47 protein-coding genes (2 of these 47 running past the window's edge) are annotated in these 57,671 nt (G+C 63.8%); 24 read left to right on the forward strand and 23 right to left on the reverse strand.

Annotation, left to right across the window (positions count from 1 at the left end; all coding sequences use genetic code 11):
* Together F4X08_00910 and F4X08_00915 are read left to right on the forward strand one after the other, a co-directional pair.
* Window positions 1–216: the end of a phytanoyl-CoA dioxygenase family protein gene (locus F4X08_00910; GenBank protein ID MYD24361.1), read on the forward strand. 588 nt of this gene lie to the left of the window's left edge; only the last 216 of its 804 coding nucleotides appear in the window; the start codon falls outside the window, past its left edge; it ends in the stop codon at window positions 214–216.
* Window positions 217–245: 29 nt separating this feature from the next.
* Window positions 246–1,007, forward strand: a complete 762-nt coding sequence (locus F4X08_00915; protein ID MYD24362.1) for a TIM barrel protein — start codon at window positions 246–248, stop codon at window positions 1,005–1,007.
* A gap of 320 nt (window positions 1,008–1,327) precedes the next feature.
* Here F4X08_00915 and F4X08_00920 read toward each other — a convergent pair whose 3' ends face one another.
* Window positions 1,328–1,786 carry a DUF4065 domain-containing protein gene (locus F4X08_00920; GenBank protein ID MYD24363.1) on the reverse strand — a complete coding sequence of 153 codons (459 nt, stop codon included), beginning with the start codon at window positions 1,784–1,786 and terminating at the stop codon, window positions 1,328–1,330.
* 166 nt (window positions 1,787–1,952) lie between these two features.
* Between F4X08_00920 and F4X08_00925 the strand changes: the two genes are divergently transcribed.
* From F4X08_00925 to F4X08_00975, 11 genes are all read left to right on the forward strand, one after another.
* Window positions 1,953–2,801, forward strand: coding sequence for an amidohydrolase (locus F4X08_00925; GenBank protein MYD24364.1), 849 nt, complete (start codon window positions 1,953–1,955; stop codon window positions 2,799–2,801).
* Window positions 2,802–2,874: 73 nt separating this feature from the next.
* Entirely contained in the window at window positions 2,875–3,246 is a 372-nt protein-coding gene (locus F4X08_00930; protein MYD24365.1) for a clan AA aspartic protease, read from the forward strand.
* Window positions 3,201–4,157, forward strand: coding sequence for an amidohydrolase family protein (locus F4X08_00935; GenBank protein ID MYD24366.1), 957 nt, complete (start codon window positions 3,201–3,203; stop codon window positions 4,155–4,157). Before F4X08_00930 ends, F4X08_00935 begins: the two co-directional genes overlap by 46 nt.
* Before the next feature lie 127 nt (window positions 4,158–4,284).
* On the forward strand, window positions 4,285–5,718 hold the full coding sequence (locus F4X08_00940) for an amino acid permease (GenBank protein MYD24367.1): 1,434 nt from the start codon (window positions 4,285–4,287) through the stop codon (window positions 5,716–5,718).
* A gap of 497 nt (window positions 5,719–6,215) precedes the next feature.
* Entirely contained in the window at window positions 6,216–7,871 is a 1,656-nt protein-coding gene (locus F4X08_00945; GenBank protein MYD24368.1) for a nitrite/sulfite reductase, read from the forward strand.
* Between the two features lie 5 nt (window positions 7,872–7,876).
* The gene (locus tag F4X08_00950; GenBank protein MYD24369.1) at window positions 7,877–8,704 is read left to right on the forward strand and encodes a phosphoadenylyl-sulfate reductase; all 828 of its coding nucleotides are present in this window, start codon (window positions 7,877–7,879) and stop codon (window positions 8,702–8,704) included.
* The gene (locus F4X08_00955; protein MYD24370.1) at window positions 8,701–8,946 is read left to right on the forward strand and encodes a hypothetical protein; all 246 of its coding nucleotides are present in this window, start codon (window positions 8,701–8,703) and stop codon (window positions 8,944–8,946) included. Before F4X08_00950 ends, F4X08_00955 begins: the two co-directional genes overlap by 4 nt.
* Entirely contained in the window at window positions 8,933–9,409 is a 477-nt protein-coding gene (locus F4X08_00960) for a hypothetical protein (protein ID MYD24371.1), read from the forward strand. The genes F4X08_00955 and F4X08_00960 overlap by 14 nt, the downstream gene beginning before the upstream one ends.
* Before the next feature lie 94 nt (window positions 9,410–9,503).
* Window positions 9,504–10,613, forward strand: coding sequence for a hypothetical protein (locus tag F4X08_00965; GenBank protein MYD24372.1), 1,110 nt, complete (start codon window positions 9,504–9,506; stop codon window positions 10,611–10,613).
* A gap of 12 nt (window positions 10,614–10,625) precedes the next feature.
* On the forward strand, window positions 10,626–11,978 hold the full coding sequence (locus F4X08_00970; protein MYD24373.1) for a hypothetical protein: 1,353 nt from the start codon (window positions 10,626–10,628) through the stop codon (window positions 11,976–11,978).
* Between the two features lie 111 nt (window positions 11,979–12,089).
* Complete coding sequence (locus tag F4X08_00975; protein MYD24374.1) at window positions 12,090–12,782, forward strand: class I SAM-dependent methyltransferase; 693 nt, start codon at window positions 12,090–12,092, stop codon at window positions 12,780–12,782.
* 2 nt (window positions 12,783–12,784) lie between these two features.
* Here the strand turns inward: F4X08_00975 and F4X08_00980 are convergent, their stop codons facing one another.
* From F4X08_00980 to F4X08_01020, 9 genes are all read right to left on the reverse strand, one after another.
* Entirely contained in the window at window positions 12,785–13,537 is a 753-nt protein-coding gene (locus tag F4X08_00980; GenBank protein MYD24375.1) for an NAD(P)-dependent oxidoreductase, read from the reverse strand.
* A gap of 14 nt (window positions 13,538–13,551) precedes the next feature.
* The gene (locus F4X08_00985) at window positions 13,552–14,952 is read right to left on the reverse strand and encodes a cysteine--tRNA ligase (protein ID MYD24376.1); all 1,401 of its coding nucleotides are present in this window, start codon (window positions 14,950–14,952) and stop codon (window positions 13,552–13,554) included.
* Between the two features lie 87 nt (window positions 14,953–15,039).
* Window positions 15,040–15,828 (reverse strand): transporter substrate-binding domain-containing protein, encoded by a 789-nt coding sequence (locus F4X08_00990; protein MYD24377.1) that lies wholly within the window; start codon window positions 15,826–15,828, stop codon window positions 15,040–15,042.
* Window positions 15,829–15,962: 134 nt separating this feature from the next.
* Window positions 15,963–16,814: a phytanoyl-CoA dioxygenase family protein gene (locus tag F4X08_00995; GenBank protein MYD24378.1), complete on the reverse strand. Its 852-nt coding sequence runs from the start codon at window positions 16,812–16,814 to the stop codon at window positions 15,963–15,965.
* A gap of 17 nt (window positions 16,815–16,831) precedes the next feature.
* Entirely contained in the window at window positions 16,832–17,968 is a 1,137-nt protein-coding gene (solA, locus tag F4X08_01000; GenBank protein MYD24379.1) for an N-methyl-L-tryptophan oxidase, read from the reverse strand.
* The gene (locus F4X08_01005) at window positions 17,965–18,681 is read right to left on the reverse strand and encodes a DUF479 domain-containing protein (GenBank protein MYD24380.1); all 717 of its coding nucleotides are present in this window, start codon (window positions 18,679–18,681) and stop codon (window positions 17,965–17,967) included. The genes solA and F4X08_01005 overlap by 4 nt, the downstream gene beginning before the upstream one ends.
* 65 nt (window positions 18,682–18,746) lie before the next feature.
* Window positions 18,747–19,970 carry an alpha/beta fold hydrolase gene (locus F4X08_01010; GenBank protein MYD24381.1) on the reverse strand — a complete coding sequence of 408 codons (1,224 nt, stop codon included), beginning with the start codon at window positions 19,968–19,970 and terminating at the stop codon, window positions 18,747–18,749.
* A 30-nt stretch (window positions 19,971–20,000) separates the two neighbouring features.
* Entirely contained in the window at window positions 20,001–22,856 is a 2,856-nt protein-coding gene (locus tag F4X08_01015; protein ID MYD24382.1) for a UPF0182 family protein, read from the reverse strand.
* Between the two features lie 50 nt (window positions 22,857–22,906).
* Window positions 22,907–24,106 (reverse strand): phosphotransferase, encoded by a 1,200-nt coding sequence (locus F4X08_01020; GenBank protein MYD24383.1) that lies wholly within the window; start codon window positions 24,104–24,106, stop codon window positions 22,907–22,909.
* Here F4X08_01020 and F4X08_01025 point away from each other — a divergent pair.
* The 4 genes from F4X08_01025 to F4X08_01040 all read left to right on the forward strand — a co-directional run bounded on the left by F4X08_01025 (window position 23,837) and on the right by F4X08_01040 (window position 28,511).
* Window positions 23,837–24,694, forward strand: a complete 858-nt coding sequence (locus F4X08_01025; protein ID MYD24384.1) for a glycosyltransferase — start codon at window positions 23,837–23,839, stop codon at window positions 24,692–24,694. The two genes, F4X08_01020 and F4X08_01025, sit on opposite strands and share 270 nt — an antisense overlap.
* 42 nt (window positions 24,695–24,736) lie before the next feature.
* On the forward strand, window positions 24,737–26,323 hold the full coding sequence (gene murD / locus F4X08_01030; GenBank protein ID MYD24385.1) for a UDP-N-acetylmuramoyl-L-alanine--D-glutamate ligase: 1,587 nt from the start codon (window positions 24,737–24,739) through the stop codon (window positions 26,321–26,323).
* A gap of 29 nt (window positions 26,324–26,352) precedes the next feature.
* A complete protein-coding gene (locus F4X08_01035) occupies window positions 26,353–27,204 on the forward strand; it encodes a 3-hydroxybutyryl-CoA dehydrogenase (GenBank protein MYD24386.1) in 852 nt (283 codons plus the stop codon).
* A 167-nt stretch (window positions 27,205–27,371) separates the two neighbouring features.
* Complete coding sequence (locus F4X08_01040; protein MYD24387.1) at window positions 27,372–28,511, forward strand: aminopeptidase P family protein; 1,140 nt, start codon at window positions 27,372–27,374, stop codon at window positions 28,509–28,511.
* Window positions 28,512–28,518: 7 nt separating this feature from the next.
* On the opposite strand, the gene F4X08_01045 is transcribed toward F4X08_01040, so the two are convergent.
* Window positions 28,519–29,817: a beta-lactamase family protein gene (locus tag F4X08_01045; GenBank protein ID MYD24388.1), complete on the reverse strand. Its 1,299-nt coding sequence runs from the start codon at window positions 29,815–29,817 to the stop codon at window positions 28,519–28,521.
* A gap of 265 nt (window positions 29,818–30,082) precedes the next feature.
* Here F4X08_01045 and F4X08_01050 point away from each other — a divergent pair, with 265 nt between their 5' ends.
* A complete protein-coding gene (locus F4X08_01050; GenBank protein MYD24389.1) occupies window positions 30,083–31,087 on the forward strand; it encodes a hypothetical protein in 1,005 nt (334 codons plus the stop codon).
* A 15-nt stretch (window positions 31,088–31,102) separates the two neighbouring features.
* Here F4X08_01050 and tkt read toward each other — a convergent pair whose 3' ends face one another.
* Together tkt and F4X08_01060 are read right to left on the reverse strand one after the other, a co-directional pair.
* The gene (tkt, locus tag F4X08_01055; GenBank protein MYD24390.1) at window positions 31,103–33,142 is read right to left on the reverse strand and encodes a transketolase; all 2,040 of its coding nucleotides are present in this window, start codon (window positions 33,140–33,142) and stop codon (window positions 31,103–31,105) included.
* A 150-nt stretch (window positions 33,143–33,292) separates the two neighbouring features.
* On the reverse strand, window positions 33,293–34,924 hold the full coding sequence (locus tag F4X08_01060; protein ID MYD24391.1) for a gluconokinase: 1,632 nt from the start codon (window positions 34,922–34,924) through the stop codon (window positions 33,293–33,295).
* Between the two features lie 192 nt (window positions 34,925–35,116).
* Here F4X08_01060 and F4X08_01065 point away from each other — a divergent pair, with 192 nt between their 5' ends.
* The 3 genes from F4X08_01065 to F4X08_01075 all read left to right on the forward strand — a co-directional run bounded on the left by F4X08_01065 (window position 35,117) and on the right by F4X08_01075 (window position 38,143).
* The gene (locus F4X08_01065; GenBank protein MYD24392.1) at window positions 35,117–36,142 is read left to right on the forward strand and encodes a fructose-bisphosphate aldolase class I; all 1,026 of its coding nucleotides are present in this window, start codon (window positions 35,117–35,119) and stop codon (window positions 36,140–36,142) included.
* Window positions 36,143–36,197: 55 nt separating this feature from the next.
* A complete protein-coding gene (locus F4X08_01070; GenBank protein MYD24393.1) occupies window positions 36,198–37,295 on the forward strand; it encodes an aminotransferase class I/II-fold pyridoxal phosphate-dependent enzyme in 1,098 nt (365 codons plus the stop codon).
* A gap of 110 nt (window positions 37,296–37,405) precedes the next feature.
* On the forward strand, window positions 37,406–38,143 hold the full coding sequence (locus F4X08_01075; GenBank protein ID MYD24394.1) for a phytanoyl-CoA dioxygenase family protein: 738 nt from the start codon (window positions 37,406–37,408) through the stop codon (window positions 38,141–38,143).
* A 20-nt stretch (window positions 38,144–38,163) separates the two neighbouring features.
* Here F4X08_01075 and F4X08_01080 read toward each other — a convergent pair whose 3' ends face one another.
* The 5 genes from F4X08_01080 to F4X08_01100 all read right to left on the reverse strand — a co-directional run bounded on the left by F4X08_01080 (window position 38,164) and on the right by F4X08_01100 (window position 46,006).
* Complete coding sequence (locus tag F4X08_01080) at window positions 38,164–39,207, reverse strand: D-cysteine desulfhydrase family protein (GenBank protein MYD24395.1); 1,044 nt, start codon at window positions 39,205–39,207, stop codon at window positions 38,164–38,166.
* A gap of 30 nt (window positions 39,208–39,237) precedes the next feature.
* Window positions 39,238–40,743 carry a glycoside hydrolase family 32 protein gene (locus F4X08_01085; GenBank protein MYD24396.1) on the reverse strand — a complete coding sequence of 502 codons (1,506 nt, stop codon included), beginning with the start codon at window positions 40,741–40,743 and terminating at the stop codon, window positions 39,238–39,240.
* Between the two features lie 126 nt (window positions 40,744–40,869).
* Window positions 40,870–41,418, reverse strand: a complete 549-nt coding sequence (locus F4X08_01090) for a DUF1854 domain-containing protein (protein ID MYD24397.1) — start codon at window positions 41,416–41,418, stop codon at window positions 40,870–40,872.
* 14 nt (window positions 41,419–41,432) lie between these two features.
* On the reverse strand, window positions 41,433–43,745 hold the full coding sequence (locus F4X08_01095) for an ABC transporter ATP-binding protein (protein MYD24398.1): 2,313 nt from the start codon (window positions 43,743–43,745) through the stop codon (window positions 41,433–41,435).
* Window positions 43,742–46,006 (reverse strand): ATP-binding cassette domain-containing protein, encoded by a 2,265-nt coding sequence (locus F4X08_01100; protein MYD24399.1) that lies wholly within the window; start codon window positions 46,004–46,006, stop codon window positions 43,742–43,744. The genes F4X08_01095 and F4X08_01100 overlap by 4 nt, the downstream gene beginning before the upstream one ends.
* Window positions 46,007–46,211: 205 nt before the next feature.
* Between F4X08_01100 and F4X08_01105 the strand changes: the two genes are divergently transcribed.
* Window positions 46,212–47,177, forward strand: a complete 966-nt coding sequence (locus tag F4X08_01105) for a carbohydrate kinase (protein MYD24400.1) — start codon at window positions 46,212–46,214, stop codon at window positions 47,175–47,177.
* A gap of 9 nt (window positions 47,178–47,186) precedes the next feature.
* Here the strand turns inward: F4X08_01105 and F4X08_01110 are convergent, their stop codons facing one another.
* From F4X08_01110 to F4X08_01130, 5 genes are all read right to left on the reverse strand, one after another.
* Window positions 47,187–47,897, reverse strand: coding sequence for a hypothetical protein (locus F4X08_01110; GenBank protein MYD24401.1), 711 nt, complete (start codon window positions 47,895–47,897; stop codon window positions 47,187–47,189).
* Window positions 47,898–47,902: 5 nt separating this feature from the next.
* Complete coding sequence (locus tag F4X08_01115; protein ID MYD24402.1) at window positions 47,903–52,498, reverse strand: DEAD/DEAH box helicase; 4,596 nt, start codon at window positions 52,496–52,498, stop codon at window positions 47,903–47,905.
* 566 nt (window positions 52,499–53,064) lie between these two features.
* Entirely contained in the window at window positions 53,065–53,259 is a 195-nt protein-coding gene (locus F4X08_01120) for a hypothetical protein (protein MYD24403.1), read from the reverse strand.
* A 21-nt stretch (window positions 53,260–53,280) separates the two neighbouring features.
* Window positions 53,281–54,150 carry a phytanoyl-CoA dioxygenase family protein gene (locus F4X08_01125; protein ID MYD24404.1) on the reverse strand — a complete coding sequence of 290 codons (870 nt, stop codon included), beginning with the start codon at window positions 54,148–54,150 and terminating at the stop codon, window positions 53,281–53,283.
* Window positions 54,150–55,556, reverse strand: a complete 1,407-nt coding sequence (locus F4X08_01130) for an amidohydrolase (GenBank protein ID MYD24405.1) — start codon at window positions 55,554–55,556, stop codon at window positions 54,150–54,152. The genes F4X08_01125 and F4X08_01130 overlap by 1 nt, the downstream gene beginning before the upstream one ends.
* 148 nt (window positions 55,557–55,704) lie before the next feature.
* On the opposite strand from F4X08_01130, the gene F4X08_01135 reads away from it, so the two are divergent.
* Both F4X08_01135 and F4X08_01140 read left to right on the forward strand, forming a co-directional pair.
* Entirely contained in the window at window positions 55,705–56,562 is an 858-nt protein-coding gene (locus F4X08_01135; GenBank protein ID MYD24406.1) for a nucleotide excision repair endonuclease, read from the forward strand.
* 370 nt (window positions 56,563–56,932) lie between these two features.
* On the forward strand, window positions 56,933–57,671 hold the 5' portion of the coding sequence (locus F4X08_01140) for a hypothetical protein (protein ID MYD24407.1). 119 nt of this gene lie beyond the right edge of the window; only the first 739 of its 858 coding nucleotides appear in the window; it begins with the start codon at window positions 56,933–56,935; its stop codon lies off the right edge, out of view.

Below are 57,671 nucleotides of genomic sequence, written 5' to 3' on the forward strand. Positions count from 1 at the left end.
AGCGTGGCCATGTTCAACAACCAGGTCTGGCACCGGGGCGGGCCGAACCGGAGCGACCGCACGCGGTACATCACCCAGATCACCTACGCGCGGCGCGTCATTGGTCACAAGTACTTCCCCTTCATCGACTACACCATGCCCGAGCACGTGTACCGGGACGCCGATCCCCGCCAGAAACGCCTGTTCGGGTTCCTGGAGCACGGCGCGTACGGATGACGGCACGCCACATCTGACAGGAGACTTAAATGAACACCATCAGGCAGTCCATCTGTTTCGGCTGTTTCAACCGGGGCGACCTGACCCCGGAATCGCTTATCCGGGAAGCGGCGCGTATGGGCTACGCATCCGTCGAGATGCTGCCGGAAGAGCACTGGAACCTGGTGCGCGACGCGGGCATGGACATCGCCATCGTCGTGGGCCATGCTTCCCTGCCCGACGGGTTGAACAAGCGGGAGAACCACGACCGTATCGAGGACGAACTGCTGGCCAACATGGACCAGGCCGTCGCGTACGGCATACCCGGCCTGATCTGCTTCTCGGGCAACCGGGAGGGAAAGTCCGACGACGAAGGCCGAGACAACTGCATCGAGGGCCTGCTGCGCGCCGCGAAGGCCGCCGAAGAGAAGGGCGTCACCCTGTGCATGGAACTGCTCAACAGCAAGGTGAACCACCCGGACTACCAGTGCGATTACACGGACTGGGGCGTGTCCGTCTGCGAGGGGGTCGGCTCGCCGCGGGTCAAGCTGCTCTACGACATCTACCACATGCAGATCATGGAAGGCGACCTGATCCGGACCATCCGGGACAACATCGCGCACATCGGGCACTTCCACACGGCGGGCAACCCCGGCCGGAACGACCTCGACGAGACCCAGGAGATCTACTACCCGCCCGTCATGCGCGCCATCGCCGAGACCGGCTACGCGGGGTTCGTGGGCCACGAGTTCGTGCCCCTGGGCGACCCGCTGGCCGCGATGCAGGCGGCCTATGACACGTGCAATGTCTGAACGGATCCCGCGTCATGGGCCCGGCTCGCACGCTTGCTGACTGGACGGCGTTCTGGTAAACTCGGGACTGAATCACCTGGTTGGAATGAAGTGCAAAACCAAACTGATGATGGCCGTTATTATCGCGACAGTTGGTCCGAGTAATTTGAAAAAGAAATCCGAATAACCCGATAACCTGCTTATCCGACTTTCAAAATCTCTATTGATAGTTTCCTGTTTCTCTCGATAGGAAAGCATCTCCGCGTCATCGAATAAGGTTTTCGATTCCTGATTCTGGTTGGCGGGTGCCGGATCTGCCGTCTCTTTTCTTGGCTTAACGTTCACTGTTGATTTCCGATCAGGGCTTTGTAGTAGTTCTTTATAAGGTCATTGGGTATAATCGAACCGGTTCCGTATTTATGGAATGTGATATCCCAGGGACTACCCTTTTTATGTGTGATAGCCGACAAGGTCGCACCCGGAGTATCTTTGTATAGATCCAGTACCGCTCGTATGATATACAGTTGCTCATCCGTAAAACCGAAACTCACATCCTGCGTGTCGTCTGTTATGGGGTTTCTGCCGAAGCGCTTATACGTGAAATACACACTCGGCACAACCGGCCCGTAAGTCCATGCTTCCACCGGTTCACCGATCAACGGCTCGCTGTGTATCCCTAACACCCAACCATGAGACAGGTATACCAGTTTGAGTACCTGCATAGGATCGGTTGGTATGTTAAGCGCAGACCTTTCGAAAAGAATCTGCTCTGATACGAGCATAGCAGGCATGGCAGTCATATTGATTACCTCGTTTCAAATGTATGGTTCATTCACGTGAGTTCGCTTTGTCTTCGCTATAATTGCATTAGTCGTGAGTTTTCAAGAAAAACTCGCACTTTGCCGGATATAAATCCTAATCAACTATCATATTCGTTAGTCAATGACATAGAAAAGGAAGCGCTCCATGATCGTCGATACCCACGTACACGTCTGGGAGATCGACCCGCCCCGGTACCCGGTGGGGCCCACCGCGCCGACGTGGACGGCGGAACCGGACGAGCCCGGCACGGCCGACGAGTTGATCGAGGACATGGACGCCAACGGGGTGGATGCAAGCGTGCTGGTGCAGACGTCGTGGTCGACCTGGGACAACGGGTACATGTCCGATTCCGTGGACCGGTTTCCGGACCGGTTCGTGGGGCACGGCCTGATCGACCCACAGGATACCGAAGGGAACGCGGAGCAGGTCCGGTACTGGATGGAGGACCGGGGGCTGGTCGGTTTCCGTTTCCACCCCTTCTACTATCCGGACGAGCAGATTCTCGTGGCTGAGGGCAACCGGGCCATGTGGGAGGAACTCGCCGCACGGGACGCGGTGGTCCAGTTCCACATGAAGCCCGGGGACACCCCACAGGTTGACGAGATTGCCCGGCGCCATCCGGACATGACGCTGATCATCGACCACATGGGATATCCCGACCCGGAAACCGGGATGGAGGTTTTTCAGCCCATACTCGACCTCGCCCGGCACGACCGGATGTTCGTGAAGATATCGGACGTGAAGGGACGGTCTCGGGAGCCTTTCCCCTTCCGCGACATGCACCCATTTGTCCGCGCGCTCCTGGACGCCTTTGGAGTGGAACGGGCTATGTGGGGCACCGGGTACCCGGGCAATCACAGGGTGAAGCACAACTGGCTTTCGCTGGCCGACGAGCTTCGACTGGTCCGGGAGGGGTACGACTTCCTTACGAGTGCGGAGAAAGACCGGTTGCTGGGGGGTACGGCGGAGGAGGTGTGGGGACTGGGGGACTGAGCGCGCACATGCCAGCCGTCCCCGGAAACCGGTTGTACGAACACGACGGGCTTTGCCGGAAGGAGTCACGAAAATGGGTACGATCCATGCCCGGGTCAGGATCACCAACCCCGCGGATGCACGGAAGTACTGGGAGGGACTGTTCCAGGTGGGCACAGGCGTCACCGACACTCTCGTCCCTCGGCCGTATCTTGAAAGTATCGGTCTGAAGCCAAGGTCGACACGCGTTTATACGCTGGCAGACGGCAGCGAGATTTCGGTGGATATCACCGTGGCTACGCTCGAAGTGATGGGCGAAAAAGTCGGTGGAACGGTGATCTTTGGCGAACCAGGTGCCGAACCACAACTCGGTACTACCGCGCTGTTATCTGCGGGCGTTGAAGTGGATCCGGTCAATCAATGTTTGAAGAAACTCCCATCCGTCCGACTGAAGACCGTAGCGTAATAAAAAGGACCACCATGGTCATCGACATACACGCCCACGTCTACCGCTGGCCGGTGCTGAAGAAACGCAATAACGGCCGGACCATGATGTCGGCCGAAGAGCAGGTCCGGCGCATGGACGAGAAGGGGATCGACAAGGCGGTGATCCTGCCGCTCACGTCCGCCGAGGTGATCGGGGAACCGCAGAGCATGGGCGAGGTCTTCGACATCTGCCGGCTCTATCCCGGGCGGTTCATCCCCTTCTGCGATTTCGACGTGCGCAGGTGCGACCTGGACAGCGTGGACGCGTTCCGCGATGTGCTGGATCAGTACGTGGCCCGCGGTGCCAGGGGCGTGGGGGAACTGACCAGCCGGGTGTACTGGGACGATCCCCGGCTATGGAATCTCTTCGCCGCGTGCGAGGACGTGGGCCTGCCGGTGACCTTCCATACCTCGCCGCCGGAAGCGGTCACGTACGGACTGATCGACGAACTGGGATTTCCGCGGTTCGAAAAGGCCCTGCAGCGGTTTCCGAACCTGCGCTTCTTCGGACACAGCGCCTCCTTCTGGAGCGAGATCAGCGGCGACCTGACGGCCGACGGGAAGGAAGGCTATTCCAGGACGCCGGTCGCGCCCGGCGGTACTTTGCTCCGGCTGTTCAGGACCTATCCCAACCTGTGCGGCGACCTGTCGGCGGGCTCCGGTTTCAATGCCCTGACCCGCGACCCGGCCTTCACCTTCGAGTTCCTGGACGAATTCCAGGACCGCCTGTTGCTCGGACTCGATCACACGGACGCCGAGCTCGATTTCCAGCATATCGAGTGGATCCGTGCCCGGCGGGACGAGGGGCACATCGCCCCCGATGTGTGTGAGAAGATCCTCTGGCGCAACGCCGACCGGATCCTCGGACTGGGCATCGCGGAAGGGCGCTGATCACCGGCGCGCCGTAGTGGTCTGACACCGGTTCGCGTGATTAATCATTTACACGCACCGAAATAAAAACAACATTAGGGACAACACCCCTTAACACTCTATCCGTAAAATCTCGTTCGAGGCAGCCATGAGCGATGCTCAGAGGGACGCCCGATCCGATTCCTTCGGGGAAGAGACCGAACTCAAGCGGGACCTGGGACCGGTCACGGCGACGACTGTCATTATTGGTGGGATCGTCGGTTCCGGCATCTTCGCGGGTCCCGCCATCGTGGCCGGATACGTGGGTACTTCCGGCTGGAACCTCCTGGTCTGGGTCATTTGCGCCTTCATGGCCTTCTGCGGTGCGTTGACTTTCGCCGAACTGGGCGGCATGATGCCCCGTTCAGGCGGCCTGTACGTATTTCTGAAGGAAGCCTACGGGCGACTGTGGAGTTTTCTCTTCGGGTGGACCTCGCTCCTGGTCATACGTCCCTGCGACCTGGCGGCCATCTCCATCGTATTCTCCACCTACCTGGGTTATTTCGTCAGCCAGTTCAGTCCATACCCGGACTGGGCCATGCGGGTCGTGGCGATTATTGCCCTGATCATCCTGGCCTTCATCAACTACCTGGGCGTGCGGTTCGGCGGTCTCGTCCAGAACCTGTCTTCCTTCCTCAAGGTGGGCGGTTTGCTCCTCATGGTCGCCCTGGCCTTCGGGATCACGCCCGACACGAGCAATTTCCAACCGGCCTGGCCTTCCGATTCCACGCTCACCATCGGGTTCCTCAGCATGGTCAGCCTCGGCATGATGGCATCCTTCGGCGCCTACGACGGGTGGGACGGGTCGACCTACGTGGCGGAGGAGATCAAGAATCCGAGACGCTGGGTGCCCCTGTCCATCATACTGGGTCTCGCCATCACCACCGTCGTCTACCTGCTCGTGAACAGCGCGTACCTGCTGGTGCTCTCCAACGAGGGCGTCGCAGAAAGCGAACGCGTCGCATCCGAGACCATGCAATCACTCGTCGGACCGATCGGAGCGGCTTTCATCGCCGCGACCGCCATGATCTCAACCTTCGGCACTGTGAACGCCGGCATGCTCACCGGACCGCGCGTCTTCTTCGCCATGGCCCGCGAGAAGATGTTCTTCTCATGGGTAGCGCGCGTGCACCCGCGCTACCGCACGCCGGCCAACGCCGTCGTCTTCCTGGCTGTAGTGGGCATCCTCAATATCATCTTCCTGGGCGACTGGGGCGCCATCATCGCGGCGCGGACCGGCTCCCTGTGGCTATTCTACATCACGACCACCTTCAGCGTGTTCATCTTCCGGCGCACCCGTCCCGACGTGCCCCGGCCCTACCGCACCCTCGGGTATCCCGTCACACCCGCGATCTTCGTGCTCATCGGCGTGATCTTCTTCGTGTCCATCGTCATCAGCGACCCCGGAAATACCCTGATCGGGCTGACCATCACCTCGTTGGGCATCCCGGCGTACTGGCTGTGGATGCGGAACAGGCGGAACGAAGAATCCGGCGAAGATTCCGGTGAAGGATCGGCTGAAGGATCCGGCAAAGACCGTTGATTCCGGTCCCGTCGACCTTTCGGTTAGCCACTCAAAGTGACCACAGTTTAACCAGAATCGATGCAACGCCGGCCAACAGGCCCGCGAGTAGCGTAAAGCCCACCTTTTCTATAGTTCCCTACCTCTTGTCGATCTGCTCGATTATCCCCTCGAGCCGGCTTATCCTTCGTTCGTGATTCAGATAGTCGGTCATCGATAGTCCCTCCTTTCACCTGAAGTGCCCCTGTTTGAGATTCTTCAGCTTTGGACGGTTCTCGCCCCGCTACAGCGCAGTTTTGGCCCTCTAATCGTATCAGTGTGATTTGGCAGCCTGGATCTCGTATACCAAATACTTCCGCCATGCCAGAACGTTAATATTTACTATTTTGATCAAGTTTGTAATTTTTTATGTTGACACCCCATTTCGAGCCCGGTATACTGGGAGTTCGTTTTCAACAAATCGTGGCCAGACGTACCCGGCAGACTTACCTGGCAGACGCACCTCGAACGGGAACAAAATGGCAAAAGCGGTCCGTAGACCCCGGCGCGAACAACCGGAACCCACCTGGGACCTGGTCCGGAAGCGCAACTACGTGGAACGGCTCAAGCACGAGAAGGCGCCCATGGAGGTCATCAACGACCTGCCGGAGCTGATCGACCGGGGCTACGAGGAGATATCGGAGGAGGACGTGGTACGCCTGCAGTGGTACGGGCTGTATCATGACAAGCCCAAGGTGGGCCACTTCATGATGCGGGTCAAGCTGCCGGGCGGACGGCTCACGCCGCACAAGCTGCGCACCATCGGCCGGGTCTCCCAGGACTTCGGCGGCGACTACGGCGAGCTGACCACGCGCCAGAACATCCAGCTCCACGGCATGAAACTGAACGACCTGCCCCGGATCTTCGAAACGCTGAACGGCGCGGGGCTGTCCACGAGCGGGGGATGTGGCGACACGGTGCGCAACATCACGGGCTGCCCGGTGGCGGGTCTGGCCGCCGACGAACTCTTCAACGCCCGTCCGGTCATCGAGGCAGTCGCCGATTTCTTCTACGGGAACTCCGATTACTGCGACCTCCCTCGCAAGCACAAGATCACCATCTCCTGCTGCCCCCACCAGTGCAACGCGCCCGAGATCAACTGCATCAGCCTGATAGGGATCAAGCAAGCAGACAACCCCGGATTCGCCGTACGCATCGGCGGCGGACTGTCCACCTGGCCGCGGCTTTCGAGCGACCTGGGCGTCTTCGTGCCCGTGGACGACGTGATCCCCGTACTGCGCGCCATCATCGACGTGTGGAAGGAAGACCTCAAGTACCGCATGTCCCGCGTGAAGGCCCGGATGAAGTTCATGGTCGACGACCTGGGCGTCGAAACCTACCGCGAGCGCGTGGAAGCCCGCCTGGGATACCGGCTGGACGATGGCGAGGCACCCGCGCCGCCCGAGGTGGAGCACGACCACACGGGCATACACGAACAGGTGCAGGAAGGACTGTACTACGCCGGTTTTCCCGTGTTCCTGGGACTTTGCACCGGCACGCAGATGATCCAGCTGGCCGACCTGGCCGACGAATACGGGGGCGAATTCCGGCTGACCCGCCGCCAGAACGTCATCCTCACGGACATTCCCGGAGGCAAGCTCGAATCGGTCACCACTGCGGTGGCCAAAATCGGCTTTCCCATGGAGGTCAACGACCTGCGCGGTACCAGCATCGCGTGCACGGGCGAGCCCTTCTGCAACTATTCGGTCGGGGAGACCAAGACCAAGATGGCGGAGATCGTGGAACACATGGAGCGGGTCTTCGGCGACCGGGCGAGGGGCCTGCGGCTGAACCTCGACGGCTGTCCCCACGCCTGCGCCCACCACTGGATCGGCGATATCGGGTTCCAGGCCACGACGCTCCGCGAGCGGGGCGAGGGCGGCGAGCGGCTGCGGGGATACGACCTGTTCCTCCGCGGCGGACTGAGCGGACAGGCCGCCATCGGCCAGCCCGTGCTCCGACGCGTGCCCGCGGAGTCCGTCCATCTCTATACCGAACGGCTGTTCGGCGCTTATCTGGACCAAAAATCGGACGACGAGACCATACAGAAGTTCTTTCACCGCCACAGCGACGACGAGTTGACCGCGATAGCCACCGGAAACGAAGTCGCCGCGATTGCCACTGGAGAGGAATGAGCACCATGGACCGCCCGGAACACCTGAACCACTCGGAACATATCGACCACCCCGGCCGCGACTTCCTGGATGAGTTCGAAGCCGGACAACTGGCCATCGAGTTCGACGGGGAATCCCCCGAGACCGTGATCGAATGGGCCCTGGATCGCTGGGGCCGGCGCGCCGGTCTGTGTACGAGTTTCCAGGCGGAGGGGATGGTCCTGCTGGACATGGCCTGGCAGATCGATCCGAATATCCACGTGTTCACGGTGGACACGGGCCGGCTGCACCAGGAGACCTACGACTTAATAGACCGGGTCCGGGACCACTACGACATCGACATCCAGGTGTATTTCCCCGACCTGCTCCAGGTGGAGAACATGGTGGGCGCCCACGGCGTGAACCTGTTCTACAAGTCCGTGGAATCGCGTTTCAAGTGCTGCAACGTACGCAAGGTGGAACCGATCCGGCGCGCCCTGGAGGGCCTGGACGGCTGGTTCACCGGGCTGCGGCGCGACCAGTGGGCGAGCCGGGCGAACATCCGCAAGATCGAGATCGATCACGACCACGGCGGACTGGCGAAGATCAGCCCCCTAGCGGACTGGACCCAGGAAGAGGTCTGGGACTATATCGAGCTCTATGACGTCCCGAAGCATCCCCTCTACGAACAGGGCTATACCAGCATCGGCTGCATGCCGTGCACGCGGGTCACGAAGCCCGGCGAAGACTCCCGCGCGGGACGCTGGTGGTGGGAGAAGAACGCACCCAAGGAATGCGGCATGCACTGCCCGGTGGAGACCGGCGGTTTCGAGCACGAAATGGAAGCGCTGGTAGCGGAGGAGGTGGAAAAATGAGCAACGCGGCCATCCTCTACCTGCGCCTGTTGCGCAGGATCGTCCGTGAATCCGCCTGGCGGCTCGGCGGGGCCGACGAGATCTTTCTGGCATCCGGTCTCTCCGGAAGCGATACATCGGCGTCACCGCGGCCCGTGGAACGGGATGGACGGTGCACGCGACCCGTGGGACACGACAAACAGCGCACGCCGCCCGTGGTGTGCGGCGGAGCGGTCGAAAGGGACAACCGTGCCGGGTCGTGACGGCGGCGTCCCGCGGTTCGACGAACAGGACCGGGAACTGCTGCTGGAAGAGCTAGACGGATTTACCGCGTCCCTGCCGGACGAGGATGCCAGGATCCCCTATCTCGCCCTGCGGCGGGACATCGAAACAGGGCAGGTTTCCCCGGAAAACGTCCCCAGCCTCGAGAACATCCTCGAACTCACCCTGCAGTCCGGCCGCGTGCGACGACGCCAGAGCGCCGTAGCCGAGAAGCGGCTCCTCCGGCTGTTCAACGGCACGCCCCGGGGCGCTGCCGTCAAGCAGGCCGTCGCGGAGACCAACGAGGCCCTGGCCGCCCTCAAGGGCCAGGTCATCGACACCGTTTCCTTCACCCCGGGTACGCCGGGCGCCTACCGGCTCCTCATCGACACGGAAGCTTTCCGGGTCGATCTCGAAATCACCCGCCGGGGCGTGTCGGTCAAGAACGTCGAGATCGGTATCTGAAAAACGTTGGCGCGACCCGCCCCGGCCGTATATTAGCCTTCAGGCAGGCGATCGATCCTCTCCTCCATGCATCATTTCTCCGGAACGGACGCCCATGGGCTACCCGCGCATCGATGGCCGTAGGGTGCAGGTTGAATCGCTGGCGGACCGGGAAAGCAAGTATCATATCGACGACATTCGCGTCGATCCCGATGGTCAGCTGCCCCCGGCTACATCCCGCCAGACCAGCCAGATCGGGACGATAGCGGACCGCATGCGCGATGCCCGTTCCAGGGGCGCTTCTGTCATGCTGGCCTACGGTGCGCACCTCGTGAAGAACGGGCTCGCCCCCGTGGTCACGCGCATGATGGAAGACGGCTGGGTCACCCACCTGGCCACCAACGGCGCGGGCGTTATCCACGACTGGGAATACGCCTTCCACGGAAGGTCCGAGGAGGACGTACGCGACCATGTCGCCCGGGGGCGTTTCGGCACGTGGGACGAGACCGGCCGGCATACGGCGCTGGCCGTACTGGCCGGCACGGCGGACGGCCTGGGTTACGGGGAGTCGGTGGGCCGGATGATCGTCGAGGACGGGTACCACATTCCCGACCCGGCCGCACTTCAGCAGGCGCTCGTGGACTGGTCCGCCGATCCCGCGGACGACGAGGCAATGCCCGCCCGCGCCGACCTCCTGCAGACGATCGTGCGCCACGGAATCGCACCGGGCCGCCACGCCGTCGAACATCCCCACAAGCAACATTCACTGACCGGGAATGCCTGTCGTCTGGGCGTGCCGCTCACCGTGCATCCCGGTATCGGGTACGACATCGTCTATACCCATCCCCTGGCCGGCGGCGCCGCCTACGGTCGGGGCGGGATGATCGATTTCCAGATCTTCGCCGAAGGCGTCTCGCGCATCGACGGCGGTGTGTTCCTGTCCGTCGGCTCCTCGATCATGGCGCCCCAGGTCTTTGAGAAATCCGTCTCGATCGCCAACAACCTGCGGCGGCAGGACGGGCTCGGACCCGTGCGGCCCTTCATCGCGGTGAACGACCTCACGGAGGAGGACTGGGACTGGAACGCCGGGGAACCGCCCATGGACGACCCGGCCTACTACAACCGCATGGGCAAGAGTTTCAGCCGCATGGGAGGCGAGTTAATCTATGTCGCGGCCGACAACCGGCTGTTCATCCCCCATCTGTGCCGGCTTTTGACCTCGTAAAAGGAGAACGAAATGGAAGCCTGGATCTTCGTCCATAACCCCCTCGATCGGTACATTTCAGATTACAGGCGGATCTTCGACGCGTGGCAGGACGGGGGCGTCACCGGCATCGTGGTAGGCTATCTCCACTTCGAACGGGACGACGGCACGAGGATGCCTGTTTTAGAGAGCGATCCCGCCGTGTACCGGTCCTTCGGCGTCGATCCGCCCGCGGAGGGACCGCGCGATCCCGAAAAGGAACGCCTCTTCGCCGCCATGCTCGACGACGCCAGGGAAAGGGGCTGGCACATCATCACCTTCGGCGCGGGTCTCGGCGGGGGACAGCGTCCCGTGGAGGAAGACCCATACGGCGTGATCGGCCACGCCGCGACGGTCCAGGACGCCATGAACGCCCTGCCCCAGGCCCACGGGTTCCTCATCGACGGACCGGGGGAGCAACACTACGAGCTCGCCTTCCACCACGGCGGTGAACTATTCGAGATACGCCCCGGGGAGGACACGCGCTTCGCCGCCCTGGGGTATGACATGGACCGCCTGCAACGGGGGATCGAGCACCTGTGGGACCGGTTCCACCAACTCACCCCGGCCGAGGTGCGGTACCGCGCGCCGGGCGGCATGCTCGCCGGCATGCAACTCTTCGATATCAACGAGGACGCCCTCTACTGGCTCCGCGCCCGCCGGGAAACGGCCCTGGGACACATGGCCGCCATAGCCGAACAGGTCGGCAAGCTCAACCGCAGGGTGGAACTCGGCGGCATTCCCCGCACGGCGGCCTTCTCCTCCCTGACCTGCCAGGATTACCACGCCATGGCGTCCTGGTTCGATTTCATCTTCCCCAAGCACTACTACTGGCACCGTGGCTTCGACGGCATGTACGGGACGGTCTCCCGCTGGGTGCAGCGGCTGCGGAAGTGGAACCCGTCGCTTACCGAGGAAGACGCCTTCGACGTGGTCAAGCTGCTCTTCGGCATCGACCTGCCGGGTGTGCGCACCCTGATGGACATGGAAATGGGGTTTCCCGAGGAGTTCTTTTCGACCATCGTGTACGGGGAGACCCGCCGCGCCCTGGAGGCCATCGGCGATACGGACAAGTGCATCTGCTGGGTCTCCACGGGGCGCGCGCCCCACGCGGGCGACGCCATGCCGGCGCGGGACCTGCACGGAATCCTGAACGCATCCAGGGAAGCAGGGCTCAAGCGCTTCCTCTTCCATCCCGATCCGGATATCGGCGCGGCTGAGTGGCACATCCTCACCAACATGTGCGGCAACCCCTGGCAGGAGTCCAACGAAGCGGTGTACTGGCCGCCCGATACGCCCCGGCTCGATTCCTTCAGTCACACACGCAAGCCGACGCGGACGGACTAACCGAAAAGTGTGGCGCGGCGGAAGCAGTCGCGGATCGATCACTAAGCGGGCCTCGCGCGCAATCCGTCGCGGACCCACCTGGCCGCACGAAACGTTTAAGGAAGCAACTGCATGGCGCTATCGGATTTCACGGGGCCGGACTTCATCGACGCGTGGACGAAGGACCTGGACCGGAGATGGCCCGAGCGGGCGGCGATGGCGGATTGCGTCGTGCGGACACTTGTCGGATGGCGGGGCGAGTGGCGCGAACAGGAACATCACCAGGCGAAATCGCCCAGGAGTGATCATCACGCAACCATCCGCTTGCTGGAACTTGGTGTCGGCGCAGGTGGACTAGCATGTACCGTGCTTGACACTTTAACCGATCAAACCGGAGCGAGGCCGTCCTGGACCATCGAGTACACCGGGATAGACATTGAGCAAGTGCTCTTTCAGCACGTCGATGAAATGCTCGTGTCGGCCGGCCACCAGAATGTCCAACTGGTCTGTACCAACCTGAAGGAAGACACGTGGCCCCGCGGGCTCGGTCCCTTCGACGCGGTCTTCACCCTTCAGACCCTACACGATCTCGGCGGTATCGGCGCCCTCGAAGCCATCTACCGCCAAGCCCATGGGCTCCTCGCAACCGGTGGCCTCCTGGTCAACGCGGATTTCGTGGTTCCCTTCGAGAAAGACGACCCCGAGCGACCCCGGAGATTGCCCGTGGAAACGCACGAAAACCTGCTTTCCAGTCTGGGATTTGTCGATTTCAGGTGTGAACTGCAACGGGGGAAGATGGCGTGCATGTCGGTCCAACGGCCGTAGCCTCAGATCCCCAACCTCTTCCGCGCGGACGGCGCCCAGCCCAGAAGCTCACGGGCCTTGGCCATATTCATCTCCTCGCAGTCTTCATCTCCGGAAATGAAGAACACCTCGCAGCGGCCATTGCCGGCCTGGTCGAGGAACCTCAAGCCAGCCAGGTAGGCCTCGGCCATGTCCTCCTCGTCGGTGTAGTAAAGTTTAGGGTCGCCGGGCGGGTTTTTGATCCGGTCGATGAACATGGCCCGGTTGCAGGGTCCGGTGATACGGTAGACGAGCAGGCTCATATCGTACTCGCGGGTGAAGTACCGGCAGATCTCCTCGGTCAATCCCTTGGTCAGGCCGTATACGTTGGGGCCGTCCAGGGGCACCTCTTCCTCGGAAGGATACCAGGTCCGGTGCCGGTTGTGCACGCTCATGGTGCCGGTGTAGATCCCCCGCGAAACACCCATCTCGAAGGCGGTCAACAGCAGCACGTGATGACCCAGGCAATTGACGGTGTAGTTGTCGATCGCCTGCTCCAGGGTGTGGTGCCGGTCGTGGCCGCCCTGCCCGCCCTTCATCGCCATGGTGATGAATCCGTCCATGCCGTCCAGGGCGCGGCGCACCGCTTCGGGATCGGCGATGGATCCTTCCACGTACTCGACGTCATCGTGTTGGGGAGCGTTGAGGTCCAGCACCCGCAGGTTGTGGTGTGGCTGGAGGTAGGGCGTGATGGCCGTCCCGACGAGACCGGAACCGCCGACCAGCAGCAGGTTCATGGCAGAAGGTCTTGTCAGTTCGCCGCCTCGGTCGCGACGGCCCTGGGGGTGATTTCCGGTCCCTTCGGCGTGTCCTTGATATCGAAACCGGCGGCGATGATCTGGTCGCGAAGGGAGTCGGCGTCGGCGTACCTTTTTTCCGCGCGGGCCTGGCGCCGCTGTTCGGCCAGGTCCGTGATGTGATCCGGCACGGCCGTCTCTTCCGGTTCCCACTCGACCAGGCTCAGCCCCAGTATTTCGTCGAACCGCATGATCGTGGCCTTCTTCAGGCCGTCCGGCAGATCGCTGCGGACCAGGTCCCAGGTGACGGACATGGCGCGGGGCATGTTCAGGTCGTTGTTCACGACTTCGGTAAAGCGCTGCATGTAGGCCTCGTCCGCTTCAGTGGCGGGCTCACCCCAGGCGTGCACGGCCAGCCGAAGCCGGTTCAGCTGCCGCGCGGCGCCTTCTATGCTCTCCCACTTGAAGTTGAGCTTGGAGCGGTAACTCGCGCTGAGGCAGAACAACCGGTAGACGAGGGGATCGTATCCCCGGTCGATCAGCGTCTGTACCCGCAGGAACCCGCCTGCGGATTTCGCCATCTTGGCGTCTCCCAGTTGCAGGAAGTAGCCGTGCATCCAGAAGTTGGCCAGGCGCGTGCCGTGACAGGCCTCGGTCTGGGCGATCTCGTTGGCGTGGTGCACCGAGATGTGGTCTTCGCCGCCCAGGTGGATATCGAAATAGGGGCCGAGGAACTTGGCGGACATGGCCGAGCACTCGATGTGCCATCCCGGGAACCCGACGCCCCAGGGGCTGTCCCATTCCATCTGCCGTTGCTCATCCGGCGGGCTGAACTTCCACAACGCGAAGTCGGTGATGCTGCGCTTCTCCGCCATGTCGACCCGGGCGCCCGCCTCCAGACCTTCCACGTCCAGACGGGCGAGATAACCGTAATCCGGCTGTTTCGACGTGTCGAAATAGATACCGTCGCTCGTCCTGTACGTGAATCCCTTGGCTTCGATGCACTGGATTTCCTTGATCTGCTCCTCGATATGGTCGGTCGCCCGGCACCAGGTGTCCGGTTCGAGGATGTTGAGCCGCCGCATGTCCTCCTTGAAGACCCCGGTGTAGAACTCGGCGATCTCCCAGGCCGTCTTCCCGGCGCGGCGCGCACCTTCTTCCATCTTGTCCTCGCCGGTGTCCGCGTCGGACGTCAGGTGCCCCACGTCCGTGATGTTCATCACGTGGCGGACCTTGTACCCGTTGAAAACCAGCGCGCGGCGCAGCAGGTCGCCGAACACGTAGGTGCGCATGTTGCCGATGTGGGGGAAATCGTAGACCGTGGGGCCGCACGCGTAGAGTCCCACCTCGTCCGGGGACAGCGGTTCGAATTCACGCAGACTGCGGGTGTAGGTGTCGTACAGGACGAGGGGCATGAAACAGGGCTCCGGTGGAACGCGCTACACGGTCGATTCGAGTTTGTACCAGATACGCAGGAGGGCGGTCGATGTCAAGCGGTAAACCTACTGGTCCGGCGCCACATTCTCCTCCCAGTCCAGCGTCTTGAACCAGTAATCCCGCCGTCCCTTCAGCCATCCGTCCTCGGTCCGCAGCAGGATCCAGTTGTCGAAGAAATTCAGGGCGTCCGTTTCTCCCTGGCGGATCGCGATGGCCTCGGCGCCGCGGTCCAGGGGATCGTCGAAGGGGATGAACAGCCGGTCGCTGTTGCGCAGCACCTCGTGTTCCGGTTTGGGCGAGGAAGCGATGACGGCTTCGGCGTTGCCGTTCAGCACTTCCTGGAAGGCGAGGATGTCGTCGTCGAACTGCTGTATGGTTGCGCTGGGGAAGTTCTTCCGCGCCGCCTGGACCGAGGTCGAGCCGCGGCGCACCGCGATGGTCACGTCGGCGCTGTCGTAGTCCTCCCTGTCGACAAGATGGCCCGCCTCATCCCTGCTGGCGGCCAACAGGAGCTCCGAATGGGAATAGGGACGGGTGAAGTTCACGCTCAGGTTGCGTGCCGGGGTGATGGACATGCCGGCGATGATCACGTCGAACTTGCCGGCCAGGAGACCGGGGATGATCCCGTCCCAGGCCGTGGGGATGAACTCGATCTCCAGGCCGGCGTCGGCCGCCAGGCGACTGGCCACGTCGACCTCGAATCCCACCAGTTCCCCCTGCTTGTTGCGCATGGCCCAGGGGACGAAGGTCGATACGCCGACGCGTATGGTGCCCCGCTGCTTGATCTGGTCGAGCAGGCTTGGGCGGGACGTCTCCGATGTGGACCCGCAGCCTGAAACGAAATACGCGGCCATGAACACCGAGCAGACGGCGGTCAGGACTCGCTTGCTTTTGAATGTCATGTGGAGGGATCCCCTGGTATGTTCAGGTTAATAGCCGGTGTTCCTCTGTGGCGGACGCCACCGGCGGTCTGGTCGTTGTCGACAGATCATAGCGCGGGACTCAGCGCCCCCTCGCCGAAAATGACGGGGAAAGTGTGCCCTGCCCGTGACCGCGTCGCCGCATCCATGAAGCATATGCTGAAGGCGCGCCGCGCCGTGTCGGTGCGGTTGGTCCCGGAACTGTGCAGCATCCAGTTGTGCATGAGCACGGTTTCGCCGCAGGCCACTTCCATGTTGATGGGCTCGTTCTCGGCCACGGCGGCCTCCGCCTGCTCCTCCGTCAGGAAACCCGACCCGTGGCTCGGATTGATGAGCCGGCGGTGCGAGCCGGGTATGATCTTCACGCAGCCGTTCGCTTCCACGGCAGGATCCAGCGCCGTCCAGAGCGTGACGAGCGGGTCGCGGTCCAGGTCGGTCCACCGGTCCTGGTGCCAGACCAGGGGCGTCCCTTCGCCGCTGGGCTTGTTCATGAACATCGCGCGAAAGCAGGCTACCGGCGTATTGGGACCGTATATCCGATCGCAGATCGCCTCGAAGATCGGCTTTCGCATGAAGGACAGGTATGCCGGATCCAGTTCCAGGTCCTGGATCTTCCGGTAGCAGAGCGTGGCCCCCTTGTGCCCCCTGCTCTGCGGTCCGGGCCTATCGCCCCCGCGCTCCGGGTCGCGGTCGAGCTGCATCATGACCCGGCCGTAGTCGATGTCGGCCCGGCCCAGCATGATGTCGTCGATGCGCTCCTGGAGCCGCTCGAGCTCGCCCGGTTCCATCACGCTGCCGAGACGAAGGTAGCCCTGTCGTTCGAATACCGCCCACTGGTCTTCGGTGATCCGGGTATTCATGGTGGTCGCTCCTGTTAGTCGGGATATGGGTCCTGGATTTAAATCAGGTCGCATGGCCATTCAAGGCGCGTTCCGGGTCAGGTTGGCTTCGCAGCCCCGAGCAACCGTTCAAACCGGAAAGTGTCATTGGCGATCGTGTTGGGCTGCCCCAGCGCCGTTTCGGCCAGCCATTCTCCGAAGGTGCATGAGAACTTGAACCCGGTCCCACTGAAACCGCAGCCCACGGTCACCCGGTCATGGGCCGGATGCCGGTCGAGCACGGGAAGTTCGTCCGCCGTGCGTGTGTACATGCAGATCCGCATGGCCGTGAGCGGTCCGTCGGCGTCGGGAATGAACCGTCGCAGGCACTTCCGAACCTCCTCCTCGTCTTCCGGACGGGCTTCGCGGTCCAGATGCTCGGGATCGGACGTCTCCCCGAAAGTATGCAGCGCCAGCTTGAACCCCGGATGGTCCGGCATCATGGGGAAACCATAGTACTCACCGTCGTATTCGGGCGCGGGGATCTGCCAGATCGGCAGCGCGCCCACGTCGAAGGACGCCGCGTTCCGCGCGGGCCACACCCAGGCCAGGGGCTGCCGGGAGACGGTCAGGGTGATGCCCAGGTCCGCGATCAGTCGGTCGGTCCAGGATCCGCCGGTGAAGACGACCTGGTCCGCGCTGTAGCGGGCGTGCCCGGTCTCGACCTCCACGCTATGGGCCGTCTCCTTCCACCCGGTCACGGCTTCCCGTCCGTGGATCTCGGCGCCGCGTCTCAGCGCCTGGATGAGGTGGCCCGCGATGCCCAGTTCAGGACGCAGGAGTCCCCCGACCGGATCGTACAGGCCGTGGTAGTGATCCGGCAAAGTGAATTGAGGATACCGGTAGGCCATTTCGTCGGAGGTCAGGATTTCGTACCGGACCTTGCTCCGCAAATGGTCCCACGAGCCGGAGTCAGACATGAGCAGGTAGCCCGTCGTCACCAGGATCTGCTGGCCGGTTTCGCCCTCCAGCAGCCGCCAGAGCTCGAAGGACCGCTCGATAAAAGGTTCGAAGGGCGTATCCACGTATACCACCGTCTTCGTGTGGCGGGAGTACCCGTGGGAACTGCCCTGGGCGTGGGGCAGGTCGAAGCGCTCCAGTCCGAGGACCTTCGCTCCCCGGGAGGCCAGGTGGTAGCAGGTGGCCGAGCCCATGGCGCCCAGGCCCACCACGATGACGTCGTAGTGGTTATTCATCGTCCCCCCGCCCCCTCGTGCGTGGTGCCGGCTGGTTTTGGCCGCGCTTCTTCATGCGTCGTCCCGGGCGGCTTTGACCGCGTTACCATGCGAGTTGTGTCGGCCGGTCCCGGCCGCGCCCCCTCACGAGTCTGGCCAGAACCAGTCTCCATGTGCCGGACTAGGTCCGGGAAGAACCGCAGGAACTGCCCTTCCATTTCGTCGTAGTTGGCCTCGAGTTCCTCCACGGAACCCGCCAGCGTGTTGGGCCGCCGAACGCGCATGGAAAGACCGTCCAGCGCCCGGCCGATCCCCGCGGTTTCCCGGTAGCCGTGCAGCCAGTCGTGCCTCACCATGTGCCGGATCACCCGCGAAAGGACCGGCGGCATGTCGCCCCGATAGTCGCTGAGGGACTGGTAACTCCGCTCGATGAACGCGGAAAGCGGCTCGTCCGAGAAGCGCGGCCAGTTACGCGCGAGAAAATGGTCGTAACAAATGTCGACGATGATCCCGGCGAAACGGCGGCGGGTGGGGCTGATGAGCGCCTTGCTCTCGCGGACCACGTCGTGGCTGTCGGTAAAGCGGTCCACGGCCACGTGGCTCCGCATGCCCCGCATGACGGCGCCGTTGTACGGCTGCCGGTCCACGGGTCCCCGGACGAAATCCGCCATCAGGTTCCCCACGCAGGACTCAGGCGTGTCTTCGGCGAAATAAAGATGGGCAAGATAGTTCATGGGTCGGGCAATCGTGCGTCTACGGATCGTGATGCCGTAAACTGATGGTCCGCAAGGCCGTCGGACTACGGTTCGTGGAGCCGGGTCTCCACCAGGATCTCCGAATGGAGCGTCCGATGCACGGGACAGCGGTCGGCGATTTCGAGCAGGCGCGCCTGCTGATCACCGGACAGGTCGCCGATCAGTTCGATTTCGCGCTCGATGCGGTCCACCTTCCCTTCGGTGGTCTCGCAGGTCTCGCAGTGGCTGGCATGGATCTTCGCGTGGCTGAGCCGGACGACGATCTCCTCCAGCGGCCAGGATTTCCGGTCGGCATACATCCGCAGGGTGATGGACGTGCAGGAGCCCAGCGCCCCGAGCAGCAGGTCGTAGGGCGTCCCGCCGCGGTCCGCGCCCCCTACCGATTCGGGTTCGTCCACGGTCAGGCGGTGGCCCGAGGCCACGACCTCGGTATAGTAGTGTTCCCGTCCCGTGCGCACCACCACCTGGCTGCCCGCTGCATCGGGATCGACGTCCCCTGCTGCGGGCACGTCCAGGTACCGCGTCGCCCACGCCGCGGCGGCCCGGCCCACGTAGAAGGCATCGGCCTCGCTCGAAAGCAGGTGGTCCGCCTTGTCGAGAGAGAGGAAGCTCTTGGGATGCATGGCGGCCTGGAAGATTTGCGCGGCGTTCTCGATCCCGACCGTCTGGTCGATGGGCGAGTGGCACACCAGCAGGGCGCGGCGCAACCCACGGATCGTCTCTTCCATCCCCGTCTCTTCCAGGTCTTCCAGGAACTGCTTCTTGACCAGGAAGGAACGGCCGGCGAGCGTGACAGTCGCCTGGCCGGTCTGTTCGATGGTCTCCCGGGCATCCCCGATCAGGTGGGCCACGTGCTTCGGATCGGCCGGCGCGCCGATGGTCACGACGGCCTTGCAGGAAGGAATGGACGCCGCCGCCTTGAGCACGGCCGCGCCGCCGAGGGAGTGCCCGATCAGCACCCGGGGCGCCTCGTGGCGGGACGCGAGATACCTCGCCGCGGCGGCCAGGTCGTCCACGTTGGACGCGAAGCCGGTATCGGAGAAGTCCCCTTCGCTGTCGCCCAGGCCGGTGAAGTCGAACTGCAGCACGGCAATGCCGTGGTCGGACATCTCCTGGCTGATGCGCCGTACGGCGTTCAGGTTCCGGTTGCAGGTGAAACAGTGGGCGAAGAGGGCGTAGGCGACCGGCCTGCCGTCGGGCGGCAGGCTGAGCCGCGCGGCAAGCTGGTCGCCGTGGTCATTGGGAAAGCTGAGCGTCTGAACGGGCATGGCAGTCCCCGGTCCGCATTCGACCCGTTCCTACTCCAGCTGGGCGGCCTCGTCCGACAGCCGCCGGAGTACGTTCTCCAGCTGCTGCAGCGAGGCCCCGTATTCGGACCAGTCACCCGCCTGGAGGTGGCCCTGGGCCTCGTCGAAGTGGGACACCGCCCGCCTGGCCAGATCGTTCAGCGTGACACTCCTCGGCTGCGGAACGATCTGTCCGTCGCTCGTCTGCGTCGTCTCCAGGGCGAGGGTCGCGCCGTCGAAGGCGAAAATGGCCGAAAGTGCCTGGTCGAGCGTCTCCCGCATGGCGATGCGGTTGCCGTAGGCGACGATCACGCGCTTGAGCTCGGGCAGGCCGCCCCGGGTGGACCGCTGCCGCAGGTAAAGCGGCTCGATGTAGAGCAGCGATTCCTGGATCGGCACGACGATGATGTCGCCGCGGATCACCTGGGAGCCCTCCTGGTTCCAGAGGGTGAGCTCCTTCGCGATGTCGGCGTCCTGGGTGATCCTCGCCTCGATCTGCATGGGACCGTAGACCAGTTCCTGCTTCGGGAAGTTGTAGACCTTGATGCGGCCGTAGAGCGGCGCGTCGCAATGGGCGGCCATCCAGCCGATCATGTTCTCCTTGTTGGCCGGCGTGAAGGGCAGCAGGAGGAGCATTTCTTCCTTCTCCATCAGGGCCGTCTTCATCACGGCGTAGTACGGGTACACCTGCTGTTCCTGCTCCGCATATACCTGTTGGGGCACCGCCCACATGTCTTCCTTGTTGTAGAACACCTGGGGATTGCGCATGTGGTAGATGCGGTACATGGCCGCCTGGATGGCGAAGAGGTCGCGGGGATAGCGGATGTGGTCGCGCAGCGTCTGCGGCATCTCGCTCAATGGCCTGAACAGCGTGGGGAAGATCTTCTGGTACGTCAGCACCATCGGGTCCTCTTCGTCCACGAGGTAGAAATCGGTCTCACCCGAATAGGCGTCGATGACCACCTTCACCGAGTTGCGGATGTAGTTGATGTTCTGCAGCGTGGGCTGGTTCTGTACGAACCTGCGCTGCGGCGGCTGGTTCAGCCCGGGAATGTCCGATTGCGGCCCTGTGCCCAGGTCGCCCTGGTCCGGCATCTGCAACAGGCCGCTGAAGCGTTGCGAATACGGATAGGAACCTGTTGTCGTGTAGGCGTCGATCATCCAGTACAGCTTGCCGTCGGCGATGATCAGGTAGGGATCGTGGTCATAGTCCAGGAAAGGCGCGATGTTCTCCATCCTGCTCTGCAGCTGACGGTAGAACATGACCTGGCTCTCGTCGGTGATGAGCGGGCTGATGACGAAGTTGACCTCGCTGAAATACCGGGCGAAGGCCAGGCGGCGGAAATAGGAACTGAGCTCCACGCCGCCGTCGTCCTGGTACCGGCTGAACTTGTTCTCGTCGCCCTCCGGATAGTCGAACTCCTCCTGCGTGGTCTTCACGACCGCGTAGGCGTCCATGTTCTCGCCGAAGTACAGTTCCGGCCGGCGAATGGTGAGATCGTCGCTGACGGAAACGGGTGGAATGTCCTTGACGAAGAGGTCCGGAAGTCCCTCGGGCGTGGCGGTGTTCACCGGACTCAGGCACAGCCCGTAACCGTGGGTGTAGAAGAGATGCCGGTTCTGCCAGGTCGGCGAAGGAAGCTGGGCGTAGGACAACTCCCGGGCGGCCAGCATGACCTGGCGGTACTCCCCGTCGATGATATACCGGTCCTCGTCCACGTTCGAGAAATCGTAGTAAGTCCGGATCTCCTGGAGCTGCTGGTAGGTCCGGCGCAGCGGACGCTTGTCCTGGATCTTCAGGTTGTTGATGGTCGTGATGTTGTTCTGGATATCCCCGGCCGACAGGTTCTCCTGGATCTGGAAGGGCACCTCGTCGACGCTGTCCAGCCCGTAGCCCCTCAGCGTGTAGTCTATGCTGTGCTGGATATAGGGCGCTTCCCGGTCATACTCGTTCGGAGCGACCACGAAGTACTGGACGAGTCCCGGGTACACCGAACCGACGACCAGGGACGAGACGATCATGCCTCCGATGGCGATGAACGGCAGGTTCCTGCGCTGGGAGCGGAGCGTCATCAGGAACAGGCCGGCACAGGCAATGGCCACGAAGAGCAGGATCCACAGCGCGTGCATCCGGGCGTGCAGATCGGTGTACCCCGCGCCGAAGGCGAATCCCGATTCGGAAAACAGCAGGCGGTACATGTCGAGCCGGTAACCCCATGCCATGAGCAGGAAGACGATGGCGCCCAGCACGCAGATGTGATTACGGGCGTACGACCGGATCTGTATGCCGCGCTCTTCGATGGTGACGGCGCCGCGATAGAGATAGTAGAGGGTGACCGCGATGGCCGAGGCCACGACGAGGAGCAGCAGCCAGAACCGGACGAAATGCCAGATCGGCAGCGAGAAGACGAAAAACCCGATGTCGAGATTGAATATGGGATCGGTGGCGCCGAAGGCCTCCTGGTTGAAGAACCGGAGCATGCCGTCCCAGTTGGCCAGGCCGATCAGGCCCATGATGGCGGCGATGACCAGGATGCCAATGATCGTCACGACCTCGATAAGCCTGGAATTGGAGAAAAGCTGTTCGAGTTCCGACATCTCCTCGTTGAACAGGTGCAGTTCGGTGAGGCGCGTGGAGAAGTACCGCGCCAGGTAGACATTCGCCCCGAGGCCCACTACCGCGACCAGTCCGAAGACCAGTCCCGTGAAGAACTTGGCGCCGATCGTCGTCCAGAACACGTCGTCGAAGCCCAGTTGGCCGAACCAGAGCGCCTCGACGAAGATGTTGGCCCAGAATCCGCTGAGGATCCACAGACCGATTACGACTGCGGCCGCTATGAAGAGTAGTGATCTGAATCTGCCCAAGATATCGCTCCTTGCCCGTTGAGTTGAGGGTGTTTATGTGCCGTGCGTTCCAATCAATTGTGGCGTAATCCCGCCACCGATATTCCGTCATCCAGCATCATCGGACGGGCGACTTGGCGAATGCGGGCCTTGACCCCGTCGTCGGTGATGTACCGGACCTGGTTGATCCCGTCGATGCGGAACAGCATCTCGAGACCGGCCTGTTGAAGGGCCGTCGTTTCCGTTGCTGCAGGCAACAGGTCGCCCATGCCCTCCGCGTATGTGCTCCAAAAGCGTTCAACGGCGTCGAAGACGGCGTCCGCGACCCGTGGATTGTTGTATGCGTGCAGCAGGTAGTGGGCCATGATGAAGCCGGCGTCCTGGGCCGGGTGCCCGTAGTTGACGAATTCCAGGTCGAAGGTATGGACCCGTTTCTCCGCGGCGATCACGCTGGCCGTCCAGAAGTCGCCGTGGAGCAGCGCCTGCTTCGTCTCCGTGAACGTCTCGGCCAGCCGGCGCGCGACGCGGTTCAGTTCCGGATCTTCGACGAAATAGAAACAGTACTTGTACCTCAAGCCCTGCATGGCCTCGTTGTCGAATTGCTCACGAAGTTCCCGGTCGTCCCAGGTCTGCCGGTGCAGGGTCGAAAGAAACCCGCCAAGTAGCTCCGCCACCGCAGGATCGACGCGTCCCCGCTCCAACTCGGATTCCAGGGACGGGCGCTTTCCCAAGTCCGACATGACCAGGATGCGATCCGCGTCGTCGAAGTGCAGGACGGCCGGAACGGTCCCCTCGGGGAACAGCCCGTTCAAAACCCGGAGGGCCCGCGTCTCGTAGACGATCCGGTCGGTGGTGACTTTGAGGTCCGGGAAGAGCCGCAACGCGTCCAGGGCCTGTTTCACCACGACCGATCGGTCGTCGGCGGTGACCCGCAGCACGGTATTCAGAAACCCGCCGCCCAGTTCTTCCACCGTGCAGGAACCGTTCGGCGGCGGGGCCAATAGATGTCTTGTGTGAACGTACTCCGCTACATTATCTTTATCGATGTTCATGACCAAAGTGGCTTCATCGCGAGCGCGATTCCCATCGCGCCAAGCCATGCCTTCCGGCCAATGATTCCGTATCCGCCCACCGCACTCGTCCTGCTCGCCAAGTATCCCGAACCCCGTAACGTCAAGACCCGGCTGGTCCATGGCACGGCGGAGAACGGTTATGCCGGCCTCAAGGACATCCGCGACCGGTCGGGAGTGGTACTCGGTCCGGACGAAGCCCATTGCCTGGCGGCCCGGATGTACCGCGCGTTCCTCGTGGACCGGTTCGCGGCGCACCGGGGACGGGACTACGATGTCCTGCTTGCCACGTCCCAGCCCGAATACGCGGACGCCTTTCGATCCATTACCGGGCCGGACGTCCCGTACCACGTAGTGTCCGGCGCGAATTTGGGTGAGATGATGCTCGGTCTCTTCGAGGATCTGCTCGGTAGATACCCGTACGTGCTGATCTCCGGGAGCGACATGCCCCGGCTGGAGGAAACGGTCATCGATCGAGCCCGCGAGTCCCTCTCATCCCACGATATTGTGCTTGTCCCGGCCCAGGACGGCGCGTACAATCTTATCGGCATGCGCAAGCCGCACCGCATATTCGATATCTCGCGCTGGAGTTCGGGATCGGAACTCGAGGAGACCGTCGCCCTGCTTCGGCGGCGCCGGATCACCCACGAGGTGCTCGACGAATTCCGCCTGCTGGATATCGATACGATCGAAGACCTGGTGCAGTTGATGCGCGGTCCTGAAACCGTCGACGCACCGGAAACCAATACCTTTCTGACGGCGCTCGACGAACGACTGGACTTCGCGGATTGAACCCGCGAATCAACGCCGTATATTTAACCGGGCGGGCTTCGGGTGTCAAGGGATTTCAAAGGCAAACGGGTTACCGTACTGGGGCTCGGCGTGCTCTCCGGCGGCGTCGCGTCCGCACGGTATTTCGCCGCGCGGGGAGCGGACGTTACCGTCACCGACCTGCTGCCCGCAGAAGCGCTCCGGAAGTCCATCGCCGCACTGGATCCATGGTCGGTCCGCTACGTGCTCGGGGAGCACCGGGAGGAGGACATCACCGGCGCGGACCTCGTGGTGGTCGGACCCGCCGTCCGGGACGACAGTCCCTTTCTCCGGCTGGCGCGGGACCGCGGGGTTCCGCTGACCACCGAGATCAACGTGGTCTTCGAGATCTGTCGCCGTCCGGTAATCGGCATCACGGGCAGTAACGGCAAGACCACCACGACCCGGCTTCTCGGGGCGCTGCACCAGGCGGTCGCCCCGGATACGCTGGTGGGCGGGAACATCGGCCGGGCCGTGCTCAACGAGCTGGAGGATAGCGGCGGAGCCGCAAGTCCTGGCGGAGCGGTCGACGGTCAGGACGAGGCGGGCGAATCCGGGGAGGTGCCTGCCGGCAGTCCCGTGGTCCTCGAGTTGTCCAGCTTCCAGTTGCACCGGCTGGCCTGGATCCGCCGAAGCCCCGGGCTGGCCGTGGTGACGAACCTGTCGCCCAATCACCTGGACTGGCACGGGACCTTCGACGCCTACGAGCAGGCCAAGCGCCACATCGTGCACTACCAGTCGCCGGAGGACGTGGTCGTCCTGAACGCCGATGATGAGCGGCTGCGAAAATGGGCGGCATTCTGCCCGGGGCGGATCGCCTGGTTCAGCATGGAAGGCCCCGTCGAGACCGGATGCTACGTGCGGGACGGACAGGTGGTCTTCCGCCACGGTACCGGCGCGAGGGACGGTGCCGGCGTGCGCGGCGCATCGAAGGCAGGTGGTTGTGCGGCCGAACACGATCCGACGGCCGAACGCACCATTTGTCCCGTGGACGCCCTCCGGCTGCCGGGCCCGCATAACCTGGCCAACCTGCTGGCCGCGGTGACGGCCGCGTACCTGGGTGGGATCCCGGCATCGGTCATCCGATCGACGGTCGAGGCGTTCCGCGGCGTGGAGCACCGCCTGGAAGAGGTCGCCGTAATCGATGGCGTGAGATACTACAACGATTCGGCCTGCACCACGCCGGCGTCGACGGTCACGGCGCTCCGGGCATTCGACGCGCCGGTCGTCCTTATCGCGGGCGGGTACGACAAGGGGACGGCCTTCGACGACATGGCGAAGGAACTCGTCCGGCGCGCCCGGGCGGCCGTCCTGATCGGCACGACCGCGGACGCGATAGAGACCGCGATCGGGAAAGTCGGCGGTACCGATTCGGGCGACGTGAATTCAGCCGTCGCTAAATCGGCCGATGCAAGATCGAACGTCGCAAAACCGCCCGTCATCGCCCGTGCCGAAACGCTCGAAGACGCCGTGCGGCAATGCGCCGGACTTGCGCGGACCGGCGACGTGGTCGTGCTGTCACCCGCCTGTGCCAGTTACGACATGTTCACCAATTTCGAAGAGCGCGGCCAGCGGTTCAAGGAAGCCGTGGCTTCTCTGAAGTCTGTTTAAACTTAAGTACAGCACCCGGAGGATCCGGCATGGCCATTGAAACCGTGGGCGTCATCGGATGTGGATTGATGGGATCGGGGATTACGCAGGTGTGCGCCCAGGCGGGTTACCGGACGATCGTCCGCGAGGCATCCGACGAACTGGTGAGCGGCGGCATCGGGCGTATCGACGGCCTCCTGTCGCGAAACGTGTCCAAGGGAAGGATGACGGAAGAGGAAAAGGCGGCCGTGCTCGAGCGCATCACGGGCACCACGGAACTCTCCGACCTTGCCGAATGCGACTTGGTGATCGAGGCGGTGACCGAGAACCTGGAGACCAAGCAGGAGGTCTTCCGCACCCTCGACGGCATCGCACCACCGGGCGCCATTCTGGCGAGCAACACCTCCTCCATTTCCATCACCGAGCTGTCCGCGGCGACAGACAGGCCGGAGCAGGTGCTGGGCCTTCATTTCTTCAATCCCGTGCCCGTGATGGGACTCATCGAAATGGTCGTCGGACTGCAGACCAGCGAAGAGACAGTGGAAACGGCCCGGCAGTTCGGCGAAACGCTGGGCAAGCAGGTGATCCAGGTCAAGGACACGCCCGGCTTCATCGTCAACTACCTCCTCATCCCCTACCTGCTGGACGCGGTACGCCTGGTCGAATCGGGCGTGGCCACGAAGGAGGACATCGACGCGGGCATGGTCCTGGGGTGCAGCCACCCTCTCGGTCCGCTCAAGCTGCTCGATTTCATCGGCCTGGACACCACGCTCTACATCGCGGAAGTGCTCCACGACGCCTTCCGTACCGACCGCTACGCCGCCCCGCCCCTGCTGCGGCAGATGGTTGCCGCCGGAATGAACGGACGCAAGGCTGGCCAGGGTTTCTATGCGTACGATTGACACGCGCGTCATGCCGACCGAGCCGGCTTTCACGCCGACCAGGCAGGGCGTGATATGTACAATTGTACAATAGCCAATTCCAATTATCGGAAAAACCGGACCCTTTGACAAAGTGTATCCGACGGTAGTGTATCCGACAGGGCAGATTCACAACGAAAGGCAGCGGAATGACCGATTCACCCGTTAACGAGGCCGTCCTGCTCATCGCCGACAGCGAGCGCGACGCCGACATGCTGTATGCAGCGGGGATGTTCGTACCGGACCCGTTCACCTTTCTCCAGGTGGATGGCCGGACGACCATCATGATGAGCGACCTGGAAATCGACCGCGCGCGGGCACAATCGAAGGTCGATGAAGTCGTATCGCTCACGGACTATACGGACCGCGCGAAGAAGAGCGGCAACGCGGATCCTGGACTCGTGGACGCCGTGGTCGAACTGCTCCGGGAACGGGAAGTGAAGGGCGTCAGCGTGCCGAACAGTTTCCCTCTGGGCTACGCCGACAAGCTTCGGGATCAGGGATTCGCGGTGGCGTCGAAGGAGGATCCCTTCTGGGACCGGCGCCCGGTAAAGACCGACGACGAGGTCGCGGCCATCTCGAACGCCTCCCGCCACACGGAAGACGCCCTGCGCATGGCCTTCGGCATAGTGGCCGAAGCTGCCGTGAAGGACGGCATGCTCCACGGGCAGGAGGGGCCGCTGACTTCCGAATATATCCGGAAGCGCATCCACGTCTACCTGCTGGAACGGGACTGCATCGCCCAGCACACGATCATCGCCGGTGGCCTCCAGGGCTGCGACCCCCACAACGGGGGTTCCGGGCTATTGCGCGCCGGCGAGCCCATCATCTTCGACCTGTTTCCCAAGTCCACGAAGACCGGCTACTACGCGGACATCACCCGCACCGTGGCGAAGGGGCCGGTGTCCGACACGTTCCGGCGGCTGTACGATACGGTGCTGGAAGGACAGGAAATCGCGCTCTCCCGGGTCCAGGCCGGGGTGAACGGACGCGATATCCACGGGGAAGTGGAACGGCTGTTCGAAGGCAGGGGCTACGAGACGGGCGCGAAGAACGGGCGCATGCAGGGCTTCTTCCACGGCACGGGTCACGGCTTCGGCCTTGAAATTCACGAACCGCCCCGCATATCAAAGGTGTCGCAGGTCCTCGTTGCCGGCCACGTCGTAACCGTCGAACCGGGCCTGTACTACCCCGATCTAGGCGGTGGTGTTCGGATCGAAGACAATGTGGTCGTGACCGAAAGCGGATGCGACAACCTGACGCAGCTGGAAAAGGTGTTCGAGTTGTAACGCCGCTTCAGTCCACCAGCGCCTGGTAGACGAGCGCACGGATGCGCTGATGGTCGTCAAGACCCTGGGCGGGGATGACCTGCGTCATGTAGGAAACCACCAGTTCCTCCGCCGGATCGACCCAGTACGTGGAGTGATAGGCACCTCCCCAGTTGTAGGCGCCCGGAGAACCGGGCAATCCGCTCCAGCCGATCTCCTTCGTAATGCCGAACCCCAGGCCGAACCCGCCGCCGTCGCCCCGCCACGCGTCGTGTACATGATCGACAGTCATGAGCTGCACGGTCTTGGGCGACAGGATGCGCGCCCCGTCCAGCGTGCCACCGCGACGTAGCGCCTCGAGGAAGCGGGCGTAATCTCCCGGCGTGGAGACGAGTCCCGCACCGCCCGAGAAGCTCTTGCGCGGACCCTCGAGATACATGCCCTGTCCGACCATGTGGCCCGGATCGGGCGCGCGCTCCATCCCCTTTTCATCCGTCACCGAATACACGACGGTGAGCCGGTCCGCTTCCTCCGGCGGCACATAGAAATACGTATCCACCATGCCCAGCGGCTCGAGGATCTCGACCCGCAGGAATTCGTCCAGCGGCAGGCCGGAGGCCCGCTCGATCACCACGCCCAGGATATCCGTGGCGTAGCCGTATACGTACGCCTCTCCCGGCTGGCCAGCCATGGGCAGATCTGCCATGCGCTCGACGGTATCGGAAATCGGTTCGTCGCGGTCCGCGAAATACCAGCCCACGATGCCGGCCTCCTCCCAGGCCCTGGCGCCGGGGCCCCAACCGTACCCAATACCGGCCGTGTGGGTGAGCAGGCCGCGCACGGTGATCTTGCGATCGGCGGGGACTACTTCATAGCCCCCGTCCTCGGTTGCAACGGCGACAGTCGTGCTGTCGAATTCCGGGATAAAGTCACCCAGGTCCTGGTCGATCAGCAGGCGCCCCTGCTCCTGGAGGATCATCACGCCCACCGAGATGACCGCCTTGGTCTGCGAGGCGATCCGGAACAGGTCCGTGATCTCGAGCGGTTCCCCCGCCTCGCGGTCCCGGTAGCCGAAGGCCCGGGCGTAGACCACGTGCCCGCGCCGCCCGATCACGAGCGCGGCGCCCGGCAGCCGTTCTTCATCGACATAGGCTTCAAGCGCCGCATCAATGCGTGCAAGCCGTTCGGAAGACACGCCGGCCTCTTCCGGATTGGCCGGGACAAAGGATTGGGCGAAAACCCGCGGCGCGGCGGGCACGCAGAGGAGCGACCCCGCGAGCAGAGGTAGTAGAATGCGGGTATTTAACATTGACAATGTTGACAACATGATTTCCGTTCCTTTTTGGGGTTAGCGTGGCGATGCGGCTATTCTAGTCCATTCACGCATAATTGTCAATTTAGCGTAAATTCACGGGTGTAAATGCATACTATTCACGCCTTTTCCAGAAATACAGTGAATCGAAAACCGGCCATGAATCCTCAAGCAGGTCCGCATCCATGCATCCAAATTCGTATCAGTCAAGTGCCCCGACAAGTACAGCCATCGGAACACGGCCATTGGTACACGACCATCACCCTGGGACCCAACCACCATGAAAATCAGAACCCTCGAAATCGATCAGGCGTCCGTCCTTGCTGACTTCTACAACGGGCAATTCTCCGGGATGCCGTACTGCTATCCCGTCACCGAGGATGAATTCCGGACCGGTGTTTTGTGGCATGAAGAGGAGGACAGGCCCTACGAAGACCTGTCGGACGAGTCGATCCTGGTGGTGGAAGGCGACGACGGCGCCGTCGCGGGGTTCGCCCACGTGGCTATCTGCCGCAAGGGCGAGGAGCACGACCGCGTCGGACTCCATCCAATCGAGGAACTGCTGGAGGACCGCATCGGCCTCATCCGGTTCTTCCACTATCGGGCCGGGGGCAGGCAGGCCGGGCAGACGCTCCTGGAGGCAGCGGAAGCACACTTGCGGAGCTTCGGTGTCAGCCAGATACGGGCCTTCAGCTACTTCGGTTACCGGTTCCATCGCTTCTGCCACGCGTTCCAATCCGACCGGATGGGCCATGTCGGCGCCCTGCTCTGTATGAACGATTATCGCATTACACGGGGGATCATCCTCCTCGAACTTCCGGATTTCGCGGTATCCGATCCGGTACTGCCGGACCCCGGCGTGACCACGCGGTTCGACGTCCGTCCCGGCCGCGGCAGGCTGCCCAACATGGAGTTCCAGCTCTTCCGGGGAGATCAGTGCATCGGCCAGGGATTCGCCCAGTCGCTGGGGGATTTCTGCCGGTCGCCCCAGGCGCAGGATACCTTCTACATTCCGTGGTTCTCCATCGAAGGCAGCCCGGTGGGAGGGCGGGTCAGCGAGGGGGAGCAGGGCAAGGGGTTCGGACGATATATGATGGAAGTGCTGCTCAGGGAGATGCACCAGCTCGGATACCGCCACGCGACTACCCAGGCGAACACGGGCAGCCCCCGGCCCATTCTCCTGTACACGAACATGGGATACCGGGTCGTGGAAACCAACTACCAGTACTTCAAGGATTTTAAGCGGGAGATACCGCTGGAGGTGTTCAAAGAGGTCGGGTTCTAGCAGGCTGGCTTCTGATCACCCGCATGCCGCAACCAGTGCCTTTGCCCTGCCGGCGATGTTTTCTGCCGTGAAGCCCAGGTGCTCGAATACGTCCTGGTAAGGCGCCGATGCGCCGAAGCGTTCCAGGCCGATGACGTCGCCAGCAGGACCCACGTATCGCTCCCACCCCAGCGTGACGCCGGGTTCCACGGCCAGGCGCGCGGTGACCGACGCGGGAAGCACGGACTCCCGGTATTCCGCGGTCTGCGCTTCGAACAGTTCCCAGCTCGGCATGCTGACTACGCGCGCGGCCACCCCTTCACCCGCCAGCGCTTCCCGGGCCTCGAGCGCCAGGTGGACCTCCGAACCGGAAGCGATGAGGATCACATCCGGCGTTCCGTCGGTATCGGCGAGGACGTAGGCGCCCCGGTGCAGGCCGTCGGCGGACGCGAGACCCGAATCCGATGCGAGGCCCGAGCCAGACGCCAGACTCTTGGTGGATGCCGTGCCCGATGTCGACGCCAGTCCTTCCCGGTCCAGCACGGGCAGCTTCTGCCGGGTCAGGGCCAGGGCGACGGGGCCGTCCGTGCGCCGTAGCGCCGCCAGCCAGGCTTCCGCCGTTTCGGCGGCGTCGGCGGGTCGGATCAAGGTCAGATTGGGGATGGCCCGCAGCGCCATGTAGTGCTCGATGGGCTGGTGGGTCGGACCGTCTTCGCCCAGTCCCACGCTGTCGTGGGTGAAGACGTAGACCGGCGCGATGCCCATGAGGGCCGCGAGGCGGATGGCCGGCCGCATGTAGTCCGAGAACACGAGGAACGTGCCGGCGTAGGGGCGCAGGCCCCCGTGGAGCGTCATCCCGTTCAGCGCGGAAGCCATGGCGTGTTCGCGCACGCCGAAGTGCAGGTTGCGGCCTGCGAAGTTTCCGGCGGCGTAGTTCGATTCGGCTTCCACCATGGTGTTGTTGGACCCGGCCAGGTCCGCCGAACCGCCCAGCAGGCCCGGTATGCGCCGGGACAGCGCGTTGATGGTCACACCGGACGCCTGCCGCGTGGCCATGTCCCCCTGGTCGGGCGAAAAGGTCGGAAGGTTTTCGTCCCAGCCGGCCGGCAGTTCCCCGTCCATCGCCTGCTTCCAGGTCTTCGCCAGTTCGGGAAAGGCGGCCGTGTAGGCATCGACGGCCTGACGCCAGGCCAGTTCCCATCCCTTGCCGTAGGGGACCATCTGCTGGAACCAGGCGCGCACGTCCTCCGGGACGAGGAACTTGGGTTTCAACGGCCACCCGAGGTTTTGCTTGGTCAGTTCGACTTCCTCTTCGCCGAGAGGCTCGCCGTGGGCCTTGGACGTGCCGGCCTTGTTGGGACTTCCGTAGCCGATGACCGTGCGGCACACGATGACCGAGGGACGATCCGTCTCGTTTCGCGCCATTTCGACCGCGGCTTCGACCCGGGCGAGGTCGTTGCCGTCCAGAACCCGCTGTACGTGCCACCCGTAGGCGTCGAACCGCAGGCCCGTGTTCTCCGAGAAGGCCAGATCCGTGCCGCCGTCGATCGTGACGCTGTTGTCCAGGTAGAGGACGATCAGCTTGCCCAGGCCGAGGTGCCCCGCGAGGGAGCAGGCCTCGGAGGCGACGCCCTCCATCATGTCCCCGTCGCTGGCGATGACATAGGTGTAGTGGTTGACGATCTCGTGGCCGGGGCGGTTGTACCGGGCCGCCAGGTGGGCCTCGGCCATGGCCATGCCCACGGCGTTCGCGATCCCCTGCCCGAGCGGTCCCGTGGTGGTCTCCACGCCGGGCGTATCGCCGTACTCGGGATGGCCGGGTGTCTGGCTCTCCCATTGCCGGAAATTCCTGATCTCATCGAGGGAGAGGTCGTACCCGGTGAGATGCAGCATGGCGTAGAGCAACATGGACCCGTGCCCGCCGGAGAGCACGAAGCGGTCGCGGTTGGGCCAGTCGGGATTCTTTGGGTTATACCGCATGAGGCGCGTCCACAGCACGTAGGCGATGGGCGCGGCTTCCATGGGCAGGCCCGGGTGGCCGCTGTTGGCCTGCTGGACGGCGTCGACGGCCAACATGCGGATGGTGTTGATGCATCGTTGCTCGAGATCGTGTTCTGACACGGTTCGCGTCCTTTTCGGTTCGGTTCGTTTACGCGGTTCGTCGGCACGGTTCGTTTGTTCAAGTTCGCCAGGTTCGGAACGCCCGCTAAGATACAACCCGGCCCCTCAACTGTCCATCATCATATCATACAGGTTCTGCTGCCGTTTCATCGCTTCCCGGTAGCGGTCCCGGTTCGCCGGATCCGGCACAAAGGTCTTGCCCAGGGGGGCTGGCGCGGCGGCCAGGTCTTCCAGCGCGCCGGAGGCCTCCAGCGCCAGCAGCGCGGCGCCGCGGCTCGAGGCCTCGGTCACGGTCGAGGCGGTGATGGGCCGCTCCAGTACGTCGGCCATCATCTGCATCCAGACGGGGGACTGCAGCAGGCCCGCGCCCGAAGCGACGATCTCGCCGGCATCTCCCCAGATCGACCGTAGCCGGTCATGGATGTTCGCGAAACAGTAGGCCGTGGCCTCCAGACTGGCCCGCATGACATCCAGCGGCGTCGTATGCAGCGTCATGCCCGTAATGGCCGCCCTGGCGGCGTCGTGCCAGCCCGGACTGCGTTCGCCCGCCCAGAAGGGCAGCACCGTGAGGCCGTGGCTGTCCGGCGCCATCCCGCCCAGGTCCCGTTCGACCCGCTGTTCGTCGGCCAGGCGCAACGTGTCGCGCATCCAACCGTAGACGTTCCCGCCGTTGCTCAGGGCGCCGCCCATGAGGATCCTGCGCCGGTCCGACCGGTAACACCACAGACCGTCCGGGATCGAGAACTCCTGGACACTCCTCATGACCCGCATGGCGCCGGAGGTGCCCACCATCAGGGCGATGCGGTCCTCGTCCACGCAACCGCTGCCGATGTTGTTGCAGGCGCCGTCGCCGATGGCCGGATACCAGGACGCTCCGGCCAGGACGGGCCAGCGGGAAGCGAATTCGCCCTTCAGGCCCCGTACCGGTTTGTCCACGTCGCTTACGGGCGTCAGCTGGTCCCGTTCCAACGGCACCGCGGCCAGCGTCTCGTCGTCCCAGTCGCATCGGTGGGCGTTGAACAACCCGGTGCCGGATGCCATGGATACGCTGCAGGCCGGCGCGCCGAACCACCTGAGGAAGAGGTATTCGCCGATGGACATCCAGCGTTCCACCCGGGCGAACGTTTCGGGATCGTTCCGGGCGAACCAGCATATCTTGGCGGGAAGATAGGATGCGTGGAGCACGCACCCGGTGCGCCCGTGGGCGGAAGCGGCGTCGAGACGCTCACCCAGTTCGGCGATGACCGTCCCCGGCCGCGTGTCGGCCCAGCTGATCAGCGGGGTCACGGCGCGGTCTCCCTCCACGCCCACGACGTTGTGCCAGAACGTGGTCATGGCCACGCCGTCGATCGCGGGATGGCCGCACGTGGGATGGCCGCCCCCGGCAAGTCCACCCATTGCCTGTACGCCCCACGCGCAGAAGTCGTCGAGCACCGAACCCACCTCCGCCACCAGGCGATCCGCGTCGATATACACGCCGCCGTCCGGCGTGGTATCCATGTTGTAAGTTTTTTGAAAGGCGGGGGATGCGATGCGGGCCATCCGGTCGAAGAGGATCGCACGCACGGACGACGTGCCGATGTCGATGGCCAGAACGCGGGGCGTCACAATCGAGTCGCGGGGTGGCTGAATCATGTCGGGAGACGGCTGAATCGGGTCGCGGGGCATGGACGATGCCTGACATCCGGATCGATGAAAACACCGCGTCCTGGCGCCGTGCGGATCGGCCGTGATCATTAGACGCGTACAGGAGAGCGGGAAAGGGCTGCAGGCGGTATTATATCGTCGGGCGGATCGCGTTTCAAGCCAAAAGCGACCGGCCAAGAAAGGATTGACAGGCGGGCATCGGGCGCGTTTTTTACCGATCCACGCTTCAGTGTACGCTTATGGCAGGAATGACGTAAACCGGTCGAGGAGTTAAAACAGAAGATGCCTTCCAAATTGAATGACGTCGCCCGTGCCATGGTCGCCCCGGACAGGGGGATCCTGGCCGCGGACGAAAGCAGCGGCACCATAAGGCAACGGTTCAATGCCATTGGACTGCCGTCGACGAAGGAGAACCGCCGCGCCTACCGGCACATGCTGATCACCACCGAAGGCATGGAGCAATTCATAAGCGGCGTCATCCTCTACGACGAGACCCTGCGCCAGAAGGCCCTGGACGAAGCCGAAACGCCCTTTCCCAGACTGTTGTCCGACAAAGGCGTGATTCCCGGGATCAAGGTGGATACCGGCATTCATGACCTGGCCGGTTTCCCCGGAGAGAAAGTCACCGAGGGGCTCGACGGCCTGCGCGCGCGCCTGACCCGGTACGGGAAGCTGGGCGCCCAATTCGCCAAGTGGCGGGCGGTCATTACCGTGGGGAAAGGCATTCCCACGGACGTATGCATCGACGCCAACGCCCATGCCCTCGCGCGTTACGCCGCCCTGTGTCAGGAATGCGGCATCGTACCGATCGTCGAACCCGAGGTGCTGATGGACGGCGACCATAACATCTACCGGTGCGACGAGGTTACCGGCGTTACGCTGCGGCAAGTGTTCGAGGCCCTGGCCGTGCACGAGGTCAAGCTGGATGGGATCGTCCTGAAACCCAGCATGGTCATCTCGGGTTCGAAATGTCCTGAGCAGGCTTCCGTGGAGGAAGTCGCGCGGCGCACGGTGAACAATTTCCTGCGCAACGTCCCGCGCGACGTGCCCGGCGTCGCCTTCCTATCGGGCGGGCAGTCTTCCGAGACCGCCACGGCGCACCTGAACGCCATGAACCACATGTTCGGCGAGCTCCCGTGGGAACTCAGTTTCTCCTACGGCCGCGCCCTGCAGGCGGCCCCGCTGCGGGCATGGGGTGGAGATCCCGCCCGTTTCAAGGCGGGTCAAGAAGCCTTTTACCACCGTGCCATGTGCAACAGTGCCGCGCGGACCGGCACGTACAGCGCCGACATGGAAACCGCGGCATAACCTGTCCAGCTAGGCCAGCCCAACGAGCCCGGCCAGCCCGGCCGCGCCGGATCCGATGTCCAGACCTCCATACTCCGAAATCGTAGCGAACCTGCCTTCCGTGACCCCCTTCGTGGGTCCCGAAACCATCGAACGACAGCAGGGTAAACCGTTTCGGGTGCGCATCGGCGCCAACGAAAGCGCCTTCGGCGTATCGCCCCGGGCCGCGGCGGCCATGAGTGAAGCCGCGCGGGGCGTTGCCTGGTACTGCGACCCGGAAGGCTATGAACTGCGGGCCGAACTGGCCGCGATGCACGGCGTGGACATCGAGAACGTGACCCTCGGCGCAGGGATCGACGACCTGCTGGGGCTGATCGTCCGCATGTACATGGACCCGGGCGACGCGGTCGCCGCGTCCCTCGGATGCTACCCCACCTTCGTCTATCACGTCGACGGCTTCGGCGGCAGGCTGGAAACGGCGCCCTACCGCAACGACCGCAACGATTTGACGGCGCTGACGGACCTGGCCGCGAAACAGAAGGCCTCCATCCTCTACCTGTCCAATCCGGACAACCCGACGGGTTCTTACTACGGCAGCAACGCCATCTCCGATCTCCTGGACCGCGTGCCGCCCGAATGCCTCTTCATTCTCGACGAGGCCTACCTCGACTTTGTGCCGCCGGACACCATACTCCCCATCGACGTGGACGACCCCCGGCTGATCCGGGTGCGCACCTTCTCCAAGGCCCACGGAATGGCCGGTGCCCGGGTTGGTTACGCCATCGCCCACCGGGATGTCATCCGGACCTTCGACAAAGTCCGCCTGCATTTCGGCGTGAGCCTGGTGGCACAGGCCGGTGCGCTGGCCTCCCTGCGCGACCCGGAATTCGTGGCGAGCGTGGTAAAGGCCGTGGAAGCGGGTCGGGAAGACTACCGGGAACTGGCCGCGGACGCGGGGATTTCCTCGCTGCCTTCCCAGACCAATTTCGTCGCCTTCGATTTCGGTACGGGCGAACGGGCAGGCGAGGTGATGAACACCCTCATCGAGTTGGGCGTATTCCTGAGAAAGCCCGCCGCGCCAGGACTGGACCGCCTGGTCCGGGTCACGGTGGGCACGCCCGGTGACCGGGCCGTCTTCTCGGAGCTGTTCCGGGAGGTCATGAACGGGGCGTAGGCTGCGGGCTGGGGGGCTCGCCAAAGAAGGCAGACCAAGACAGGCGGACGGAATCCCAAAATCGGTAAATCAGGTAATCACGAGGTAGACCGGGGGAGGACGCTCCAACGGTGGTCGATCTCGAATTCTTCAAGCAAAACGGCTACGTAAATCTCGGACAGCCCTTTTCGCCGGTAGAGGTCAGTCGCTTCGTCGAACTGTACGACCGCGACCGGTCGGAGACGGGGTATTTCTGGCGACCCATCGCCTTCGACGGCCACCAGAGCGTGAACTGCGAGCCGCTCATCTCCTCCCCGGAATTCGACGGGCTCATTCGCCATCCCACGCTCATCGACCCGATCGAGACCATCTTCGAAGGGCCCAGTTGCCTCGCGGAGGCCTGCCTGCGGCACATGGCGCCGCATGACGGCGACCCGGTGGAGGTCTGGCACCGTGACCGGCGGCACATGACCGACCGGCCCTACCGGTGCGGTTACCTCCACATGATGCTATACCTGTCCGACGTAAGCGAGGAAACGCACTGCTTTTCGATCTCGCCTGAACCCTGCGACGGACCCATACTGGAAATTGAGGAACAGGTCAAAGAGCGCGGCGGCATACCCCTCCACGGTCCGGTCGGCACGGTCATCCTTTTCAACCTGTCCGCAGTCCACGCTGCCACCGTGAGGAAAACCACCCACGAACGCAAGTCCGTCCAGGTCTACTACGGCCATCGCGACGGACCAGTCCTCAGTCAGCACACCACCATCCCCACCGGCCTCTGGCGCGACCACCCCGATCCTGAAGTGCGAGGGTTCTACAGCCTGCTCAACACGCGTTCGCGGAAGTTCGCCGAGGCGTTTGGCTAGCGTTCCAGGCCCGTCGATTCTCACGGCACATCCGACAGCCAGCTCCCCAGCTTGTCTCCATAGGCAAAGATGGCCGGCAGACCGCCGGTATGAATGAAGAGCACCCGGCTGCCCTCTGCGATCACGCCGGATCGCACATGGTCGATGAGTCCCGCCATCGTCTTGCCGGTGTAGACCGGGTCGAGGAGCAACCCCTCCTGGCGGGCCGCCAGCGCGATCGCCTCGCGCACCGCGTCGTTGAGCCGGCCATAACCGGGTGCCAGAACGCCGTCGTACGCCATGACGTCATCCGCGTCGAACACCTCCGGCCGTTCGATCATCGAGGCGAGTTCCACCGCAACCTTTCTTACGCGAGCTACCTGGCTGTCGGCGTCGCGCCGCACACAGATGCCGTATACCGGGGTCTCCTTGCCCAGGGCCCGGAAGCCTACCAGCAGCCCGGCGTGGGTCAGGGCGCTGCCCGTGGGACAGACCACGGCGTCAAACGCTAAGTCGAGGTCCCGGGCCTGCGCCAGGGTCTCCTCGGCCGCGAGCACGTATCCGAGCGCGCCGAGCGGGGGATGGGCGGGGGCGAGATGGATCACATAGGGCCTGCGGCCTTCCTCCGCAAGCGATTGGGCAAGCAGGTCCAGTGACGCGTCCGCCGCAGGCTCGTCGTCGCCGACCGGGAAGGAATGCAGCTTCGCTCCGAAAAGCCGGTCGAGCAGCACGTTGCCGGATGATCGATGGAGGGCGTCCACGTCGGGTACGCGCTCTTCCAGCTGAATGTGGGTTTCCATGCCGAGCCGGCGTCCGGCGGCCGCAGCCACGCGGACGTAGTTCGACTGCACCGCGCTGGTGATCAACAGGGTGTCGGCATCCCGTTTCTGCGCCTCGCCCAGGGGGAATTCGAGCTGGCGGACCTTGTTGCCGCCCAGGGCCAGTCCCGTGCAGTCGTCGCGCTTGATCCACAGCTCGATGCCGAGGGCCGCACTCAGGCGGGATGCGGGATCCAGCGGCGTCGGCACATGGCCCAGCCGGACCCGGGGAAACTTGTCGATGGCTTTGGTTAACGGGCTGGTCATCTTGTCGATTGCGCGTCATTCATGAGTTATTTACGAGTTTTCCCACGCGGACCGGAGTTCGTGCACGGTCAGCGAGACGATGCGTAGGCCTCCGTGCACGCTTACGCCGTGCACGCTTTCGCCGTCCGCCTTCAGAGCCAGCCGGTGATTGGTCGCGGCCGGCAGGAAGCAGAACGACATGGACACCTCCCCCTGGTTGCCGAAGATCTCCAGCGAGGTCCGGTCGATCAGCAATTGAAGGCTGACGCGGCCGTCGATCGTACGTAGCGCCGCGGTTTTCCCCATACAAGACAACGTTTGCGCTTCCGCATCGTATTCTACGGTATGTCCCTGCACTTCGATGGTGAAACCTCTGGCACCGGCCGACTCGCTGTCGTCGCCGCCCGATTTGCCGCGACCGCCGACATCAATCACCAACCGCACGTCGAACAGGTCGCCCTCGTCTGCCAGGACGAGCCGGCTTTCAGCCTCGCGCAGGTCCGTGACCGCGTAGCTGCTGATTTCTCCCGATGCGTATCGCTGCTGGAACTGTTCGGCCGCCATGGCCGCCAGGTCGCCGGCGGGCCAGGTGCGCGTCCCGGTATGCAGTAGTTCGATTTCCCGCACCGGTTCCCTGCACAACCGGATCCCGTCCGGCAGCGTCCTGAGCGTCAGTTCAACCGGGAACGACATCTGCTGGTTGAAGGGCATGGCCGGGTACCGGCCGCCCCGCATCCACGAGATCTGGATCCGCCGGCCGTCCTCCGCCGGGATGTCGCTCCAGGTCTGGGCGGCGTAACCGTTGGCGCCTTGCTCCGCCTGCAGGACGTCCGTCTCGGGCGCGTAGGTCTGACCGTCGAAGCGCCCGAGCAGGTAGCCGCCGCTCGCGCCCCAGAAGACCCACCTGGTGTCCGAAGGGTCTCCATCCACCGGCAGCTCGAAAAAATCGGGACATTCAGACACGCCGGGCAACGTCAGGTCCTGCAGGTGCGTCCAGGACTTGAGATCCGGGGACGCGAACAGGGCGTAGTCGTTACCGTCCATGAACAGCGTCATGATCCATCGCGAAGTCGGTTCGTGCCAGACCACCTTTGGATCGCGGTTCTCCGCCCGGACGTGACCGATGACCGGATTGCCTGCATACTTTGTCCACGTCCGGCCGCGGTCGTTGCTATAGGCTATACATTGTATACACCGGCGTTCAGGGAACACCCTTTCGCCGCCCGCCGTGTAGAAAGCGATCAGCGGCGGCGCGTCTCCGTCCCGGAACCCGCCGGTGTCGTGATGGTCCACAGCCGCGGATCCCGACCACATCCAGCCCGTTTCGTCCACGTCCAGCGCGGCGGTGTGAAGCTGTTTCCAGTGGACCAGGTCCGTGCTGACCGCGTGTCCCCAGGTCGTGCGGCCGTGCACCATGCTGCCGGGCGTGTGCTGGAAGTAGAGGTGGTACTCCCCGTCGGCATACACCAGACCGTTGGGATCGTTGATCCAGTGTTTCTTCGCCGTGAAGTGGAATTGGGGGCGGAGAGCTTCCCGGTAGAGGGTGTCGCTGGTCATCGCGGTTTATCCAGGCTTCGACGGCCGGGCGGGCGGTGACAGTTTAAGAGGCTTCCGGTCGGCTGGACGGGCACCGGCCGATCCGCGCCGGATTCCGGCCTCGGTCGATTCGCGACGGCACGGCCGTCACACGTTGGTCTCGATCAGCCGCACACTTTGCGCGTCCAGTTGCGTGTAGTCGATGACCTCAAACCGGTTGCCGTCGACGTCGGTGAGCAGAAGCCGCGTATCCGACGCCCAGTGGGTGTTCTCGTGGCCGCGGATGACGAACTCGCGCTTGCCCCGGTCGGTCATGACGTCCCAGTAGGTGACGCCGTATTCCATCTGTATGGAGTTTACCCGTTCGATCGTCGCCCGAAGGTACCGGTGGGCGAGCTCCTCCTCGATGACCTTGCGGGAATCTTCGTCCAGGTCGTTCAGGTCCCTGATGAAGGCCACTTCCTCGTTCTTGATGTCCAGGAGCGACACGTACCGGTCCGAGTGGGCCATGGGGGAGGCGTTGACCGGCCGGACGCGGATGTAGGACCGCTCGTCGCGGACCGTCATGCGCACGGTGTTCTTCGGCGCCCGGAAGACCCGGATCTCGCTCGCCTGGTAGGGTTCGACGGGGGCGTTCTCGATCCCCGTTTCGAATTCAAAGGTGTCCGGCGTTTCCACGCCAGGTTCATCCGGCATCTCGATCTCCCCGCTCAGTTTGTATGTCCATTGGCGCCGCGGTTCGGGTCGGCCTTGCCCCCGCCCACGGCCATGACGGCGGTGCTCGCCCGCTGGGTTTCGACCATACGGTAGAAGTGGCCCTTCATGTCCAGCAGTTCCTCGTGGGTGCCCGTCTCCACGATCTTTCCCGCGTCCAGCACCACCAGCCGGTCTGCCCGGCGGAGGGTTGAAAGCCGGTGGGCGATGGCAAAGGTCGTCCGGCCCTTCACGAGATTGGCGATGGCCTCCTGGATAAGCTTCTCCGTGTGGGTGTCCACCGAGGAGGTGGCCTCGTCCAGGACCAGGATGCGGGGGTCGTGGATGATAGCCCGCGCGATGGCGATCCGCTGTTTTTCGCCACCCGACAGTTCCTTGCCGTTCTCGCCGATCTGGGTGTCGTATCCGTCGGGCTTCGCGCAGATGAAATCGTGGGCGTTCGCGGTCCGGGCCGCCCGCATGATCTGCTCGAGCGAGGCGTCCGGACTGCTGTACCGGATGTTCTCCGCGATGGATCCGCTGAAGAAATAGGAGTCCTGCAGCACGACGCCGATCTGCCTTCGCAGGTCTTCAAGGCCGATGTCCCGGATCGGCACTCCGTCGATCTCCAGGTTGCCGTCGTCGATATCGTAGAACCGGCAGAGCAGGTTGGTCATCGTCGTCTTGCCCGATCCGGACTTGCCCACAAGCCCGATCATCTCGCCGGGCTGCACGTGGAGGCTGATGTCGTGGAGGACGGGCTTGCCCGCCTCGTAGGCGAAGGTCACGTCTTCGAATTCCACCTCGGCCTTCATGTCCTTCATCTCGACCGGGTCGTCCCGGTCCTCGGTTTCCGCCGGGGTGTCGACGATTTCGAAGACCTTCTCCGCGCCGCTCATGGCCCGGCTCGACCAGGTGTTCAGCTCGCCGAACCACCGAAGGGGTTCGTACAGCATCCAGAGGTAGGCAATGAACATGATGAGGGCGCCGGTGGTGAAGGTACCGTCGATGCGGGCGATTCCCCCGTAATACCAGACCAGGATCAGCCCGGACGTCGTAAGCATGCTGACCGTGCTGAAGAAGACGGCCGCTTCCTTCTCGCTCTCGAAATCGCCCCGGAAGACCCCTTCATTGCTGCTTCTGAACCGGCGCATCTCCCGTTTTTCCTGGACGAAGGTCTTTACGACGCGTACCGAGGAGAGCATCTCGCCCGCCATGCCCACCAGCTTGCCCCAGCGGTAGTATTTCGTCCGGAAAGCCCGGATCAGCCGGATCCAGAAGTACCACCCGCCGGTGACGAGCAGGGGTATGGGGATGAGCACCAGGAGCGTCAGTTGCCAGCTGGTCAAGAAAAGCAGGACCAGGATGCCCACCAGGAGCAGGAGATTGGTCAGGATATAGGGCACGCCGTCGACCAGGAACCACATCATGCTCTCCGTGTCGTTGGACACCCGCGAGATCAGGGATCCCACCTGCCGCTTGTTGTAGAACTTCATGCTCAGCCGGGAGAGGTTCTCGTACAGGTCCTCGCGGACGGACACGATCACGCGGCCGCCGAGCCAGACGGAAAGCCGGTCCTTGAAGATCTCCAGGACGAAGGATACCAGGCGGATGACCGCGTAGGCGCCGACGAGCAGATAGAGGAACGAGAACGGGTCCCCGGGGGCGCCGGCGGCCGGGTCCCCGGAGGCGCCGGCGGCCGGGTCCTCGAGTACGTCGATGATAAGCCGCATGATGTAAGGCGGAGCGAGTTCGGCCAGGGTGAACAGGAGCGACAGGAAGACCATCATCGCGAGTTTGGCCTTGAAGGGCACGGCGTATCGGGCGATCCGCCGCATCATCGCGAGCCGGTTGGTGCATGCCGAACAGATCCCGTTCGGCTCGGGCAGGAGGCGCCCGCACCGGTCGCACCGGGTCTTGTCCACCTCCCCCTGCATGTCGACCGGGTCATCCTTGATGAACTGATCGATACCCCGGGCGATCCGCGCGAACTTGGCGCGCTGGGACGGGGTGTAGCGGATGACCTCGACCTCTTCGTTCCCGATCACCACGTTGATCCGGCCCGAGCCGACCAGTTCTTCCACGGCGGCGCTGTTGGCATCGGACAACTCGATGGACGCGTCCCCGTTTCCTGTGCCTGCCCCGTTCGAATCGAACCGTAACACGCGCTGGTCCGTCACCAGGAGCCAGCGTTCCTCGAAGCGCAGGTCTTCCGTCAGGTCGGTCGCCGCGGCGATTCGGACGGACTCTCCTTCGCGCAGCGCTTCCCGGCATCGGTCGGCCAGCGCGGCAGGCATCCTCTCCTGGTAGGTGGTCGCGGTGTCGGTCATGCCACCTCCATGATCTCGGATGTGGCCTTCTGCAGGCGCACCAGGTGATGGAAATGGCCGCGGTTCGCGATCAGTTCTTCGTGGGTGCCTTCCTCGACGACCCGGCCCTGCTCCAGCACCACCAGCCGGTCGGCGTCCCGCAGCGTGGACAGGCGATGGGCGATGGCGATCGTCGTGCGCCCCTTGATCAACCGCGCGATGGCTTCCTGGAGCTGTTTCTCCGTCTCGGCGTCCACCGAGGACGTCGCCTCGTCCAGGATCAGGATGCGGGGGTCGTGGAGGATCGCCCGGGCGATGGATACGCGCTGCTTCTCGCCGCCCGACAGCCCCGTGCCCTTATCCCCGAGAATCGTATCGTATCCATCGGGCTTCGCGAGGATGAAGTTGTGGGCGTTGGCCGCCCGGGCCGCCGCCATGATGTCCTCGAAACTCGCGGCGGGCTTTCCGTAGGCGATGTTCTCCCGGATCGTCCCGTTGAAAAGGATCGGTTCCTGCAGGACGACGCCGATATGGCCCCGCAGGTCTTCGAGCCGGATGTCCCGGAGGTCCACGCCGTCCAGCGTGATCGAACCGTAGTTCACGTCGTAGAACCGGCAGATGAGGTTTATGGTCGTACTCTTCCCGGCGCCCGACTTTCCGACCAGGCCGATCATTTCGCCGGGCCGGATATGTAGATTGACGTCCCGCAGCACCGGCAGCGCGGCGTCGTACCCGAACGTCACATCCTGGAACTTGATCTCGCCCCGCGTCTGCAACATCTGCTTCGCGTTCTTGTCCTCGTAATTCTCCGGTTCCATGTCGATGAGCTCGAAGACCCGTTCAGCGGCGCTCATGGCCCGCGTCATCCAGCTGTTGACCCGACCGAGCCACCGCAGCGGACCGTAGAACATCTGCAGGTAGAAGTAGAACAGTATCAGCTCACCCAGGGTGAGTTCCTGTCCGAGCACCTGCCCGCCTCCCACCAGCCACACCACGACAAAGCCCAGGAAGTTCAGCAGGCCCATGGTGGAGAAGTAGTAGATCCACTGTTTCTCGGTCCAATACTCCAGGGCGAACATGTCCCTCGCGTTGCGCTTGAACCGGCCGACCTCCCTGTTCTCCTGGGCGAAGGCCTTGACGATACGAATGCCCGAAAGGGATTCCTGGATGTGGGTGAAGAACCCTTCCCACTGGCGCCACATCCGGGTGTAATAGGTCCGCAACCTCCGGTAGAGGACCCGGCCCCATATGACGATGAGCGGCACGGGGATGAGGATGTAGAGTGTAAGCACCCAGTTGGTGTAGAACAGCATGCCGATGATACCGAGCGTCGTCATCCAGCGGAGGATGAGGAAGGGCAGGCCGTCCACCAGGAAGCTGCGCACGTTCCGGGTGTCCCGCGTCACGCGCGAAAGCAGGCCGCCCGTCTTCTGCTTGTCGTGGAACCCCAGCGAAAGGTATTCGACGTGATGGTACACCTGGGCCCGGATATCCGCCACTACGCGGGCGCCCACCCAGGCCGTCAGCCAGCCGTTCGCCATCTCGCCCAGCCAGCGGAGTACGAGCAGGCCGGCCATGGCCGCGACGAACCAGAACAGCAACTCCTTGTCACCGTTCTCGAAGGCGTCGTCGATGATGAGCTGCGTTATCTTGGGCGGGAGGAGTTCCGCCACGCTGAGCACGGCGAACAGCGCCACCATGGCGATGGCCTTGGTCCGGTGGGCACCCAGGTAGGAGCAGATCCGCTTGAGCATGCCCCACTTGCTGACGCAGGCGGGACACAGCCCGTCCCTGGTGGGCAGGCGCCTGCCGCAGGTTTCGCAGACCACCCGGGGGAACTCCGTCTTGACCTGAAACGGCTTTTCCTCGATGTGCTGCTCGATGCCGCGCTGCGCCTCGTTAAAGACGTCCACACGGCTCTGGGAATAGCGGATCAGCGGAATGGTGTCGTCGGCCGTGGAGACCTCCAGGCAGGAGCCGCCTACCAGGGGTTCCACCGCCACCCTGGTCAGGTCCTCCAGCGGCACGGCGATGTCGTCGCCGGCGCCGTTGAGTTCCAGGGCCATGACGCGTCGGTCGGTTACGATGAGCCAGGAGGGCTGGAACCGGCCTTTCGCGTCCAGGTCCGATTCCAGGGTGATGTGGATTTCTTCGTCGGTTTCCAGTACGGGGTAGAGTTTCTTTTGAATCTGATCCGGCAGGGGATCGGCCAGGCGCATGTAACTCCCTTTGGCACCCTGCTGTGGGGATTGCCGCCGTGCGGGTTGAACGGAACCGGTCATATATCAATAAAGTGGATGCATCCGTAACGATTCACTGCTTCGAATGCGATTTTAAATCCTGGGAAAGTGTGAGGGAATCGCGGCTCGCTCCAGTTCGCGAAGGTACACTTTCTGAGCCCGAAAATCAAGGAAAAGCATCCTGCCGAATTGGTTTATTTACTGTAAATACTTTGATTTACGTCGGCTGGATCTTACATTGCCAGAGATGACTCCACACCGCCTCGAAAGCCTGCTGTCCCGCTTCTCCGGCCTTTCCATCATGGTCGTGGGCGACTTCTTCCTGGACAAGTACCTGGTCCTCGATCCGGCACTGGACGAACCGTCCCTGGAGACGGGGCTGGCCGCGCGCCAGGTCGTGGCCAGGCGCTGCATGCCCGGTGCCGCGGGCACGATCGTGGCCAACCTGCACGCCCTGGGGGTCGGACACCTGCTCGCCGTGGGGATCACGGGGGAAGACGGCGAGGGGTACGAGCTCAGGCAGGGCCTGGCAGCTATGGGGGTCCGCCTCGACGGACTATTCGAATCTCCGGACTTGTTCACGCCCACCTACATCAAGCCAATGAACCGGGAGCCGGGAGGAGAAAGGGAATCAAACCGTATCGACATACAGAACCGGACGCCCACGTCGCGGGCCCTGGAAGACCGTTTGATCGAATTCATCGGAGACATGACGCCCGGGGTGGACGGCGTGGCCGTCATGGACCAGGTGGGGCGGCGCAACACCGGGGTCGTCACGGACCGGGTCCGTGATGCGATCGGCGACCTCGGCAGGACCCGGCCCGACAAGGTCATCCTGGCGGATTCGCGCGAACGCATCGGCGATTTCCGCCACGTCATCCGCAAGGGGAACCGGGATGAGATGGGCGGAGCGGGCGAAGAACCGGCGCGGCCGGTTTACGTCACCCTCGGCGCGGACGGCCTGCTGCTGATCGACGGCGAGGACCGCCGGCATGTGCCCGGCATACGCGTTCCGGGACCCGTGGACACCGTAGGGGCAGGGGACAGCGTAACGGCCGGGATCGTGGCCTCGCTGGCCGCCGGTGCGACGCCCTTGGAAGCCGGCCTGGTCGGCAACCTCGCGGCTTCGGTCACCGTCCGTCAACTGGGCGTCACGGGAACGGCCTCGCCCGCGCAACTGGTGGAAGCAATGAAGACGATGATGGAAGCGTAGAGGAATCGTCTAACGAGGTTCTACTGTCCAGAAATTGAAGACCACAGAGGCGGCGACCGGAATCCACTGGATGTTCCGGTCGTTGAAGGCGCGAATGTATCTCACGTCCAGCGCCAGGCCGACCGTGTCCGTAACGGGCATGTGCACGCCGCCGCCCAGAAGGATACTGAAAGAAGTCTCTGAACTGAACGCGGTCAGCTTCGTGCCGCGCACGGTACCGAAGAACCGATCGATTGCCCTGGCGTAGCCGATGCCACCGATCCCGTAAACGGCCGCGGGGGAAGTGGTGGTCTTGTACATCAATCCGAAGTTGGCGCCTTCCAGGCTTACGTTGGCATCCACGTCCGGTCCAAGTCTCTGCAGCGCTTCGTCGCTCAGGCGGTCCCGGTCGTGTTGGCCGCGTTTTACAGAAAAGAGGTTGTCATGGCCGTTGAACGCGAGATGAACAGATTCGGAAACGCGTACCGTCACCCCCAGAAGGAACAAGGAACCCCTGGTTTTTCCGTCCGCAAAACCGCCTAGAGGAATACTCCTCCCGCCACCCAGGCTGATCGACATGCGCTTTTCGGCGACCTGGGCGACCTGGGCGACCTGGGCGAATCCCTTGCCGGTTGCCGACAACGAGATTACGGAAGCCAGTAGGATGATGACGACTTTCTTCATGCCTGCCGCCCGGGACCGGCCGCAAGGGCCGTCGAGGACCGCCGGTCCGCGTCTCATGCGCACTATGACTTCTGTGCACCGGCCTTTTCACGGGTCCGACGACCACTTAGATAGGCCTTCAGCTTCGGCGGGAAATCCCGCTTGACCAGCTCCTGCCGCAGCGCCCACTGTTCTTCGGCCGCCACCGGGGACGTCTCCCTGATTTCGCCGCCTTCCATGATCAGGATCGGTTCACCGTCCCGGTAGAGGATCCGGTTGGTCGTGATGCCGGGCACGCGCCGCCCGGGCGTGATGATGCCGACCAGGTTCAGGGGGTCGGCGGCGCTGATGGCCACGAGCGTGCCCTGTTTCTCCTTCCGCCGGATGCTGCGCAGCAGGGTCACGGCTTCGCCCAGGGCGTACTGCTCGCCCCAGACGCCGTTCACGAACCGGCCGCCGCGGATCTCTCCCCGGGCTTCCATCCGCCGAAGCACCCGCACGAGGTCCCGCCACGGCGGCGAGGCGTTCTCCCGCTCCGTCAGGCGCCGGAACACGACGCCGTACCGGGCGAGCGCGACGCGGGCATAGGCCTCGAGATCCTCTTCCGCGTTGCCTTCCGCCGGTACGCGGGACGTCAGACCCCACCGTCCCGCCGTCGACAGGTCGAAGGGATTCCGGCGTTCCCGTCCCCGCCGGGACTCCCGGTGACGCGACGGCACCAGCAGGGCCCGGAGGCCCGCGAAACTGTCCGACGTGACCAACCCCGCCGATACCAGTTCCGCCACGGCTTCCTCGGCGTGGGTCCGAAGGAGGCCGGACTGCGATGTGATGTCGTCGAAAAACACCGCGCCCTGCCGGGTCATCAGGTCCAGCACCGTATTCGCGTACGTGGACAACGCCAGGTCCTCGTCACCGGTCACGCCGCTCAGGGACATCCACAGCGAGCGGTTCATACGGTCCACGATGGCGATGGGCGTCGACCGGATCGGACCGGCCGTCTTTCCGTGCTCGCCGTTCGACCGGTGGGGACGGAGCCGTCCCCAGGCGTACTTGCCGGACAGGCACAGGTTGTCGAGCCAGGCGTAGTCGTAGTCGGTGACGCGGGACGGCAGGATCTCGCTCTCCCAGGCCGCGGCCGGCGCCTCCACGCCTTCCAGCATGCGCAGCACGGCGGTCACGGCGTCGGCCCCCTTGAGCCGGGTGTCGGGCGCCAGGTGATGCCAGGTGAAGAGGAACTGCATGAAGTCGGCGGGTGAAACAGGCTGAATCTCCCGGCGCAGTTTGGTGATCGTGAAGCGGTGGATCCGCGCCAGCAGCCGGCGCTCGCACCACTCCAGCCCGTCCGCGTCCGGCGAAAACTGTCCCCTGAATACGAATCCCTCCTGCTCCAGGGCGGCCAGCGCCTGATCGACCTTGCCGACCGGCAGGTCGATGGACCCGGCCAGGCCGGCCGCCGTGACCGGACCCAGCGTCTCCAGCCTCCCTCGTATCAGTTCCACCAGCGCGTACGCTTCCAGGGCGTGGTCTTCCGTGGCGGATGCGGCGGTGGCGGATGCATCAGTGGCGGTTGCGCCGGCCTCAGATGCATCATCGGCGGTCGGCCCGGCCAGGCCGGCCTGCCCGGCCGCGGTATGAAAACTCTTCTCCAGGTTGCCTCTCACGTCGTCCGGGAAATCCTCCGCCGGTTCGAATCGCCCTTGCGGATGCACCCGCTCGAAATGGATGCGGCGTTCCAGGGGCGTCCACAGGCGCTTTCCGCCTTCCGTCACGAGCGTGGCGGCCCGGCGGTCGCCTTCCAATACGGCGTAGTATTCCGTCCAGCTGCCGAACTGATCGCCCTTTCGTCCCTCTTCTTCCGTGACATACCCCGCGAGCACCAGGGCGTCGTGGAGTTCGTCGGGACTGCGCACTTCGGGCCAGGCGTCGCTCCGCACGGTGTCGATGGCCTCGGGGTCCAGGCGTCCCAGGTCGCCGGCGACCGCGGGGTCGAGCCAGCGGCGGTTCCTGACGGCGTTGGTCCGCCGCTCCTCGAGGGGCGCGTCGTCCAGGAAAGCATAGGGCCGGGCGTTGAGGATCTCCTCGGCCATGGGCGAGGGCTCGCGGAGGTCCCTGGCGTGCACGTTCATGTCGCCGGACTTCATCGTCTTCAGGACAGTCTCCAGGGTCTCAACGTCCATGGCCTCGTGCAGGCAATCCTCAATCGTCTGGCTGACCAGGGGATGGTCCGGCACCTCCCGGTCGCCTGCGATGTTCTCCAGGCACGCGATCTGGTCGGGGAACACCTGGGCGATCAGGTCCTCGGCCACGGACCGCTGAATCTGCGGCGGCACCCGGTCGCCGCCCCTGCGCCGCAGCACGGCCAGGGCGGTGGACGCGTTCCAGCGCCAGCGCACCTCGAACATGGGCGCGTCGAGAAGAGCCTGGACCAGCACCTCCCGGACCGTCTTGGCGTTCAGGTAGCTGAAGACGTCGTCCAGCGGGAAGCTGTGGGTGGCGCCCAGGGACAGGATGATGGAATCCTCGTTGGCCGCGGCCTGCAGCTCGAAGTTGAAGGTCCGGCAGAAACGCTTGCGCAGGGCCAGTCCCCAGGCCCGGTTGACCCGGCTTCCGAAGGGGCTGTGGAGCACCAGGTGCATGTCGCCGGCCTCGTCGAAGAACCGTTCCGCCACCAGGTCCTTCTGCGAGGGGATGACGCCGAGGGCCGCCTTGGCCGCGCCGAGGTATTCCGCAATCTGCGTCGCCGCCACGTGGGAGACGCCCGCGGATTCCATCAGCCAGTCCTCGGCCTCCCGCTTCCATTCCGGGTCGAGCTTCCCCTGGCTGTCGCGTCCGGTCGCCGGCCCGGAACTGTCGACGCCATCTTCCGGTGGACCGGACTCCTCGCCGTCGTCCTTCGGCGGCCCGGATCCCACGTCCATCCGGCTCGCTACCTCTTCCCTCAGCCGCGACAGGGAAGCGGAGAGTTCGACCGTCCTCCCCGGCGCCTCGCCGAACCAGAAGGGCATGGTGGGCGGCAGGCCCTGGGCGTCCTCCACGCGGATCTTGCCCTTCTCCACGCGCAGGATCCGCCACGAGTTGTTCCCCAGCTGCACGATGTCCCCGGCCGTGCTCTCGATGGCGAAGTCCTCGTTCAGCGTGCCGATGAAGGTCTCCGTGGGCTCCATGATCACGTCGTAGTCGAATTGGTCGGGAATCGTCCCGCCCGACATCAGCGCGTTGATCCGGGCCCCCTTGCGGCCCCTGACCGTACCGTTCATGAGGTCCCGCTGGATGTAGGCGTGCTTGCGGCCCCGGCGCGGGGTATAGCCCTCGGCCAGCATGGCCACGACGCCGTCGAATTCCTCCCGGGACAGACCGCGGTAGGGATAGGCCTTTCGCACCAGGTGGTACAGATCGTCCTCGCTGAAATCGCAGTTGGCCACCTCCGCGATGATCTGCTGGACCAGCACGTCGAGGGGCTGTTCGGGGATGATGATCCGGTCCAGCTCGCCCCGCCGCACCGAGTCCATGATCGCGGCCGCCTCCACGAGTTCGTCCCGCGTCAGGGGGAACAGGCGGCCCTTCGGCGTGCCCGTAATGGTGTGGCCCGAGCGGCCCACCCGCTGGATGAGCGTCGCGATCGCCTTGGGGGAACCGATCTGGCAGACGAGATCGACGGATCCGATGTCGATCCCCAGTTCCAGGGAGGCCGTGGCCACGAGCGCCTTCAGCGCGCCGGCCTTCAGGCGCTGTTCGGCGTCGTGCCGGTGCTCCTTCGACATGCTGCCGTGGTGGGAGGTGACGTTTTCGGTACCCAGCCGTTCGCTCAGGTGGCGGGCCAGCCGCTCCGACATGCTCCTCGTGGTGACGAAGACCAGGGTCGTCCGGTGCCGCAGGATGAGCTCCTCGAGGCGTTCGTACACTTCCTCCCACACCTCGTTCGACATGACGGCGCCGAGGGGGGAACGGGGTACTTCGATCTTCAGCTCGAGTTTGCGCCGATGCCCGGTGTTGAGGATCTTGCAGCCCTTGCCCTTCGCGTAGCCCGCGCCGGTGAGGAAGTGGGCGATCCGGTCGATGGGTTTCTGCGTGGCCGATATGCCGATGCGCGTGAGCGGACCGGAGGTAAGCCGTTCCAGCCGCTCCACCGAAAGGGCCAGGTGAGATCCCCGCTTGTTACCCACCAGCGCGTGGATCTCGTCGATGATGAGCGTGTGCACGTTCGGCAGGATGCGCCGGCCGCCCGCGCTGGTCAGCAGCAGGTAGAGGCTTTCCGGCGTCGTCACCAGGATGTGGGGCGGATGCTTCGTCATGGCGGCGCGCTCGCTCGTGGGCGTGTCGCCCGTGCGGACCGCCACGCGGATGGGGACGTCGGGCCGATCGCGCTCCTTGAGGATCGCCTGGATACCCTTGAGTGGGACCTGCAGATTGGCGTGGATGTCGTTGCTGAGAGCCTTAAGGGGGGACACGTAGACAATCTGGGTACCTTCGGGCAGCGATCCGTACTGGCCCTGGCGGACCAGGTCGTCGATGGAGGACAGGAAGGCCGCCAGCGTCTTCCCGGAACCCGTGGGTGCCGCGATCAGCGTGTTCTGCCGCTGCTTGATGACCGGCCAGGCGCGCTTCTGGATGTCGGACGGTTCCTCGAACCGGTCCTCGAACCACGCGGCCACGGCGGGATGGAAGAGGTCGTTGGTCATGGGTTTTCTGGTCTTGAGATTCCGGTTTCAGACGGACCGTCGCGTTTCAGGTTAACTTTCGCGCATACGGCTCACGGTCCGGCGAAGGAAAGTGGTATAATCAAGAAGGAAGTCGATTTCTTTGTTACAATCAAGTGTTGAGTGCGATCCCCGTGCCGGAATTCTCGATCGAGGGCGCAACGGCGAGCACAGGGGCGGCGCATCCATGACTGCCGGAGGATTTCGGACCGGAGGTAACCAGCCGGAGCGGATGTGAACACCTGGGTGGCCGCCTACATCAGTAAGTCGGAAAATATCCGGAAGATACTGGGCGGCAAGGGTTTTCGCGACAGGTGACGATAGCTGTTTCAGGTGACGACGGCTAGTAGGCTATGGCGTAGATCAGCAGGACGGTGCCCAGGATGAGCGCGATCAAACCCCGGTTCCGGGTGGTGAGCCCGATCCGCTCCACCGTCCTGCCGCCGGCCCATACGATCACGCCCGATACGAAAAGGTAGAGCCCGGCGGCAATCAGTAACACGCTCATGATGCTGGCCGCTGCTGAGACTGTGGGGTCCTGGGAAGAGTCAGGTCAGCAAGGTAATCCCGATGGTGTTTATGATCACCCCCGCGGCCATGGCGATCTTGCCGCGTCTGGGGGTGGAAAGGCCGATGCGTTCCATGTTGTTTCCGCCGGCCATGGCGAGCAGGCCCGTGATAAAGAGAGACATGCCTACGAACATCAGTGGAAAGATAAAGACCGCGTCCAATACATCGCTCATACCGGGTGACTCCTTGTTAAATCACGCCTCGTATAGCACCGGGCAATAGGCGAGATCGTCCAGGTGCTGCACGTAGTAGTCGTTGCGTCCCTCCACCGGCCGGGCGTTTTCCGTGCGCAGGTGAAAGGCAAAGCTGCGGCGCGGCGCGTCCGATACGTTCGGCCCGCTGGCGTGGTAGGTGTGGCGGTCGTGGAAACTGACCGCGCCGGGAGGCAGGACCGCACAGGCTTCTTCCCAGCGTTCTCCCTCGGGTACGGGGATGTCCTTCTGCTGCGCCTCGTGGTCGTGGCCGAAGAAGTCGCCGCTGTCCAGCAGCCCCCACCGGTGCGAGCCCCGCAGGAACCGCATGGGGCCGGACGCCGCCGTCACGTCGCTCACGGCGACCCAGGCCGTGAACAGCTCGCCTTCCAGGTACCTCCAGTACTGCTTGTCCTGGTGCCAGCCGACATTGCCGGTCACCCCGCCGCCCGGACCGACCGGTGGTTTGTAGAGCATCTGGGACGCCCACAACTGGACGCGTTTCGCCCCCAGGAGGGCGGCCGCCCAACGCCCTATTTCGGGGTGCGAGGCCAGTTCGTAGATGGTCCGGTCCGACAGATGCGCCTGGTCGATCTTGCGGATGCGCTTGGGATCGTCTCCAGGATTCCAAGACCGGCGCGGTGGTTCCCCGGTCTCGTATTCACCGGCCATGACCGCGTCCATGCGGGCGGTCACGCGTTCGATCAGATCGGCCGGGATGATGGGCGGCGAGAAAAAGAAGCCGTCTCGCCGGTACCGGTCGCCGGCGTCCGGGGGCATGGCGACCTTCGGCTTCGGGGGCATGGCAACCTTCGGAATGGTACTTGTCATCTGGTCCTCGCGCATCCGGCCCTCGCTCGTCAGGCAGCGCACTACGCGTCCGGCAGCGCGCTCCTGTACGTCTTGCCGTCCCGCGCCTCGTCGAATTCCTCGTTGGCGCGTTTGAGCAGGTCCGGGTCCCGCAACAGGTCAAGGCCCGTCAGCGCCAGGGACTTGGCCGCGAAGAGCATGCCCCTGCTGCCGATACTCGAACCGGAGGAGGCCACCATCTGCCAGCTGTGGGCCGGCGTGCCCAGGGGCCAGCAGCAGGTCGTGAGCTGCCCCGTGGGCGCGATCCAGCTCACGTCGCCCACGTCTGTCGATCCTTCCACGTGCGGCGGTGTGTCGGAATGGGGAAGTACCTGCGTCCAGAGGGGATTCTCGATGCTTTCGGCAATGGAATCCTTGACCGTCGATTTCTCCATCCGCTCGTAGGCCGACCGGACCGCGTTCTCTGGAAAAGTCGCCTGGAGCTGCCGGGCGAAGCGCCGCTCCTCGGCGGTGAAGGCGAGATCGTTTACGGCCTGCATGTTCTTCAGCATCAGGTCGGAGATCGTGCCGTTCGGCAGGACCTCGTAGGCGCCCCCAATGAACTCGACATCGTGGGTGGTGCCGCTCATCAGCGCGGCGCCCTTCGCTATGTCGAGCACCCGTTCGAACATCTCTTCCACCTCGGCGCGTTTCGGCGACCGGATGTAGTACCACACCTGGGCATAGGCCGGCACCACGTTCGGCGCTTCCCCGCCGCTCGTTACCACGCTGTGGATGCGGGCCTCCGGGATCACGTGCTCCCGGAGGTAGTTCATGCCCACGTCCATCAGCATCACCCCGTCGAGGGCGCTGCGTCCCTGGTGCGGCATGGCCGAGGCATGGGCGGCCACGCCGTGGAAGTTCACCTTGAAGGAGTTGAGCGCGAGCGACGAACCGTTCCAGACCAGGTTCGTAGCGCCGGGATGCCAGGTGATGGCGGCGTCGAGGTCGTCGAACACGCCGTCGCGCGCCATGAGCACCTTGCCCACCACCTGTTCTTCCGCGGGACAGCCGTAGTACCGGATCGTGCCGGCGATGCCATCCCGTTCCATCGCGCGCTTCAGGGCCTTTACCGAACCCAGGCACGCCGTGCCGAAGAGATTGTGGCCGCAGCCGTGGCCGGGGCCGCCCGGTTCGATGGCTTCCCGCTCGGCGGAAACCGTCTGGGACAGGCCCGGCAGTGCGTCATACTCCCCCAGGAACCCGATGATGGGATCTCCCGAGCCCCAGGTGGCGACGAAAGCCGTTTCCATCCCCCCGGCGCCCCACTCGATGGTAAAGCCGTCCGCTTCCAGATCCTTTGCCTGCAGTTTCGACGCGTAGGTCTCCTGCATCGCGATCTGCGGATGGTCCCAGATGTCCATGGCCATCCGGGACAGGTCGTCGTCCTGGTCGCTTATATAATCGATGATCAGTTTTTCCGCGGTCATGGTCGGGCTCTCCGGTCGGTGCGCGGGATATTCGTGAAAAATGAGGGATTTGGGATGTCGATGCGGTATACAAGGGTATATTATAACTGTCGTCAGGCCTATATGCAACGTAGATGCGCTGTAGATACATTGTAGACACGAACACACCATGCGCCAGTTCGACCGGAAATTCGGTGAGCGCCTCATCGATGAATCGCCCATGACGCCGGCGGTCTACCTGTTCAAGGACGGGCAGGGAGCCGTCCTCTACGTCGGCAAGGCCGGGAACATAAGGCGGCGCCTCCAGCAGTACCGAAACGCCTCGCGCCGCAAGGTGCACCGCAAGATGCGGATGCTGGTCCGGGAGGCGAGCACCCTCGAGATCATGCCGCGGGACTCGGAACGCGAGGCCTTGCTGCTCGAGAACGAACTGATCCGCAAGCTGCGGCCGCCTTACAACGAGGACGGCACCTGGGACTTCCTGTACCCGGCCCTCGGCCTGGGTGGCTCGGAGAAGCAGGTCCTGCTCTGCTTCACGACCCATGTGGATGCGTGGCAGGATCTGGACCTCAAGTGGTTCGGCGTGTTCAAGTCGCGGCGGCGCGCCCTGGCCGCCTTCGACGCGCTGGTCTACGTGCTGAAGCTGATCGGACATATCGAACCGGTCCGGCATCTCCCGCTCCACGAAAGGATCCGGGGTTCCCGCCTCACCGGCTTCCGCCAGGTGCCGCCGGAAGTCGTTGCCGCCCTCGAAGGCTTCCTGGCCGGCGCCGGACCCGACGCCCTCGTGCCCCTGACCCACGGCCTGCTGGAGAAACCCGTCGCCCGCCTCAGCGCTTCGGAAGTCCAGCGGAACATCCGTTTTCTGGCGCACTTCCACGAACAGGATCTCGCTCCGCTGCGCGCGGCCATGAAGTCGGCGGACCGTCCGGGAACGTACGTACCGCAGGACGAACGGGACGCGCTGTTCCTTGCAACTGATGAGCGCATTGCCGATAATATCGAAGGAGAATCACGTGTTCAGTAGTTTAGCAGAAAGGACAATTATGACTGAGTCAAAAATCTCCGCAGATGGCCGGACGACGCTACCTGCACCCGTGCGAGAAGCGCTTGGGTTAAAAACGGGCGACGGGATTCGCTACCTGGTTGATGGCAGAACGGTACGCATCCTTCCTGTGCGGCCGATAGATCGTCTATTCGGCATGCTCAGATACACCTCGGTGCCCGTCACCATAGAGGAGATGGAGTGAGTCGTTGGAGATGCCGCGTGCGGAGATGCTGCGTGCGGAGACGCCGCGTGCGAGGTATGATGTTCGATAAATAGTGTTCTAACCAGGTAATGTTATTCACAGACAACCCGACCCGGAAAACGTACTCCACCGAAATCGAGACCAATCATGTTCAAAAGCGTAAAACACGATGTGTGGGCTTTCGACGCGGAATGGGTGCCCGACCCCGATGCGGGGCGCCTGCTCTACGACCTGCCGGCCGATATGCCCGACTTCGAAGTCGTCCAGGAGATGTGGCGGCAGAACGGGGCCACCGAAGAAAAGCCGCGGCCCTTTCTCAAGTACGCCATGTCCCGCCTGGTCTCCATCGCCATGGTGACCCGGAGCCAGGATCCCCAGGGAAACGTCACGATCGACCTGCGCGTCCAACCCCGGGACCCGGACAACCCCGACGACTGCGACGAAGCCGCGATCCTGTCCCGGTTCCTCGAAAGCGTGGGCCGCCGCCTGCCCCAGCTCGTCGGGTTCAATTCCACCGGATCGGACCTGCCGATCATGATCCAGCGGGGGATCATCAAGGGCATCACCGCGGCCGGGTTCTGCATACGGCCGGACAAGCCGTGGGAGGGCTACGATTACTTCTCGCGGGCCAGCGAGTGGAACGTGGACCTGATGACGGCCATCGGAGAGTGGGGCAAGGCGCGCCCCTCCCTGAAGGAGATGGCGGTGCTGTCGGGCATACCGGGCAAGATGGGCGGTTTCGATGGCGACAGCGTCGCCGAGGCCTGGCTCGACGGCGGTATCCGGCGCATCGCCCAGTACAACCAGCACGACGCCGTGACGACCTACCTCGTCTGGCTACGCATCGCTCATTTTGCCGGGTTCTTCAACGACGACCAGTACCGGG

Source organism: Gemmatimonadota bacterium, from assembly GCA_009841265.1.
GTDB lineage: Bacteria > JAAXHH01 > JAAXHH01 > JAAXHH01 > JAAXHH01 > JAAXHH01.

Coding starts and splice junctions, on each gene's coding strand:
- F4X08_00915 (MYD24362.1), top strand. CDS start 246: ATGAACACCATCAGGCAGTCCATCTGTTTCGGCTGTTTCAACCGGGGC.
- F4X08_00920 (MYD24363.1), bottom strand. CDS start 1,786: ATGACTGCCATGCCTGCTATGCTCGTATCAGAGCAGATTCTTTTCGAA.
- F4X08_00925 (MYD24364.1), top strand. CDS start 1,953: ATGATCGTCGATACCCACGTACACGTCTGGGAGATCGACCCGCCCCGG.
- F4X08_00930 (MYD24365.1), top strand. CDS start 2,875: ATGGGTACGATCCATGCCCGGGTCAGGATCACCAACCCCGCGGATGCA.
- F4X08_00935 (MYD24366.1), top strand. CDS start 3,201: ATGTTTGAAGAAACTCCCATCCGTCCGACTGAAGACCGTAGCGTAATA.
- F4X08_00940 (MYD24367.1), top strand. CDS start 4,285: ATGAGCGATGCTCAGAGGGACGCCCGATCCGATTCCTTCGGGGAAGAG.
- F4X08_00945 (MYD24368.1), top strand. CDS start 6,216: ATGGCAAAAGCGGTCCGTAGACCCCGGCGCGAACAACCGGAACCCACC.
- F4X08_00950 (MYD24369.1), top strand. CDS start 7,877: ATGGACCGCCCGGAACACCTGAACCACTCGGAACATATCGACCACCCC.
- F4X08_00955 (MYD24370.1), top strand. CDS start 8,701: ATGAGCAACGCGGCCATCCTCTACCTGCGCCTGTTGCGCAGGATCGTC.
- F4X08_00965 (MYD24372.1), top strand. CDS start 9,504: ATGGGCTACCCGCGCATCGATGGCCGTAGGGTGCAGGTTGAATCGCTG.
- F4X08_00970 (MYD24373.1), top strand. CDS start 10,626: ATGGAAGCCTGGATCTTCGTCCATAACCCCCTCGATCGGTACATTTCA.
- F4X08_00975 (MYD24374.1), top strand. CDS start 12,090: ATGGCGCTATCGGATTTCACGGGGCCGGACTTCATCGACGCGTGGACG.
- F4X08_00980 (MYD24375.1), bottom strand. CDS start 13,537: ATGAACCTGCTGCTGGTCGGCGGTTCCGGTCTCGTCGGGACGGCCATC.
- F4X08_00985 (MYD24376.1), bottom strand. CDS start 14,952: ATGCCCCTCGTCCTGTACGACACCTACACCCGCAGTCTGCGTGAATTC.
- F4X08_00990 (MYD24377.1), bottom strand. CDS start 15,828: ATGGCCGCGTATTTCGTTTCAGGCTGCGGGTCCACATCGGAGACGTCC.
- F4X08_00995 (MYD24378.1), bottom strand. CDS start 16,814: ATGGCCATGCGACCTGATTTAAATCCAGGACCCATATCCCGACTAACA.
- solA (MYD24379.1), bottom strand. CDS start 17,968: ATGAATAACCACTACGACGTCATCGTGGTGGGCCTGGGCGCCATGGGC.
- F4X08_01005 (MYD24380.1), bottom strand. CDS start 18,681: ATGAACTATCTTGCCCATCTTTATTTCGCCGAAGACACGCCTGAGTCC.
- F4X08_01010 (MYD24381.1), bottom strand. CDS start 19,970: ATGCCCGTTCAGACGCTCAGCTTTCCCAATGACCACGGCGACCAGCTT.
- F4X08_01025 (MYD24384.1), top strand. CDS start 23,837: ATGTCTTGTGTGAACGTACTCCGCTACATTATCTTTATCGATGTTCAT.
- F4X08_01020 (MYD24383.1), bottom strand. CDS start 24,106: ATGGGCTTCGTCCGGACCGAGTACCACTCCCGACCGGTCGCGGATGTC.
- F4X08_01035 (MYD24386.1), top strand. CDS start 26,353: ATGGCCATTGAAACCGTGGGCGTCATCGGATGTGGATTGATGGGATCG.
- F4X08_01040 (MYD24387.1), top strand. CDS start 27,372: ATGACCGATTCACCCGTTAACGAGGCCGTCCTGCTCATCGCCGACAGC.
- F4X08_01045 (MYD24388.1), bottom strand. CDS start 29,817: ATGTTGTCAACATTGTCAATGTTAAATACCCGCATTCTACTACCTCTG.
- F4X08_01050 (MYD24389.1), top strand. CDS start 30,083: ATGAAAATCAGAACCCTCGAAATCGATCAGGCGTCCGTCCTTGCTGAC.
- tkt (MYD24390.1), bottom strand. CDS start 33,142: ATGTTGGCCGTCGACGCCGTCCAGCAGGCCAACAGCGGCCACCCGGGC.
- F4X08_01060 (MYD24391.1), bottom strand. CDS start 34,924: ATGATCACGGCCGATCCGCACGGCGCCAGGACGCGGTGTTTTCATCGA.
- F4X08_01065 (MYD24392.1), top strand. CDS start 35,117: ATGCCTTCCAAATTGAATGACGTCGCCCGTGCCATGGTCGCCCCGGAC.
- F4X08_01070 (MYD24393.1), top strand. CDS start 36,198: ATGTCCAGACCTCCATACTCCGAAATCGTAGCGAACCTGCCTTCCGTG.
- F4X08_01080 (MYD24395.1), bottom strand. CDS start 39,207: ATGACCAGCCCGTTAACCAAAGCCATCGACAAGTTTCCCCGGGTCCGG.
- F4X08_01085 (MYD24396.1), bottom strand. CDS start 40,743: ATGACCAGCGACACCCTCTACCGGGAAGCTCTCCGCCCCCAATTCCAC.
- F4X08_01090 (MYD24397.1), bottom strand. CDS start 41,418: ATGCCGGATGAACCTGGCGTGGAAACGCCGGACACCTTTGAATTCGAA.
- F4X08_01095 (MYD24398.1), bottom strand. CDS start 43,745: ATGACCGACACCGCGACCACCTACCAGGAGAGGATGCCTGCCGCGCTG.
- F4X08_01100 (MYD24399.1), bottom strand. CDS start 46,006: ATGACCGGTTCCGTTCAACCCGCACGGCGGCAATCCCCACAGCAGGGT.
- F4X08_01105 (MYD24400.1), top strand. CDS start 46,212: ATGACTCCACACCGCCTCGAAAGCCTGCTGTCCCGCTTCTCCGGCCTT.
- F4X08_01110 (MYD24401.1), bottom strand. CDS start 47,897: ATGAGACGCGGACCGGCGGTCCTCGACGGCCCTTGCGGCCGGTCCCGG.
- F4X08_01115 (MYD24402.1), bottom strand. CDS start 52,498: ATGACCAACGACCTCTTCCATCCCGCCGTGGCCGCGTGGTTCGAGGAC.
- F4X08_01120 (MYD24403.1), bottom strand. CDS start 53,259: ATGAGCGATGTATTGGACGCGGTCTTTATCTTTCCACTGATGTTCGTA.
- F4X08_01130 (MYD24405.1), bottom strand. CDS start 55,556: ATGACCGCGGAAAAACTGATCATCGATTATATAAGCGACCAGGACGAC.
- F4X08_01135 (MYD24406.1), top strand. CDS start 55,705: ATGCGCCAGTTCGACCGGAAATTCGGTGAGCGCCTCATCGATGAATCG.